The organism is Gilvimarinus sp. 2_MG-2023, from assembly GCF_030547685.1.
In the GTDB taxonomy this organism is placed as follows: domain Bacteria; phylum Pseudomonadota; class Gammaproteobacteria; order Pseudomonadales; family Cellvibrionaceae; genus Gilvimarinus.
Genome location: NZ_JAUOQM010000041.1, coordinates 1 through 57,671 on the forward strand (window position 1 = coordinate 1; position 57,671 = coordinate 57,671).

General features: G+C 47.5%; 37 protein-coding genes and 1 pseudogene (1 of these 38 running past the window's edge). 32 read left to right on the forward strand and 6 right to left on the reverse strand.

Annotated features, from left to right (window positions below; genetic code table 11):
* Positions 1–502 (reverse strand): alcohol dehydrogenase catalytic domain-containing protein (locus Q4526_RS08805; RefSeq protein ID WP_215976697.1); only part of this gene is annotated, 502 nt, incomplete at its 3' end.
* A 145-nt stretch (positions 503–647) separates the two neighbouring features.
* On the opposite strand from Q4526_RS08805, the gene Q4526_RS08810 reads away from it, so the two are divergent.
* The 8 genes from Q4526_RS08810 (at position 648) to Q4526_RS08845 (ending at position 9,876) form a co-directional block, all read left to right on the forward strand.
* Positions 648–1,505: a helix-turn-helix transcriptional regulator gene (locus Q4526_RS08810; protein ID WP_215976698.1), complete on the forward strand. Its 858-nt coding sequence runs from the start codon at positions 648–650 to the stop codon at positions 1,503–1,505.
* Between the two features lie 113 nt (positions 1,506–1,618).
* Positions 1,619–4,060, forward strand: a complete 2,442-nt coding sequence (locus Q4526_RS08815) for an alpha-amylase family protein (RefSeq protein WP_215976699.1) — start codon at positions 1,619–1,621, stop codon at positions 4,058–4,060.
* A gap of 32 nt (positions 4,061–4,092) precedes the next feature.
* Positions 4,093–5,064 (forward strand): XdhC family protein, encoded by a 972-nt coding sequence (locus Q4526_RS08820; RefSeq protein WP_215976700.1) that lies wholly within the window; start codon positions 4,093–4,095, stop codon positions 5,062–5,064.
* Complete coding sequence (locus tag Q4526_RS08825; protein ID WP_215976701.1) at positions 5,054–5,653, forward strand: nucleotidyltransferase family protein; 600 nt, start codon at positions 5,054–5,056, stop codon at positions 5,651–5,653. The genes Q4526_RS08820 and Q4526_RS08825 overlap by 11 nt, the downstream gene beginning before the upstream one ends.
* 165 nt (positions 5,654–5,818) lie before the next feature.
* On the forward strand, positions 5,819–6,229 hold the full coding sequence (locus tag Q4526_RS08830; protein WP_215976702.1) for a hypothetical protein: 411 nt from the start codon (positions 5,819–5,821) through the stop codon (positions 6,227–6,229).
* A 38-nt stretch (positions 6,230–6,267) separates the two neighbouring features.
* A complete protein-coding gene (locus Q4526_RS08835) occupies positions 6,268–6,732 on the forward strand; it encodes a (2Fe-2S)-binding protein (protein WP_215976703.1) in 465 nt (154 codons plus the stop codon).
* 11 nt (positions 6,733–6,743) lie between these two features.
* Entirely contained in the window at positions 6,744–8,996 is a 2,253-nt protein-coding gene (locus Q4526_RS08840; protein WP_215976704.1) for a xanthine dehydrogenase family protein molybdopterin-binding subunit, read from the forward strand.
* A 139-nt stretch (positions 8,997–9,135) separates the two neighbouring features.
* A complete protein-coding gene (locus Q4526_RS08845) occupies positions 9,136–9,876 on the forward strand; it encodes a FadR/GntR family transcriptional regulator (protein ID WP_215976705.1) in 741 nt (246 codons plus the stop codon).
* A 49-nt stretch (positions 9,877–9,925) separates the two neighbouring features.
* On the opposite strand, the pseudogene Q4526_RS08850 reads toward Q4526_RS08845, so the two are convergent.
* A pseudogene (locus Q4526_RS08850) lies at positions 9,926–11,227 on the reverse strand (IS4 family transposase).
* Between the two features lie 184 nt (positions 11,228–11,411).
* On the opposite strand from Q4526_RS08850, the gene Q4526_RS08855 reads away from it, so the two are divergent.
* The 5 genes from Q4526_RS08855 to Q4526_RS08875 all read left to right on the forward strand — a co-directional run bounded on the left by Q4526_RS08855 (position 11,412) and on the right by Q4526_RS08875 (position 21,363).
* Positions 11,412–12,965 (forward strand): sugar porter family MFS transporter, encoded by a 1,554-nt coding sequence (locus Q4526_RS08855; RefSeq protein ID WP_215976706.1) that lies wholly within the window; start codon positions 11,412–11,414, stop codon positions 12,963–12,965.
* A gap of 19 nt (positions 12,966–12,984) precedes the next feature.
* On the forward strand, positions 12,985–14,967 hold the full coding sequence (locus Q4526_RS08860; RefSeq protein WP_215976707.1) for a glycoside hydrolase family 127 protein: 1,983 nt from the start codon (positions 12,985–12,987) through the stop codon (positions 14,965–14,967).
* An 86-nt stretch (positions 14,968–15,053) separates the two neighbouring features.
* Positions 15,054–16,463, forward strand: a complete 1,410-nt coding sequence (locus Q4526_RS08865; protein WP_215976708.1) for a sulfatase-like hydrolase/transferase — start codon at positions 15,054–15,056, stop codon at positions 16,461–16,463.
* Between the two features lie 427 nt (positions 16,464–16,890).
* Positions 16,891–19,731 carry a TonB-dependent receptor gene (locus Q4526_RS08870; RefSeq protein ID WP_215976709.1) on the forward strand — a complete coding sequence of 947 codons (2,841 nt, stop codon included), beginning with the start codon at positions 16,891–16,893 and terminating at the stop codon, positions 19,729–19,731.
* 126 nt (positions 19,732–19,857) lie between these two features.
* Complete coding sequence (locus Q4526_RS08875) at positions 19,858–21,363, forward strand: tryptophan halogenase family protein (RefSeq protein ID WP_215976710.1); 1,506 nt, start codon at positions 19,858–19,860, stop codon at positions 21,361–21,363.
* A 73-nt stretch (positions 21,364–21,436) separates the two neighbouring features.
* Here Q4526_RS08875 and Q4526_RS08880 read toward each other — a convergent pair whose 3' ends face one another.
* The 3 genes from Q4526_RS08880 to Q4526_RS08890 form a co-directional block, all read right to left on the reverse strand.
* Entirely contained in the window at positions 21,437–23,872 is a 2,436-nt protein-coding gene (locus tag Q4526_RS08880; RefSeq protein WP_215976711.1) for a beta-galactosidase, read from the reverse strand.
* A gap of 247 nt (positions 23,873–24,119) precedes the next feature.
* On the reverse strand, positions 24,120–27,224 hold the full coding sequence (locus Q4526_RS08885; RefSeq protein WP_215976712.1) for a LamG-like jellyroll fold domain-containing protein: 3,105 nt from the start codon (positions 27,222–27,224) through the stop codon (positions 24,120–24,122).
* A 99-nt stretch (positions 27,225–27,323) separates the two neighbouring features.
* The gene (locus tag Q4526_RS08890; protein WP_215976713.1) at positions 27,324–29,666 is read right to left on the reverse strand and encodes an Ig-like domain-containing protein; all 2,343 of its coding nucleotides are present in this window, start codon (positions 29,664–29,666) and stop codon (positions 27,324–27,326) included.
* Between the two features lie 482 nt (positions 29,667–30,148).
* Here Q4526_RS08890 and Q4526_RS08895 point away from each other — a divergent pair, with 482 nt between their 5' ends.
* The 18 genes from Q4526_RS08895 to galK all read left to right on the forward strand — a co-directional run bounded on the left by Q4526_RS08895 (position 30,149) and on the right by galK (position 55,414).
* A complete protein-coding gene (locus Q4526_RS08895; protein WP_215976714.1) occupies positions 30,149–33,871 on the forward strand; it encodes a TonB-dependent receptor in 3,723 nt (1,240 codons plus the stop codon).
* A 66-nt stretch (positions 33,872–33,937) separates the two neighbouring features.
* Complete coding sequence (locus Q4526_RS08900; protein ID WP_215976715.1) at positions 33,938–35,800, forward strand: Ig-like domain-containing protein; 1,863 nt, start codon at positions 33,938–33,940, stop codon at positions 35,798–35,800.
* Between the two features lie 108 nt (positions 35,801–35,908).
* Positions 35,909–37,753, forward strand: coding sequence for a hypothetical protein (locus Q4526_RS08905; RefSeq protein WP_215976716.1), 1,845 nt, complete (start codon positions 35,909–35,911; stop codon positions 37,751–37,753).
* Positions 37,754–37,801: 48 nt separating this feature from the next.
* Positions 37,802–39,325 (forward strand): sulfatase-like hydrolase/transferase, encoded by a 1,524-nt coding sequence (locus Q4526_RS08910; protein ID WP_215976717.1) that lies wholly within the window; start codon positions 37,802–37,804, stop codon positions 39,323–39,325.
* A gap of 25 nt (positions 39,326–39,350) precedes the next feature.
* Positions 39,351–40,814, forward strand: coding sequence for a sulfatase-like hydrolase/transferase (locus tag Q4526_RS08915; protein WP_215976718.1), 1,464 nt, complete (start codon positions 39,351–39,353; stop codon positions 40,812–40,814).
* 124 nt (positions 40,815–40,938) lie between these two features.
* Positions 40,939–41,202: a hypothetical protein gene (locus tag Q4526_RS08920; protein ID WP_215976719.1), complete on the forward strand. Its 264-nt coding sequence runs from the start codon at positions 40,939–40,941 to the stop codon at positions 41,200–41,202.
* 112 nt (positions 41,203–41,314) lie between these two features.
* Positions 41,315–42,211 (forward strand): family 16 glycosylhydrolase, encoded by an 897-nt coding sequence (locus tag Q4526_RS08925; protein WP_215976720.1) that lies wholly within the window; start codon positions 41,315–41,317, stop codon positions 42,209–42,211.
* Between the two features lie 144 nt (positions 42,212–42,355).
* The gene (locus Q4526_RS08930) at positions 42,356–43,795 is read left to right on the forward strand and encodes a family 16 glycosylhydrolase (RefSeq protein WP_303609597.1); all 1,440 of its coding nucleotides are present in this window, start codon (positions 42,356–42,358) and stop codon (positions 43,793–43,795) included.
* A gap of 70 nt (positions 43,796–43,865) precedes the next feature.
* Complete coding sequence (locus Q4526_RS08935; RefSeq protein ID WP_215976721.1) at positions 43,866–45,740, forward strand: CRTAC1 family protein; 1,875 nt, start codon at positions 43,866–43,868, stop codon at positions 45,738–45,740.
* A 33-nt stretch (positions 45,741–45,773) separates the two neighbouring features.
* Positions 45,774–46,733 (forward strand): family 16 glycosylhydrolase, encoded by a 960-nt coding sequence (locus Q4526_RS08940; RefSeq protein WP_215976722.1) that lies wholly within the window; start codon positions 45,774–45,776, stop codon positions 46,731–46,733.
* Between the two features lie 12 nt (positions 46,734–46,745).
* On the forward strand, positions 46,746–47,777 hold the full coding sequence (locus Q4526_RS08945) for an SMP-30/gluconolactonase/LRE family protein (protein ID WP_215976723.1): 1,032 nt from the start codon (positions 46,746–46,748) through the stop codon (positions 47,775–47,777).
* Positions 47,778–47,884: 107 nt separating this feature from the next.
* Positions 47,885–49,042 (forward strand): mandelate racemase/muconate lactonizing enzyme family protein, encoded by a 1,158-nt coding sequence (locus tag Q4526_RS08950; protein WP_215976724.1) that lies wholly within the window; start codon positions 47,885–47,887, stop codon positions 49,040–49,042.
* Positions 49,035–50,468 carry an aldehyde dehydrogenase gene (locus tag Q4526_RS08955; protein ID WP_215976725.1) on the forward strand — a complete coding sequence of 478 codons (1,434 nt, stop codon included), beginning with the start codon at positions 49,035–49,037 and terminating at the stop codon, positions 50,466–50,468. Before Q4526_RS08950 ends, Q4526_RS08955 begins: the two co-directional genes overlap by 8 nt.
* A 69-nt stretch (positions 50,469–50,537) precedes the next feature.
* Positions 50,538–51,419, forward strand: a complete 882-nt coding sequence (locus Q4526_RS08960; protein WP_215976726.1) for a 2-dehydro-3-deoxygalactonokinase — start codon at positions 50,538–50,540, stop codon at positions 51,417–51,419.
* Between the two features lie 4 nt (positions 51,420–51,423).
* A complete protein-coding gene (locus tag Q4526_RS08965) occupies positions 51,424–52,071 on the forward strand; it encodes a 2-dehydro-3-deoxy-6-phosphogalactonate aldolase (protein WP_215976727.1) in 648 nt (215 codons plus the stop codon).
* Between the two features lie 94 nt (positions 52,072–52,165).
* Positions 52,166–53,209 carry a UDP-glucose 4-epimerase GalE gene (gene galE, locus Q4526_RS08970; RefSeq protein WP_215976728.1) on the forward strand — a complete coding sequence of 348 codons (1,044 nt, stop codon included), beginning with the start codon at positions 52,166–52,168 and terminating at the stop codon, positions 53,207–53,209.
* 20 nt (positions 53,210–53,229) lie between these two features.
* Complete coding sequence (locus tag Q4526_RS08975) at positions 53,230–54,264, forward strand: UDP-glucose--hexose-1-phosphate uridylyltransferase (protein WP_215976729.1); 1,035 nt, start codon at positions 53,230–53,232, stop codon at positions 54,262–54,264.
* A gap of 1 nt (position 54,265) precedes the next feature.
* Entirely contained in the window at positions 54,266–55,414 is a 1,149-nt protein-coding gene (gene galK / locus Q4526_RS08980; protein ID WP_215976730.1) for a galactokinase, read from the forward strand.
* Positions 55,415–55,513: 99 nt separating this feature from the next.
* Here the strand turns inward: galK and Q4526_RS08985 are convergent, their stop codons facing one another.
* A complete protein-coding gene (locus Q4526_RS08985) occupies positions 55,514–56,617 on the reverse strand; it encodes a family 43 glycosylhydrolase (protein ID WP_215976731.1) in 1,104 nt (367 codons plus the stop codon).
* 599 nt (positions 56,618–57,216) lie between these two features.
* On the opposite strand from Q4526_RS08985, the gene Q4526_RS08990 reads away from it, so the two are divergent.
* On the forward strand, positions 57,217–57,671 hold the 5' end (the start) of the coding sequence (locus Q4526_RS08990) for an aldose epimerase family protein (protein WP_215976732.1). It continues 598 nt past the right edge of the window; only the first 455 of its 1,053 coding nucleotides appear in the window; it begins with the start codon at positions 57,217–57,219; its stop codon lies off the right edge, out of view.

The window sequence follows — 57,671 nt, forward strand, 5'->3', positions numbered from 1 at the left end:
CGCCACAGGCGAGAATGGCGCCCACACCAAAAGGCACGTGATCGTCCAGCTTGGTTACTGCCTCCTGGCGCACCACGGTGTACTCGGCCATGGTGCCCAAATGAAACGAGCGCTCTACCGGCTTTCCATCGAGCTGGCTGGCCGCCTCATGGGCGTGGCCGCATAAGGTGTTTGAACACACTGGGGAGTGATTTTCGCAGATATGGGTGTTGCCCTCTAAACACTGAAAACAATAGCCGCAGGGGATGGCCCAATTCAGCAGTACCCGGTCGCCGGGGGTCAGGTGGCTCACTTCGTGGCCTACGGCGTCGACTACACCGGCACCCTCGTGGCCCATGACAAAGGTTTTGTCCCAGTTTTGTACAGAGTCCCAGTCGGTATGACAAATGCCGGCAGCTTTTAGTTTGATGCGTACCTCTCGCGGGCCGGGCTCACCCACAGTAATTGTGCGCAGTTCAAACTGACCGCGGCCATCGGAAACAAGAGCTTTTGACTGTGGCATGGTTATCCCCAAATTATCAGAAATTTGATGTATTTGACCATTAGAATAAGGGGTTTACTATAAGATCTGGCCCTAAAGTATCAAATCTATGATGTTCTGGGGGCGTGCGTCAGTACTGGCCAAGTGCCGCGGGAGCGACCAATAAATGAAAAAAAGTAATATCTACTGCGAGCCGTTTTGTATTCGTCAGGGGCAGAACTTTGAAGTGCACCATGTGGTGTACAACCACAATGATCCCTATTCCTGCTTTATGCACTTTCACGAGGTGCACGAGCTGATTGTGTTTCAAGAGATCGAGGGCAACTTTTTCTACAATCAGGGGCAATCGCAATTGCACGATTACGATCTGGTGTTTACTCCAGCGCTGGAAACTCACGATTTTGAGCTAACCGAGCGGCCCAAAAGTTGGTATATCGTGCAGTTTCTACCCTCGGTGCTGGAAGATAGCCAGCTCGGCGGCGCTGCGGATTTCTTTCGCTACGGGATGCACCTCAGGCCCTCGGCCGAGGCGCGAGCACAGATTGCGCAAGTCACCGCCTGGCTGCTTGAGGCCTACCAGCGGGATCCCTTTAGCGAGAAGTCGCAACTTCTGCTGGGCTTGCTGCTAAGCTGCGTGGTGGAGGGGGCCGTCCCCGTGCAGGCGCCTCACACTCAGCCGCTGCAGCGGGCTGCGGGTTTTGAGCGGTTAACCCCGGTGATTAATTTATTTCGTCATCAGCGCTACGTGGAGTTGTCGTTAAACGAGGCGGCCGAGCTGTGTCATTTATCTCCCTCGTACTTTTCGCGCCTGTTTAAAAGCGTGTTTCGTTACAGCTACAGTGAATACAGCATTCGCCACAGGCTGTACAGCGCCGCCAGGTTGCTGGCGCAAAGCGAGCACAGCATTACCGATATTGCCTACGAGTTGGGTTTTTCCAGCCCGTCGCATTTTATCTCGCTGTTTAAAAAGCAGTTTGGCGTTACCCCTAAAAAGTATCACGATCAGGTGGTGGTGAAGAGCTAACCAGTGTTTCGCTTGAGTGGGTTGCAGATGGAGGAGCTTTACCAATTTAAACATATGATGTTTGAATATGTGGTATGATTTGCGAAAATGCTAATAATCCAGCGGAGAGTTCGATGTCGAGAAAGCTTTTAATGGCCGCAGTGGCCAGTTTAGTGCTTGGTGCCTGTAGCGAGGACGCCTCATCCCCGGTGCCACAAATTAATACTACTCGCTCATTAGAGAGCGGCACCAGCCAGGACAGCAGTCACTATGTGATCACGGCCGAGCAGAAAATCACAGCTCTTCAGCGCAAAATGCAAGAGGCACGAAAGCAGAGCCTGGATGTGACCCGCGAAGAGACCGTACTGTGGTTTGCTAACGAGTTTTTAAAGTATGCCTCTTGGGATGAGGCTAACCAAGAGGCAGTGGCGTACGCTTTTGCCCAATACGCCCCTTACGCCGAGCGCAGTGAGCAGCTGGCTGCCGACATTCCGGATTTTCAGCGGCAAAAGGTAATCGAGATTCTCGATGCTGCCACGGCGGAATTGGACCAAGTAATAACGGGCACTATTACACGCCGTCCGGTGCCCAAAGTGGATTGGCAGAATATTGAGGTTGGCGACAACATGTTGCTAAGTGATGGCAAGCCGATATTTTTATACGATTATTTTTCTAAGTCGGTGGGCCGACCGTTAACCGATACGGCGGTTTACAATGATCACCTCGGTGCTATTTACCACGGCGGCGAAAATCTTTATCCGGTCGATCACGACCGCGCGATTAACTCTTTTCTGCTAAAAGAAGACGGCACCTTCGATGAAGCGCTGCTGAGCGAAGTCACCGGGATCGACAACAGCAACGTGGGCTTTTTAATCTACTGGAATATGGGTATCCCCGAGTGGGTCGAAGCGCGCGAGCCCGAAGTGCGTAAAGGCCGTTCGCTGTTTACAGGCTACGATATTGATAACCCGTTGGTGCGCGATGTGTGGGGCACCATCGCGAAAGAAACCGGGGCCTTAACCCGCGACAAAAAAGTCACACAGCTGGGTTATATTTTGGCCAACGAGCCGCATTGGTACTCGGAAGCAGGTCACTGGAGTCAAAATTTCCAGGAAATGAACGAAATATCTTCCTACACACTGACTCATTTCCGTGAATGGTTACACGAGAAGTATGCTGGCGAAATTGCGCCATTAAATACTAACTGGAAAACAGAATTCGCCTCATTTGATGAGGTATCCATTGATATCCCCATCAATCCAGAAACTCGTGGCACACCCATTTGGTACGACTGGAGCCGTTTTAATATGGACCGCTCGATCAACTGGTTTAGCTTTTTGCAGAGCAAGCTCAAAGAGGGCAACCCGAGCGCCGATACGCACATTAAAATTATGCCCAATATGTACAGTGAGAATAACCGGTCTCACGGTATCGATGTGGAGGCGCTGACCGAGCTGACCACTATGATCGGTGATGACGCTAAGGCTCGTGAGTCTCGTTTACTCAATCACAAAAATCCAGAAAAATGGGAGGCTCATTATTCTCTGTTCTGGGAAGAGATGAGTATGTCATATGACTTTATGGAGTCGGTGTCACCAGAAAAAATTCATGTTAATTCTGAATCGCATTTCTTGTCGGCCTCTTGGTGGCGTGATCTGGACACCAGTGTTGACTATGTTCATGCAATTTATTGGTTGGCTACCCTACAAGGTATGGATGCCAATATGGCGTGGTTCTGGGCGCGTGATCCGGACGGTTCGTTCGAGGATCGCCTGGAGGGTGAGCTCAACTTTTTCGATCCGGCTTTGGCTGGATCATTTGCCGGATCGGTTAATCAGCAGCCACACATTGCCAATGCCTTTACTCAGGTTATGTACGACTTGAATAGCTTCTCTCAGGAAATTATTCAGTTGCGCAAGCAGCGCCGCCCTCTACGTTTGTTCCATTCTGAAACCTCAGCTATTAATAAACCTTTCCATATGTCTGAGCAGTTTGACGTTTATGAAAAGCTATTTTTTGAGGGCTTTCCGATGGGCTTTGCCACGCAGAAAATTATTCAGAAACAGGATAACAATTCATGGGATGCGGTGCTGGTGTACAAAACCGAATTTGTTACCCGTGCTGAGCTGGAGGCCTTACAGCAGTATCTGGATAACGGCGGTACTGTGATCGTCGACAGCCCAGAAAGTTTAAGCAAGGACGAATATGGCCTGCCACATTCTGTTGCGCTGAAAGGGCCCAAAGAGCGTCTTGTTCAGCTCTCTGGCGACGCCACTTTGGAGGATATACGGGAATTGGCGCTAGATACTGTAAAAGAGTCTCTGCCCAGAGTTAAACTTCGGGAAAGCAATGGTACCGGCCATAAAGGTGTTCGCTGGCAAGCCATTGCTCAGCAAGATGGCCGTTATCTGATCAGCGCAATTAACTTGGGTAAAAATGACGCAACCCTTACCCTCAACGTTGAGGGCGGCGGTGAATTGAACGTGGTAGATATGCTCACTCAGAAGCCAGTGTCTGTTACGCCCGTGTTGGCACCTAAAAGCGTGGTCTTGTGGCAGGTTAGGGTTGGTCAGTAAGTAACGGCTATAACACGATTGACGCTAAGCAAATGCAGCAGTTGGACGTTCAGGTTATCGATGTCGCATGCCAATGGTTGGAGGCCGGCGAGCCCTTGTGGTTGGCAACCGTGCTGTCTACCTATGGCTCATCGCCACGGGAGCCGGGCTCCATGCTGGTGGTTCGTGGTAATGGCGATTATGTTGGCTCTCTCTCAGGTGGCTGTGTTGAGGAGGATTTTCTCGCGCGAATACGCGCGGGGGAATTTAGTCAAAAAGTTACCCAGCTGATTTATGGTTCTGCCGCTCCCGAAAGTGGTGTTCGGTTACCTTGCGGTGGTACTTTAAGCTTGATGTTGGAAAAATTCGAATCCTCCTCTCAAGCCCGACGGCATTTTCGTCTGCTGCGCAGCGCTCTTGCTGGGCAAAGTACCATACGACGTAATGTAAACGTTGATTCCGGCGAGGTTGAGCTAGAAGAGGATATCTGTTTGGGTAAGAGGGTGGAGCATCAGGGCAGGCGGATTTTTATTCGCGTAGGCGCTGCCACAAAGCTCGTGATTGCCGGAGCATCCAGTGTGTCGGAAGTTTGCGCCAATTTTGCCAAAACTTTAGGGTTTGAGGTGATAGTTTGCGACCCGTGCGAAGAGCGGTTGAGTCAGTTTTCGTTTACAGATTGTAAGATTATACAACAACTTCCCTCGCTTTATATTGCAACTCCGGGGATGTGTCATGGTGCTAGTGCGATAGTGGCTCTGACCCACGATCCGCGCATCGACGATTTGGCATTGGTTGAAGCGGTAGAGACCGATGCTTTTTATATTGGAGTTATGGGTTCAAGGAAAACGTCCCAAGCCCGAGCCGAACGTCTGCAGCGCATTGCCCATTTAACGGATGATCAAATACATCGTATCCATATGCCCATCGGCTTGGCACTTGGCAGTAAAACACCTGCCGAGATTGCATTGGCAGTTATGGCCGATATTGTTCGAGTGAAGCGGGCAAGGGGGCGAGATGAGCTCTGAGCACTCTGTTGTAGGCTTGGTAATGGCTGCGGGTTTCTCTCATCGATTTGGAGCTTTGGATAAGCGTGCTCTAAAGGTACCTTCAGGTGCGACTCTGTTGGCAGAGACCTGTAAGGCTGTAACACAAATTTGCCCACGCTCGTGGGTAGTGTTGCGCGAAGAAGATGATGCGAATAAGTTGGGTTTAAATGAGAGTACGATGATTATTCGTACTGAGTGTGCTGCTTTAGGGCTGGGTGCGAGTATGGCGGACGGTTTTCGAGCATTATTGCTTGCTGAGTTTGCCGATAGTGCTGCGGTGTTTTTAGGTGATATGCCATTTATTCAGCAGGCAACTTGCGCGCCTTTATTTGAAGCATCGGGCAAAAGTTCGATAGTGCGCCCAGTGCTCAACGGGCAGCCTGGACATCCTGTAGTGTTTGGGCGGTGTTTTTGGCCTCAATTAGTCTTGTTAAAGGGGGGTGAGACAGGTTCGACCATCCTTCAGCGCAATGCCCAGTGGGTGAATCACGTGCCAGTTGATACTCGAGATGTTTGCCTAGATATAGACCGATTTAGGGATATATCCAAGCTTATTACAATGTATTAAACGTGAGTCTGAACAGCTTAGTTTGACTTGCAGTTGTTTTGCTCGTATATTTAAACATCATATGAATATTTATATAATATTAATATATTGATCGCCCTCGCCTATCTTGTGAGCATTGAAATCACCGAAACGGCTGAATAATAAAAACAAAATGAGGAATTAAAAATGGGGCTGCGCCAAGTTATACCTGAAGGGAAAAGTAGTTCGTTTTCTGGAAGCGAAGTTTTCTTTCCTCAAGCTGGCACGGTTTCTCGAGCACAAAATCATTGCTTTTCGGCTCAGTCGCTTGATGTTCAGTGGGAGAGGCAAGCTATCCAAGCCTTGGACGGCAGTCCAGTTCGTTGTGAAATATGTTGTGAGTCGGCTGAATTGATGTGTCAGTTATTACGGGGCTCGGATATTGGCTACTTTTCGGTTTTATATCACCAGCTGCAGCAGTATTTACACTTTCAGGAACCAATGGATGAAGCGTTGGCAAGTCTGCAAAGGCTCCCTCTGACGAGTACTAATAGCTTTTGTGTTCTACGCCCTTGGCAAGTATTACAAAATATTATTTGTAAACGTTTAATGACCTAATCTGGGTCTTCGAGGCAAGTGCAGGAGTTAGCTCAATCATGATTAAGTTTCAAGTGAATGGCGAAACACACAGCTACAGAGGTGATACTTCTATGCCGCTGCTGTGGTTTTTACGCGATATTGCTGATTTAAAAGGAACCAAGTTCGGATGTGGGAAAGGCTTGTGTGGAGCCTGCACTGTGCACTTGAACGGCCAGGCCGTTCGTTCCTGTGTTTTGCCTGTGCAAGTGTTAGATGGACAAAGTGTCACCACCGTAGAAGGTTTAAGCGATGATGCCGGTCATTCGATACAACGGGCATGGCAAACGCTGAATGTAGCTCAGTGTGGTTATTGCCAAAGTGGTCAGATGATGTCAGCAGTGGCCTTGTTGCAAGCCAATAAAGCCCCTAGTGACGAGGACATCAACAATATGATGAGTGGGAACATTTGCCGTTGTGGTACCTACCCGCGCATTAAAAAAGCAATCAAACTTGCCGCCGATCTGGCCATAAAAGTTAATTAGAGGGGCTGTTCGTGTCACAGGTAAAATGCATTAGCCGTAGACGTTGGTTGACGGGAGTGGCTAAAACATCATTGCTACTTGGGGCCACATTGCCCGCGGTTGGATATGTACCTAGAGTACTGGGCGCCGAGGATACGGAGAATCCGCCTGAGCAAGAGTTTACTCCCAGTGTCTACTTAGAGATTGGGCGTGATAATCGGGTGCGGGTAATATGCCATCGCAGTGAGATGGGACAAGGTATCCGAACCTCATTGGCGATGGTGGTGGCCGATGAGTTAAATGCCGATTGGTCTCAGGTTGAACTTGTTCAGGCTCTTGGCGGCAAAAGATACGGCAGCCAAAATACCGATGGTTCCAACTCCATTAGAGGCTTTTATACTGCATTGCGTGAGGCGGGAGCTACTGCCCGCCACATGCTGGAACATGCCGCCGCGCAGCGCTGGCAGCTCGAGCCGGATTTGTGTCGCGCCGCTAACGGGGCGGTGAAGGCCGGCGAGCGCTCACTTAGTTTTGGTGAGCTGGCCGAGCTCGCCGCTACCCAAAAAGTGCCGGATAAAAGCCAATTAACGCTGAAAACCAAAAAAGAATTTAACTTTATCGGCAACCATGAAATTGGCAACTTGGATGCTGTGGATATGCTTACCGGTCGCGCTGTTTATGGCATAGATGTTGAGCAGGCGGATTTGGCGATAGCGGTGGTTGTGCGCCCACCAACAATGGGTGCCAAGCCTGTTAAGTACGATGCGAAGGATGCGTTAAAAGTCCCGGGTGTTATTCAAGTTATTGAGATGCCCGAGCTATCCTACCCGGTGCGATTTCAGCCCTTGGGCGGTGTTGCGGTTGTGGCCGAGAATACCTGGGCGGCGATGAAAGGAAGCCGTCAGCTTAACGTGCAGTGGGCCGCCTCAGAGCACGACAGTTTTGATTCGCAGCAGTACGCCGAAAAACTCGAGGGTTATCTAACCAAGGAGATGCTTACGCACCGGGAAAAAGGCGATGTAAAAACCACGTTGGAGCAGGCAGAAGCGACCTTTACTCGTCGCTACTATGTGCCCAGCCTTGCGCACGCTCCGATGGAACCACCTGCAGCTAGTGCTGTGTGGCATCACGGTATCGTGGAGATCTGGGCGGCTACGCAGAATCCTCAGGCGGCGCAAAAAGCTGTTGCCGACCAGTTCGCTATTGATGAGACTCAGGTAAAGGTAAATGTCACCTTGCTTGGTGGCGGCTTTGGCCGAAAAAGTAAACAGGATTTTGTGGTCGAGGCGGCCTATTTAAGCAAGTCGCTAAAACGGCCGGTTAAAGTCGTTTGGACGCGAGAAGACGATTTACAGTTTGATTATTACCACGCCTGCTCCCGGCAGGAAATTTCCTGCGCCCTCGAGGGCAAAAATATTACCGCTTGGCGCCATCGGGAGGCCGGCCCCGGTATTCAATCTATTTTTAAATCAGGCTTCAGCGGTATTCAGTTTGAATCTAATATGGGTATGCGTGATATGCCTTTTGCGGTGGACAATGTTCTGTGCACCAGCGGCCCGGGCGAGGCCCATGTGCGCTACGGTTGGCTGCGCTCGGTGGCTAATATTGGACACGCCTTTGCAATTGGCTCGTACGTGGATGAACTGGCCCACGAGCTAAAACAAGACCCGTTTCAATACTGGCTCGATTTACTAGGGTCAGATCGTTATATCGATTTTTCTCAGCAGGGCACCAAGTACTTTAACTACGGTGAGAACAGTAAAGATTACCCCTTTGATGTGGCTCGCATTAAAAATACCTTGCGCCGCGCGGCCGATATTGCCGGATGGGGTGAGCCTTTACCAGCGGGACAGGGTATGGGCATTAGTGTGCATCGAAGTTTTTGCAGCAATGTAGCCTGTGTTGCACTGGCTGAGACCAGTGGTGAACGTGTGCGCATTAAAAAAATCTGGATGGTGATCGACGCCGGCATGTTGGTAAACCCGGACCGAGTGAGAGCGCAGCTAGAAGGGGCCGCTATCTTTGGTGTAAGTCTCGCCTACTACGGTGAAATTACCCACAAAAACGGTGTGGCGCAACAACAAAATTTTGATGGCTACCGACTTCTGAGGATGAATGAAACTCCGGAAATCATCACCGATATTATTGATGTTGGTGACCCGTTGCCCGGTGGTGTTGGCGAGCCCGGAGTGCCCCCTGTGGCGCCAGCGGTTTGTAACGCTATTTTTGCGGTAACCGGCAAGCGATGTCGGGAGCTACCTTTGCACAAGCAGGGGTTAGTATAAGGCTGTTGATGAAAGGGCAAGTTCACTTAGGGGCTGATCGTCGGTTTTACTATTAGATAAATTATGTTTAAACCTGATGTTAGTGCTAACATGCGATGTTTCGGTTTAAATATATTGCCCATAAAGGGGATGAATACACGTGAGTGAGCTGGTTTATTACGATTTAAAAGGCTCGGCGTCTATGTCGCCGAGCCTACCTGTGCAAGTGGCGCGCGAGCTAGGGCGCCGTATTGTGGCGGGCCACTTTGAGCCCGGCAGCCTGATTGACGACGAGAACGCCTTGGCCGAGCGCTACCAGGTGAGCCGTGTGGTGGTGCGCGATGCGGTTAAAATTCTGGTCAGTAAAGGGTTGCTGGATGTGCGTCGCGGTATTGGCACCAAGGTGCGTCCGCGCACCCAGTGGGTGATGCTGGATGATGACGTGTTAGCTTGGCACTTGACCAGTTCACCTACGCCCGATTTTTTAAAGCAGTTGATGGATATCCGCCTGGCCTTTGAGCCCAAGGCGGCACGCTGGGCGGCCGAGCGGGGTAGCAAAGAGGATATCGACGGTATCCGCCAGGCGATTGTGCGGATGGAGCTGGAGGTCGGGTCAGTTGAGGGGTTTGTGATCGCTGACGCTAAGTTTCATCGCTCAATACTAAAAGCGGCCCATAACGAATTTATCTCGGCCATGGAGGGTGTCATTTACTCCGCGATTTTAGTGAGCGTGCGTTTAACAAACCAAGATATCGCTGGTAATAAAAACTCGGTTCCTTATCACCGCCGGGTGTTTGAAGCTATTGCTGGCCAGGATGGCGACGAGGCTGAACGTTTAACCATCAAGCTGTTAAGTGATGCCTGTGAGCGCTTAGGTAAGGAGCTGGGGGGGTTTAATTAAGCGGCACGATGATTCTCATCAAGAAAGCCCCGTCCTGAGGCAATGCTGTTCACTTAAGAGGAGCAGCATTGCGATCCACCGGATAGCGAGTCTTTGATATCTTAACCGTTCGAGGCGTTGTTGGTTTCGAACGCCTTTCTAAAAACAGGCTGCCGACCCCGGCTCTAAGCTCCGACAATCGCCGTCCTGGAACCCGCCATCACAATCAGCTGCTGACAGACTGGCTTAAAGCGTATCTCCGATGGTGAACGCTCAAAGGCTATGGCTGCCAGCGCCGCCTCTCGCCGGATAATATTGTACGTCAACAGCAAGCCCCACAACTCCTGATAGACCAGCTCTACCTTCTTGCTGCGCAGCGTGACCACGTTGTGTTGCATGGAGCTTTTTATATCCCTAAACCCCAGCTCTATCTCCCAGCGCTCCTGGTATAGTTGGGCAATATCGCTGGCACTGTATCGTTCTACTGGCAATGAGGTCGGCACCGTTTTCATGCCTCCTTTCACTTGATAACTGACTTGCCTGGCGTCCCAGTACTCGGGTAGCGCCGGGTTTTTCTTTCTCGCTTGAGGGGATACCTGCATACGCACCAACGCATCGTTTTTCCCATAAATGGCGAGCGTCTCTCGCTTAATATTTTTCCGCTCCGGGATCAGCCAGTGACGGCTTTCACGTTGTGTGGCAAGCGTGAGCAGTAGGTCCGCGCTCCAAAACCCCTTATCAAACAAAGTGATTGAGCGATCAGGTAGCTGGGAGAGAAACGAGGTGGCCAGAGGAATTTCTCCCCAGCGGTAGGGGCTAATCTGCGCGTCCACGACCGTATGCGAGCGGATATTCATCAGGGCGACTAGCCGCAGCATCGGAAACGGCGTCTGGCGCTGAGTGGAGGTATTGCCCGAGCCAAAGTGCTCACGCAACTCTGCTGTGTCCTGTATTCGAAACAAGGCCCCGTCGACGGCAAAGACTTGGAGCCCTTGCCACTATCTCCCGGATAACGCTCATGTCCCCAACACTGTCCTGTTTGACGGAACAGCCATTGTACCGGGTCTGCGCCGAGGCGTTTAGGTGCCTCGGTTATACCGCTGCGAGCCAGAAGTTCTTGTGATGCCAATCCTTGCGCACAAATGTTCAGACGCCTAGCCACTTCATGTACGGGCTCATCACGAAAGACCGCCATACCTAAGACAAGCCATAGTACCTGATCGGCAGGCAATCGACGCCTACGGATACTGGCTGAGTGTGTTAAACGCAAGGCAGACTCAACCCACTCAACGGGGATGTGGTGCGTAAAGGTACTAAGGTCGGAGAAGTTAAAGAGATCACTTAGGTCGAGAAGGTCTTGCTGAAAAGCCATAAAAAATCCGATTCGATGCCTGAAATCGGATTTTCTACTAGGTCACGCTGTACTTCAAATGCTTAAGTGAACAGCATTGCCGTCTTGCGGGGCTTTTTTGTAAGCAAAAGTTAACGTATTGACTCCATAAACATCATATGTTTAGATGTGCGCACAATACCAGTTTGTGCTGTGGGTTATAAAAATGAAAAGCTACGATAATAAAGTCACAAAATTCTCTCTCATCGCTGCGTTTGGCGGCTTTGTATTTGGCTTGGATGCAGCCAATATCAGTGGCGCGGTGCGCTTCGTCAGTGCGCAATTCCAGTTAGATTCCATTGAGCAGGGCCTGGTGGTTAGCTGCGCTTTACTGGGGGTGATCGTCGCGCTGTTTTTTACCGGCTCGCTGGTAGAGCGGTTTGGTCGTAAAGGTGTATTGCTGGGTATCGCCTGTGCCTACACTTTATCCTCATTATTATCGTCGCTGGCGCTCAACTACCCTATGTTAATTGTGGGTCGTTTTATCGGTGGTGTGGCGTTCGCTTCCCTCACCGTATCGGCAATGTATATCGGCGAAATGGCGCCGCCTAAAACCCGGGGGCGGTTTGTTTCTATCAACCAGTTGCTGATTACTCTAGGTAGCTTGATTGCATTTATCATCAATTACTTTCTGGTGAAATCGTTGGCGAATATTGGTTGGCTTAACGAGACTAATATTTGGCGTTTTATGCTGGGCGCTGAATTGCTCGTAAATGTGGTATGGATCGCGTTGCTGGTGACCATCCCCGAAAGCCCGCGCTGGCTGGCGAAAAAGCGCCGTGATGATGATGCTCGTGCGGTACTCGCCATGACTCTGCCCGCCGAACAAGTCGATCACACAATGGATGAAATTCGCCACAGTATTCATCAAGAAGGCGATGTACCGGTTACCCGTCAGTTGCGTCAGCTATTTAGCGGCCCCATGCGTTTTGTTTTGCTGATTGCGGTGGCCTATGCGGTGGTGCAGGGCGGTAGTGGTATGAATGCCGTGCTGTTTTACGCCCCTACGGTGTTTGAGCAAATAGGTGCGACAGTGGAGAGCAGTTTTATGCAGACCATAGTGCTGGGTGCTGTGGCCGTGGTGTTTACATTGGTGGCGATCTTTAGCGTGGAAAAATTTGGTCGTCGCAATTTAACTTTGTTGGGCTTAACCCTAGTGGTACTAGCGCATTGCTCTATATGGTACGGCTTCAATAATGCGAGCTATACCATAGACGAGCAAAGCCTGACCGCTATTGCCGAACAAAATGTAGTAACCGAGGCACTTGAGCCATTGGTGGGGATCACTTATGACACAGATGTACAGCTAAAAGCCGCGCTTGCCGAGCACTTTGATAAGTCTCAGTTACCGCTTATTAGTGGGCCGGTGATCAATGCCAGTATCACTATTGATGCAACGTTTGTGCTTTTGGGGCTGTTTGCATTTCTGGCGGCTTTTAATATGAGTATCGGCCCCATTATGTGGGTGATTTTTTCAGAGATATTTTCGAACGATGTGCGCAGTGTGGCCCTGCCGTTTGCTGCATTGGTGCAAACGTTAGCGAGCTTCTCTATTCAGCAAATATTCCCCTGGCAGCTGGAAGTAATGGGCGCGGCGAGTACCTTTTTAAACTATGCCTTTGTCGCCTTTGCCGGTTTGGTGGTAATGGCCATATTCCTTCCAGAAACGAAAGGCAAAACTATTGAAGAAATTGAACAAGACCTTGTAAAGGCGTCTTAACCAGACTGAGAGTAAAGTTATGAGCGAATACCACAAGAAAAATGCTGCCATTGTCGGCAACAGCGAAAGCCCCTATGTTAAATTGCGCAGCATTAATATGGGTGACTGTCAGTGGACAGAGGGTTTCTGGGCGGATAAGTTTCAACTGTGTGAGGAGGTTATGGCTCCTCACATGGGAACCTTACTGAAAGGTGAGGTGGGGCATGCCTACAACAACTTTAAAGTTGCTGCTGGCTTGATGGAAGGCGAAGCCAAAGGCATGTTATGGCACGATGGCGATTTTTATAAGTGGATGGAAGCGTGTATATACATCTATGCCCACAATAAAGATGAAGCCATTCTGAAAGAGCTGGATGAAATCATCGACGTTATCGCTAAGGCCCAAGAGGATGATGGTTATTTGCACACACATGTTCAAATCAATAATAGCGGTCGCTGGCGCGTAGTTACTGATCATGAGCTTTATAATTTTGGGCATCTTATCCAAGGCGGGTTGATCCATTACCGTATTACCGGAAAGACCAACTGGTTTGATTTGGCGGTAAAAGCAGCGGACTACCTGTACGCGGTATTTGGGCCGCGTGAAGAACGTTTAGCCCGTTTCGGGTTTAACCCTTCGCAAATTATGTCCTTAGTAGAGTTGTATCGGACGACTCGCAATAAAAAGTATGTAGAGCTTGCGGATATTTTCGTAACAATGCGTGGCTCGGTGCCTATGGATCTGCACGAGACGGTTCCATATTGGTTTACCGGTGATCAGTGTCAGATGAAAACTCCACTGCGTGAAGAAGTCGAAGCGGTAGGTCACGCTGTTACCGGTATGTACTTGTGGGCGGGTGCGGCCGATGTCTATGCGGAAACTGGCGATCAAGAAATTATCGATGCCTTGGATCGTATTTGGGATTCAGCCATTAATCACAAAATGTACTTGACCGGCGCACTTGGTCAGGTTCATCACGGTGCCTACGATGATCAGAATATGATCCATGAAGGATTTATCGATGATTATCTGATGCCTAATTCCACAGCCTACAATGAGACTTGCGCCAACATTTCAAACGCTATGTTTAACTGGCGTATGATGTCAATTAAAGGCGAGGCCAAATACGGCGATATCATGGAAACCGTACTGTATAACTCAGCAATGGTTGGTATTAGTAATGATGGTAAGCATTACTTCTACGCCAACCCGTTACGATTTAATCATGGTCAACGTGAATATAGTGATCACGCTGATTGTACTGAGTCAGCCGATCGCGAGCCGTATATTGAATGCTTCTGTTGTCCACCCAATTTGGTTCGCACTATCGCTAAAGTTAGCGGCTGGGCCTACTGTTTGAGTGAAAACGGCATTGCGGTAAACCTTTATGGTAGTAATAAGTTGCATACTCAGCTAAATGATGGATCGGATATTAAACTAACCCAGGAAACTGAATACCCTTGGGATGGTTCTGTCAGTATCACTATTGATGATTGTAAGAGCGACGCTTTCGATTTAATGCTCCGAATCCCCGGGTGGGTCGAGTCGGCAGAGGTTCAAGTGAATGGCGAAGCGGTAAGTACAGAAATAAAAGAGGGTGAGTTTTTTGTTATTAATCGGCAGTTTAAACCTGGTGATAATATTGTATTATCGTTGCCGATGAGTGTAGATTTGATAGAAGGGCACCCTCGAATAGAAGAGGTTCGTAATCAGGTGGCGTTGCGCCGCGGACCAGTAGTTTATGCAGTGGAATCACCTGATCTTCCGGAAGGTACAAAGGTGTTAGATGTATATTTAGATGAAGGAGCCGAGTTACAGCCTGTCTATAAAGCCGATATGTTGGGTGGTATTACGGTAATTGAAACAAATTTAAAGCTTCGTAAAGATAAATCGGAAGGGATGTATCGGAAAATAAAGTCGACGGAGTTCTCTGACCATAAATCACAATTTGTACCTTATTTTTCATGGAGTAATCGCGGTACGGCAGAAATGTCAGTATTTGTTCCTCTATTGAGGCGATAATTTTTCCTTGTATGTGGGCCTTAGCCTCTCGGGTAATACCGAGAGGCGTTTTTTTAATTGATATTAAAATAACCTTAGGAAAAGTCATGAATAAGATATGTATTTCTATTCTTCTTTTTGTATTTTCAACTTTGCCTGTTTGGTCAGCTGAAATTGGCAGTAAACAGCCTAATATATTGCTTATTTTTACAGATGATGCTGGTTATGGTGATTTTGGGTTTCATGGCAGTGAGGAAATTAGAACCCCAAATTTAGATGAGCTTGCACGCGAAGGTGTGGTTTTTTCTGAAGGGTATGTAAGCGATGCCACCTGTGGACCATCACGAGCTGGCTTGATGACAGGAAAATATCAGCAAAGATTTGGCTACGAAGAAATTAATGTCCCTGGTTTTATGAGTCCAAACTCTGCGTTGACCGGTGAAGATATGGGGTTGCCGGTGGACCAAAGCACTATCGCTGATTACTTACATCCGCAGGGTTATCGCAATGGCATGTTTGGTAAATGGCATCTAGGGGCCGCTGACCGATATCACCCACTAAGGCGTGGTTTTGATGAGTTTTATGGGTTTCGTGGCGGTGATCGTAGCTACTTTGCATACCCAGAAGGAACGATTGACCCTACTAACCCAGTGCTAGCCGATAAACGCATTGAGCGTGGCTTTGGCAATTATGAGGAACCCGAAAAATATTTAACCGACAAAATTGCCGACGAAGTTGTTTCATTTATGCAGGAGTCAGTACAAAATGAAACTCCATTCTTTGCATTTGTATCGTTTAATGCTCCTCATACACCCATGGAAGCGACACCGGAAGATTTAGCAAAATTCCCCAACTTACACGGTAAGCGAAAAACGTATGCTGCGATGATGCTGGCTATGGATCGCGCATCAGGTAAGATTCTTGATGAGCTTAAGTCATTAGGTATTGAAGACAATACTTTGGTGGTATTTACCAACGATAATGGTGGTCCGACAGATAAAAACTCTTCAGATAATAAACCTCTCTCAGGGACGAAATCCAACCACTTGGAAGGGGGGGTGCGGGTGCCTTTTGTTATGCGCTGGCCTGAACAAATTAAAGGAGGTGGCTCTTATGACAAGCCTGTAATGACCTTAGATCTATTACCTACATTTTTTATAGCTGCTGGCGGGGATGACAGTAACCTTAATGATATTGATGGCGTAAATTTATTACCGCATTTAAGCGGTGATAATAAAGATCGTCCGCATGAGATGATGTATTGGAAAAAAGATGCCCGTGCCGCTATACGTAAGGGCGACTGGAAGCTTATTCGTCATCGTGATCGCCCTGCAGAGTTATTTTACCTGCCCGAAGATATTGTCGAGCATGATGATAAGGCGCTGCAAGATCGAGACCGTTTGAAAGCAATGTTTAAAGATCTATACCATTGGGAGCTTACTCTAGAGCGCCCACTATGGTTATTGCAACAAAAATATGAAGCCTATGATATTGAGCGTATGGATATTTACAGGTAGATATTTTAATAGCTCGAAAGCTATTGTCGGATCGCATGATAAATCGCCCCCGTTTCGGGGGGCTTTAATAATCAGTTAAATATAGCAACCAACGAACTACTTTTTATGCGTACAAAAGTTATGTGCTTTATGTGCCAATTACCATTGATGTTGTTTTAGAGATTGAGTTCTCACCTAGGTTATTAGAAATACTCTACAAGACATTCAAAAGTATTATTTGCAAAGAGTTGGCCTTAAAAGCCTAGCATGAGAAAAATTGAAGCAAATCATAAGGTATGACCTTTGTTGTCATACTACTAAATCAGTAAGTGTTAAGTTTTAAGGATCATTAGAAGGAAGTTTACAGAGTTAATTAAGGTAATAGTGCGCGTCTTGCACACATAATATTAAAAAGCAAACGTTAATTTTTCTAAAAATGGAGAGTGCCATGTATACCAAAAAAAAACTTGCAGTAGCAATTGTTGCATTTTCAACTGCTTGTTCGGCCAATAATGTATTTTCACAAGAGGAGCAGGATCTATTAGAAGAAGTGGTCGTAACTGGAATTCGGCAAAGCTTGCAAGCAGCTTCAGACATTAAAAGGGATAGTGCTGTCATGCAAGATAGTATTGTCGCTGAAGATATGGGAAAGTTTCCCGATCAAAACGTAGCTGAATCATTACAGCGAATATCAGGTGTAAGTATCTCACGAACCAATGGTGAGGGGTCAAAAGTTACCGTTAGGGGCTTTGGTCCATCGTTTAACCTCGTCACACTTAATGGAAGAACTTTAGCCACGACCGAAAACAGTCGAGAATTTGATTTTCAAATTTTAGCTTCGGAGCTAATTTCGGGGGCCAATGTTATAAAATCACCAATGGCAAAAACCCCAGAAGGTAGTGTCGGCGCCTATGTAGATGTGAAAACAGCTAAACCGCTCGACAACTTTGGGCTGCAATTGGCAGGTTCTCTCCGAGCAAAATATAACGACTTAAACGAAGAGGTTAACCCCGAATTCTCAGGTGTCTTTAGTAATACCTTTGCTGACGATACCATAGGGGTTCTGTTTGGTTTTTCTAGACAAGAAAGTAGTAACCGAATCGATTCCGCTTCTACTAGCCGATGGGCTGCGCTCAATGCAAGCGACCCTGATGTGATTTCAGGAGATATTAAAGATACTGACGGAAATGTCGTCACTCCAGATACTCTTTGGTACCCCGGGCGCTTCGAATTTTCGTTAGATGAGGAAGAAAGAGAGCGCACCGGCATTAATGTAAGCCTTCAGTGGGCCCCCGATGACAGCTGGGAAAACACTTTAGATTTTCTTTATACAGACTTTTCACGTGTAGCCGTAGGTCAGGGGATGCAAGTTGGCTTGCAATTTCCGGGCTGGAAGGATGTTATTGCATCGGATCATGGTACGGCTCTATCGGCAACAAAATACGGTGTACAACCACATGACGGGTTGTTTCAAGTGCGAGGTGAAGAGTCAGAAACCCAGGCAATTGGCTTTAACAGTATTAAACAGTGGGATGATTTGATCGTCGCTGTTGATCTTTCACACTCCACAGCAAACTCTGATCCAAGAAAAGATCAATTAGTTCCTAACTATGTGAATAATGCGCGAAATCCGGACGAATTTCCTAAAGGTCTTGACCCTGATAATGATTATTTCACCTACTCGACGATCAATGGTGAAGTATTAGATTTAAATTCAACTATAGATTATGCGGATCCCGCGAGTGTACGTGCCCATTGGAATCTTATTACTCATAATGAACTTGAGGATGAGATTTCAGAGTTAAAAATTGACGCCGAATATCAAATGGATTTAGAGTTTGGTGATGCCATTCGAGTTGATTCTGTAAGTGTTGGTGCCTCAGCCTCTGAAAGAGAAAAAATTAAGAATGTATTTGAAACACAGCACGTTGATAACTGTGGCATAGGTGAGGGTAGAGAGGAAATATGCGGCAGATTTCGCGATATGGACGACTCTGTATTCTCAGTAAATTCTGACAGTGATTTCTTGAGTGATGTGGCTGGAAATTTCCCACGCGATTTTATCATGGTGAATGATATAAATGACTACCATGCCGCCATATCAGAGATGTCCGGAGTTGAGAATTGGCCCAATGAGGTTTTTGATAAAACCAAGTCGAGCCAAACAACAGAAGATAACTTCGCCTCGTATATCCAAGTAAACTTATCAGGTGAGATATTAGGTAACCACTGGAGCGGTAACGTTGGTCTTCGTTATATCGATACCGAAACAGTATCTTCTGGTTATGGGAAAGAAAGAATCGCGATAGAGCCTGGCATTGATACCAGTAATCAAGCGATTATAGATGTGTTCTATACAGAACCCGGAGAGATTACCAGAAGTAACAGCTATGATGATATTCTTCCTAGCCTTAACCTAACCTACGAGGTAAGTGATGAGCTGCAAATGCGATTTTCGGCCTCTAAGGTATTGGCTCGTCCGGCCATCGAAGATATTGGCGTCAACAAAAATTATGTAGATGTCCAAGCAGTAAATTTCACTACTTCTGGTGGCAACCCATATTTAAGCCCCTATGAAGCTAATCAATTAGATATTGCACTGGAGTACTATAGTGATTCTGGAAGCACCTACGCAATTAACCTTTTTCATAAAGACATAACAACCTTTATATCCACAAATACAAGCCGTGACGACACTCCGGATATTTATGTTGATGGAGAATATGTCGATAGCAGTTATTCATTGCCTGGCTTTGGTGATATTGTTGAAACCATTACTCAAAAAGACAATAGAGACGGCGGTGAAATAACGGGTCTTGAGTTATCGGCGCTTCACTATTTTGATAATCTTCCAGGACTTTTTAGTGGCTTGGGGGTTCAAGCTAACTATACTTACGCCAACTCTGAGGATAAAAATGCACTCCCAATTAACTTAGATGGTGTACAAGAGCCTGGATCTGGACTAGAAGGCTTTGCTGAGAATGCTTTTAACATCATTGCTTTTTATGACATGAATGGTTATCAGGTGAGATTTGCATACAATTGGAGAGATGATTTTCTTCAATACAGAACTGGTCAAAGATCTGGTGGACTACCCGAACATGTTGAAGCTTATGGGCAGCTTGATGCTAGCTTATCGTATGATGTAACTGATAATCTTACTTTGACTGCAGAAGCCATAAACCTTACCAATGAGCGAACACTCGAGTACGTTGATGTGAAAGAGAGACTTTCGTTAATGCAATACACGGGTGCTCGGTATAAAGTGGGTTTGAGAATGAACTTCTAATATCTTTCATAAAGGCACGGCCAGTTGATACTGGTCGTGCCTTTGTACGTATAACCGTTAGGCAGCAACTACTATCCGCCATCATATATTAAGTCGACGGTGGATTATGGATATAAGAGGTTTAACGTGAGTGAACTTAATAAGAATAGAATCCAAAATATTATTGTCGTAGGCGGAGGAACCGCAGGTTGGATATCAGCCGCAATTTTAGCCAGGTCAACTGAACATCTTGCTTGTGCTATCACTGTTGTAGAGTCTCCGAATATACCCACAGTTGGTGTGGGTGAATCAACTATCCCCACCTTTTTAGATCTTTTGGATTACTTGAAAATATCCAAGCAAGATTTTGTTAAGAAAACTGATGCGACCTTTAAGCTGGGTATTAAATTTGTTGATTGGTTGGATGAAAAACACTCTTATTGGCATCCATTTGGATCTGTTGGAAGTAAAATAGACGGGGTTCCATTTTATCATCATTGGCTTAAATCAAAGTTTCATGGGTGCCCGTCAGAGTTTGTCGATTTTTCACCATCTATTGCTTTGGCGAAAATTAACCGATTTTTAGCCCCTGCCAGAAAATCCGATAGCATTTTATCTGAATCAACTTACGCATTACATATTGACTCTGCAAAGACTGCTAAATACCTAGAAAATTATTGCAAAAAAAAGCGAGTCAGACATGTTTATGCTGATGTTATAGATGCAACGTTATCTCCTGGCGGAATGATTGAACGATTGTTTTTGTCATCTGGAGAACACTTATCGGCGGATTTATTTATTGATTGTACCGGTCAGGCAGGACTGCTTATCGATAAATATTTGCGCGTTAAGTATATTGATTGGAGTAACTACCTACCTGCAGATCAGGCTGTTGTGGTTCATACGGAGCAAGCTGCAGAAATTCCCCCTTATACCCAAGCGACCGCATTAGAGCATGGTTGGATGTGGAAGATTCCTTTGAGAAATCGTGCGGGTAATGGGTATGTCTACTCAAGTCAATATTGCGATGCCGATCAAGCATTAACTGCTTTACGAGGAAAGCTTGACGGTGCTGAAATATCAGAAGCCAGAACATTGAATTTTTCAACCGGAAAACGGAAAAGTTTCTGGGTTAAAAACTGTGTTGCTGTTGGATTGTCTGGAGGCTTCTTGGAGCCCCTCGAGTCCACGGGAATATATCTGGCGATGAGGTCAATGTTGAATCTTGTGGAGAATTTTCCCAGTGCTTTCTATGAGCAAAGCCTCATTGACGAATACAATCGGGTAATGCATATAGAATATGACTGTATTAGGGATTTTATTGTTGCTCATTATTGTCTCTCAAACCGTCAAGATTCTGAATTCTGGAGATCTTGGAAGGAAAGAGAGATTCCAGAATCGCTGCGTATAAAGCTCGATATTTTTTCGGCCAATGGGCAACTCTATAAAAACCCTATGGATTTGTTTTCTGAAGAGAGCTGGTGGGCTGTACTAGAGGGAATGGGGTTGCGTCCAAGACATTATTTACCAAATGTAGACTCATCAGATTATTATAAAATAATTGACTCTATGAAAAGGGGTTCTATTGCTCTAAAAGAATCCGCAAAAATGGCCCCTACGCATGAAGCATTTCTCCAGAAATTGATAGGGTAGTAATAATAAGAAATATTTTTAGGCTATGGCCCAACCAAAAATATGGCTGAGCCATAGTAATATTAACCTCTAGTTATGGGGTTGGATTAATTTTCAGTAATAACACACCTTGAGATTCAAGGTTAAAGTTAGACTCTAGTGTTTCATGGGTAAGCATATTAACTATTGTTACGTTGCTTTTATCTTCCATTTTCACCTTCAGTTCAGACGTATAATTACCCAAATTCATGATAGTCATTAAAAAGCCGCCATCGGGATTCTTGACGACACGCCATGTGTTGGTTTTTTGTACTACACCATCCCCTTCTATCAGAACTGGGGTGGCACCTTTATTTTCTATCTGCTCTACAGCTTGCTTCTGAATATCAATTATGTTGGCATTGCCGGGCATTTTTATTAAGGCGCCATTACTGGCAGTTAGAGTGCTGGATCTCGTTTGACCGTATTCGTTCATCGTTAAGCTTTGGCTGTCACCTAGAAGAAGTGTTCCGCCATTGTCGAGGTATGATTGCAAGGCGCTAAACTCTAAATCCGTGACATATTCGTTATTATAGACAACGATTACATCCCACTGATCATTTGCTTGCTTTTGAATGATATTTTTTGTCGCATAACCGACCGGAAACCCCTCAAAAAACAAAGACTCGTAGAGTTCAAACTGCTCTGTCATATAGTGAGATTTATTGATGGCAGATGTCTCAGAGTAGAAAATCCGAATGGGGCGACGCTGTTTACGCAACAGCATAATCTCTTCAGAGACACTGTTCATGTCCATCATTACTTGGGTCAACTCGTTGGCAACTTGTGGTTGAACGTGAGCTGCATCTGCCCACGAGCCAGCAAGTGCGGGGTCTGGGAAGTCGAGACTTTCACTTTCAAGCCGATCTTCGGGGGAGCCGTCTGGGTCACGAGCCCAGAACCAACTGTAACTTGCATCCATGCCGAGAATTGTTGCTAACCAGAAGGTGTTTCTTACATAATCAGGGCTCATCTCTCTATCCCTGAACCATGAGGTGGATAGAAAATGAGCTTCAGAATTTACGTTGATTTTATTGGGGGAAACCGACTCCATAAAGTCGTAGGACACCGCCAACTCCTCCCAGAAATAGGCATAACGAGACTCCCACGATTCAGTCGTTTGTGTACCAGGCCCCAGGTTACGTCCACGAGTTTTAGCATCGTTGCCGATCATAGTGGTTAATTCAGTTAATGCTTCAAAATCAAGGCCGTGAGATCGGTAATTCTCGGTAAAGTTATCAGGAATAAGTTTTATGCTGGTATCAATACTCGGATTGGTCTCTTGCATTGCCTCTTGTAACATCGTAAACCATTCAGTGACACGGTCCATGTTAAATCGACACCAGTCAAACCAAATGGGTGTGCCTCGGGTATTAGGATCAATTGGTATAGTTATTGTTACCTCTTCAAAACTCGAAAAGTTACTCGACCAGTTTGAATTTAATGCGATCACATTATTATTATATTTATTATCAAGCCATGTTCTAAATTTGGATAATGTATGCGATGATATTTCATTCATTTCACCAAAGTTTTGTGTCCAGTGCCCTTGCTCCGAAAACCAGTGAGGCTCATTTGATAGCACCACACCCGCTTTAATAGACTGGTGTCCCTGCGTGATGCGTGAGAATTCACTTGCAATGGTCTTCCATGTTTCACGAATAAGAGGGTTGTCAATATCAAATCCGGTGAACAATGAACTTCCCTGAGTAACGTTTGGCTCTCTTTCTCTAATCCAGTTAGGTATGTTTCTATTCCAAAATAGTGCGTAACCAACTTTATCACTAGGGTGGTTTTCAAGCTTTTCGGCTTGTGCCGGCCAAAGTTCCGTTTCGCTTCTGGCCATGCCAAGACTAATGCTAGGCATTAAGTCAATATTACCTAGGTGATCATTATATAAATCCGTGTTGTCAGTTGGCTGTCCATTTGCCTTAGAAAAATAGTCATATAGAAAGACTGGTTTCTCGTCGCTTAAAAACTGATCATCAGCAACTGTTACACCATGCCAATCAATTTTATTAACCGGAGGTCTGATAACCTGATTCTCTATTACTTCAGTAAGATCAACGATGGCTGCATTTAGCATATCAATGACCTCTTGCCGCTGGAAGTCAGGCAGCTGCATGGCTATTTGGTTATGTGTGGCACGGTATGGTGAAAACTGATAATACAAGTTGGCAATTATATTTGGGTTCTCCTCATCCCAGTTGGCAAACTTTAAAAATTCTTTGGAGAACCATATTACGGACTCCTCTCGTGTTATGTCATGATTTTCATTTGAAGCTTTAAGCATTAACTCTTCTAGCTCAATAATCTTCTTTTTAGCAAGTTCGTTTAGGCTTGTTGGTGTTGGTGTTGGTGTTGGTGTTGGCGTAGGAGAAGGGGGCGGAGAGGAATTAGGTTTGGATGAATTTCCGCCTCCCCCGCAAGATGCAATAAAGGATATCCCAATGGCTGCTACTGTATACTTTATAATGGGGTTAATCTTCATGTATGCTCCGTTCCACTGATTTTTGATTTTAAATAATTTTAGTTTTAGTTAGATCGACGAATGTTTATGTAGGTAGGGTTTATCTAAATTCTATTTATAGAATTTTCTGCTTGTCATCTACGTCTATACTATTCGAATAAATAAAATGACATTCCATCTCTCTGGTCATTTGGCTTAGAAATAAGAAACCCCATGCATAAAATATAATCATGCATGGGGTTTAATGTTTACCTAGGCTTTACGTGAATTAAGGTGAAACCAAGATGTTAATACTATCGGTTACGGTGGGATCTGCCTTGGATACGACGGTGATTACCGCCTGTCCAGGACCACGTGCCGTCATCAAACCAGAATTATTGGGCCGGACGATACGCCAATTACTGGACTGAAAGTTGACGTTAGGTTGACTCACGCAGGTTGGTAAAACTGTAGCATTTAGCAGCATAGTTTCTCCGACATGCAACTGAACAGTGCCGCTCTGGTCTAGGTGTACTTCTTCTGCCTGAACCCAGTTCGGTTGATTCGGTCCGCAAACGCCCTCATCTACTGTTGATTCTGAGCTTTGGCTTGAGGTCTGGCTAGAGCTTTGGCTTGAGGCCTGACTAGAGCTTTGGCTTGAGGCCTGGCTAGAGCTTTGGCTTGAGGCCTGACTAGAGCTTTGACTTGAGGCCTGGCTAGAGCTTTGACTTGACGTCTGGTTAGAGCTTTGGCTTGAAGCCTGACTAGAGCTTTGGCCCGTCCCGCTGCCACCTGACCTTCCTAACAATAGAGTATCAATGTTTAATGCATGCTGGCGGTTAGATACTTGTCGCGTAGCTGGTACACCCGGACTAATCCAATTAGCCGGTATGTTGCCGTAGACGAACGGGTCAGGTTGTAATGGTTGGCGGCGCTCGTCATCTGGTGCATTAATACCAGCACGCAATGCTAATGCCTCTAAATCTAACCCGCTACGGCCGTCTGCTGTATGGCAACTTGTGCAAAATGCATTTTGGCGAGACTCGGGGCGCGGACGATCTTGCCGCAATGGTCCTTCTGGGAAATTAATGTCTTCCCGTACGCTGCGTAATCCTTGCGGAATATTCTGTAGGTGAGCCGCGTAGTCATCACTGTAATCGTGATAACACACGTACCTGTTAAAGGTGCTCTTGCCGTTGCTGGACAGTAGTGAAGACACCTCCTGGTGGCTAGTGTTTGGGTGTCCATTGGCAATGTTTTGCCATGAAGAGGCTGCCCCAGAGGTAAGGCCAGCTAAAGTGCCTTTAGCATGATTACAGGCCACTTCTGGATTTACCGTTTCGGCAAAAACCTTGAAGTCATCAATCCAGCCCCGAAAAGAGTTTCCGTTGCCGCTACTACCAAGGCTAAGTGTGCCAGGGCTCAATACAAACAGAGCATTTGAGGTGTTAAATGTATCAACCTTATAACCGTTAATATATGTCTCAATCTGACGATTGCTATCGCTTAACTGAAACCCGAGGTGCGTCCATCCATTTAACGGTATATTACTTACACTTGTTACTGAGTGGATCTCTCCCCCATTATTGTCAACAAACACAATTTGATTGCTGCCTTGCAGGCGTATCTCAGATCCATCGGGAAATTGTATAAGCGAACGCTGGCCGCTGTTGTTGCGACTGTCGACAAATAAGCTGTAATACCACGGTGAGCTTAATACATCTTGAGGTTGCGCTGGAATTGAGTATTCAATTCCAATATTGTCACCGTCCAGCCAATAACCTTTACCGGTGAATCCACCGTTTGCGACAATTTCAACGCGACCATCGCCTATGATCTCGCCAGCGTTTGGCTTGTTCCAGTTGGGTGACGTAGCTGAATTTTGTATATGGCCATCAAGTGCACGTTTAACATTATATTGTGTATTAATGCGTAATGGCTGAACCATATGCGAGACAATAAAGCCATTGGCATTTAGGTAGTCATCAAACACCACTTCGTCAGTAGATCGGCCAGTGCTCATTAACCAGGTGACGTCAGCTGGACTGATGGGCCGCATGTTTTGTAGATAGTTAAAGCGGTGCTCGTTCGAGTCAAAGAAGCTACTATTGGGTACGTTACCGTTAGGCATTGTATAAATATCGCGGCTGCGAGTATCCCCGACGCGTTTGTAGCCATCATCACCGTTGCCTGGTTCGTACAATAAAACATCGCGATGAGAGGTTTCACGAACATCTTCCATGTTGTCCATGTGATTAATCATATTGTCTAGTAAAACCATTTTCCCTCGGGTCCAAAGGCCCAACAACGTCCGACCATTCAGCGGTGAATTTTCTGAGCCGCCAGAGCAGCCCCCATAATTTGCCTGCACTTCGGGGGGGCAGCGAGTTGGGTATCCAGCGCTAGAGAGTCTTCCGCCAATAGAGGTGAAAGTGATATTAGCGCCGTCTTTATCGATCCACGGGTAGGTGCCAAATCCAAATCCGTCAGGCAGTACCAAGCGGTTTCCGCGGTTATCTAGGGTTTCAAATGGGTGCATTGCAAAACCATAGCGCTCGTTGATGGTGTCATCATACGGGGCGTGACCGATGGGGTAGCGATTAGTAAATTGGCGTACATCACATGCGGCAAAATTGTCTGGGTTGTCGTTGACGTAGTAGACGATATCGGACTCTGTGGTGCGATTACCACCGCTCGGGTGGCGCCAAGCGATATTGGCATTGTCAGTACGAGATACCATTAAGTGGCCATCACCGGTGATACTGGGCTCAAAAAAGGAGCCTTGAGTGAAGCTAACATCGCTCTCAGAGGTTTCACCTACGGTAATTTCGGCAATTTGAGCATCGACGGTTTTAGGATTGCTTACTCGAACATGTACGTCGGTGCCGCCAATATGACGATTTTCTAAGTGAGAAATTACAGTTAAGTCGTAACAGTCGTCTTGACCATTGGTGCCGCAAGCGTATGGGTTCGCGTTGGCTCGATTAGGAGCGGCCAACGGGTTGTCGCTCATATCTCCAGACGGGTCGCATAGGGTCATATGCCCGTTGGTATTGCGGCTTGGAATATCTTCATCAGGCCGCATTTCGTCAAGGTATTCGTGCTGACTCATAATCTGCATGCCAGGGGCAGACTCTAAAAAAGGCACGTCGATATTTTCGGGCTTGATTAAACGAAAGAACACACCTCGGTAAGGTCGGTGAGTTAACCCAATACGCCCATCTTTACTGGTGGTTAATGGAGGTACATAGGGGTTAAGCCAGTGACGATTGGATCCATCTGTTACATGGCCTTCGGCCATATGGATCGTGCGATCAATAGCGGGTCGCTCGGGCTCAGCCAGAGCGGCAGTGGTTACGAAAGTCAGCATTAGAGCTGGGATTGATAGTTTCATAGTTTGATCTCTCTTTGCCTTTATTGTTATAAAATTACCAACTAGCGAGTTGTTGTAGCGGCCCTAGCCAAAGCGACCGCTTTAAATAAATCGCTGTAATTAATCTACGCGAACATCAACGGTGTCGGTATGACCGCCGTTTTTGGTACGCACGGTAATGGTTGCCGTACCGCTGCGGCGAGTGAGAATGTTTCCCCCACCGGTAACGGAGACAACGCTCGCGTCGGAACTGGTATAAGCGACATTAGGGTTAGTGGCGCAGCTGGGTGTTACGACCGCGTTGAGTTGATATTGCTGATTGCGAGTCAAGTTCAATTGTTCTTGACCCAGCGAAACGCCTGTAACGGCGACCCAAGAGTTTGGGCACTGATTGTCTGGAGGGGTGTTCGTGCTCACCGTAATCCGTGAGGAATCGGTGAACAGACCATTGTCTGAAATTGCGGTAATTGTGACCGGCCCACCGCTAGCATGAGCAGTGACGACTCCCTGCGCACTAACACTGGCAATGCCAGGTGAATCAGACATCCAGGTGAGCCTTTTATTTGTGGCTGAGGTGGGCTGTACAGTGGCATTTAAGTGTTGAGTTTGACCTGTCGCAAGGGTTAAGTTTTCGGGTGTTACTTGAATGCCGGTAACCCCTACATCTGCCTCCCCCTGTGAACCGCCGGAAACACTAATGCCGTCCACTGTAGCGCTGTGTGCTTCCTGACCATTATTAATGTAAATAGTAGCCGAACTGTCATTGGCGCCAGTTGTAAAGCTTAGTGATTTTTGCTGGTATCCAGTGTTTTTAAATTGTACGCTCGACTGCCCAGCGCTGATGTTTTTGATACCCACAACAAAGTTGTCACCCGCCGTGGCGACTTTGCCCCATGCACTAAGTTGGTATTGCGTGCTGGGTTGGATGGCAATCGTTTGCTCTAGGCGTGCTGCCCCATCAAACGTTAACGCACGGTTGCCTTGTCGAGCATCATTGTTGGTTCGTGGCTGACCGTTTAACACGGTCCAGCCGTTTAGGTTGCCAGATTCAAAACTGCCGTTTTGTGGAGTGTTATTCCCTGGCTGCGGGTCTGGATTAGGCTCAGTTGGAGTGTTGCCGGTGATAGTTACAGGTTCAAGTGGTGTTTGGATAAACACGTCCTGTCCTGCTGATGATGTGAATACCGGTGCTAACGCATAGAAATGCCCTGCCGGTAAGTCGGCCGAAGGAGGCACCTGATCAATGTCAAGTGATATCGTCACCTTGCCGCCATAACGCTGGCTGGATGAAGTAACCGAACTATCATGACCCGAGGCGGCGATACGTACAAATCCATCGGCGTTCTTTTCAACCAAATTTACGACCAGGCCGTTGTGATTTCCCGCCACTACGTGATGGTTTGAGCCGCCGTGATAATTAACTTCCACATCAAGTGATTGTTGGTTGCTGAAGGATCCATTCTCGTAGCTTGCGCGATTTTCTAGCCATACAGAAGGCTGCACTTCCCAAGTTTTGACATAATCTACTTGCATGGTGGCGTCTTCTGGGAAGCCTTGCGAAGTGATATTGTTTGGGTTGGGGTCGGCGCGTTGGCAGCTAGCGTTGTAGTAAATAAATTGGCGACGCATCCCCATTGAGAAAATAACATGCATAGGCCGGTGCCAATAAGTATTGGGCTTAGAGCCTATCAATTCGCCATCTACATACCAAAAAATTCGATCGCGTCGGTTTTCGACTGCATAGGTGTGAAAATCATCCGATGGGTCGTGATCTGCCTCAAAGTTTAAAAGTTGCGTGGCGGGGTTGGGTTTTGGTCGCAACCAAATTCTGTTGCCGTTGTCGTCGAATATACGTGCATGAAGATTATGATCGCTGACGTTAATCGGGTCAGCATCATTAGGCCCAGGACCGTGCCAGTCGGCCTGTTGTAATTCGACGATATCAATTTCACTGTAATCCACGCTGCCAGGTGTGCCGGCATCGTTATAGGGGTGCCCGTCACTGTACAGCCAAAAGGCGGGGCTGAGACCAGGAAACACTTTCACGCCCTTAATAGAGGCCTCGTAGTAACCATAAATCCCATCATTGGTGGATTTAACAGCGCCACTTTTATAGTAAAGCTCTCTCTGAACGGTGCGTGGAGTGCCTCCAGCAACACCGTCCCAGCAGGCATCGGCAAAAGCTCGAGTGTGGGTTTCTTGCGTGGCAGCAATGTTTAACTTTCCGTCGGCCACATAGGCGTTATTTTCGTCAAAGCTCCAGGCGCCAATCACCAAGTCACTTGGGTTATTCACCCACTTATTCGTGTCCAAGGTGCTACCGTTGAAAGTGTCAGTGCGGTTTCCAAGCTCTTGCCAGCGCAACTGGCCGGGTTCAGCCCCATCAGGGCGTATGCCTTGAGCGGCGGCCGTTGAGGCCACCAGCAGCAAGCAGCTTACGTAAGTAAAGCGGTTCAAAATCATCGTATTACCTATAATATTTATTGTTAGTGGAGGCTGTTTGTTGAAAGTGATAAACCCAGAGGGGTTTGGTGCCGATAGCCTGAAATACAGCATCGGTCAAGAGCCTAGCTGCAAAGTTGTTTTATTACAAACATATCATGTTTAATAAGGTGCAATCTATGTTGTAATGCGAAAAAACATGAGTTAAGTCACGTAATTCGCTCGGTTTGGTCAAGTCATTTTAAGGGGGGGTTGACTGGTGTAGAGCAATGAATACGACAGTACTGGGGTGATGGTATATATAGCGTCAAGTTTAGTCTAAAAAGTTCTAATAACTTGTTGTAAGTGTAAACATCATATGTTTAGATAGGGTCTATTAAGCTAATAATAAGCTGTGGACCTACCGGGTCCTAACTGATGTGCAAGCCTTAGGCTCGGGCGTTAACTACAAAGGGGCCACCTGTTTCCAACAAAACTATAACGTATAGATCTGGAGAGGAAGTATGAAAAATAACTTTAAACTGAGTGCCTTGTCGCTTGCCATTTTAAGCAGTGTTTCGGCCGGTCAGCTACATGCCCAAGGCGTCGATCCCGAAACCGATGATAATAAAGAAAATGAGATGGCTCTGCTTGAGGAAGTTGTTGTTACTGGCTTTCGTCAAAGTATTGAGCGGGCGGTAGACGCTAAACGTAATTCAGATCAGGTTTCTGATTCAATTTATGCTGAAGATGTCGGTAAATCGACGGATCAGAATATTGCTGATGCGTTGTCTCGTGTCACCGGCGTAACGGTTACTGATGAAGGTGGCGAGGGTTCGCGAATCTCGGTTCGTGGTGCAGCTTCCTACATGAACCAAGTGTCCATGAATGGCGTGGAGCTTACCAGTGGTTCTACGGGTGGCCTAGACCCCAATGGTAGTGGTATCTCCGTTGCGGATCAGAGTGTGGATCTGAGTGCATTCTCTTCCGATATCTTAGCCTCCATTGACGTAGTAAAAACTTCCTCGGCTGACCAAAACGAAGGCTCACTGGGTGCCAATGTGATTTTGCGTACACTCCAGCCGCTTGACCTTAATGCGCCTCGTCGGAACGTACAGGTACAGTCACGCTATAACGACTTCTCTGGTAATGATGATTACGCCTTAAACGGCACTTTTGCTGATAAGTTTTTTGATGATAGTGTTGGGCTAGTTTTTACCACTTCATTTGACAACTACCAATATCGCCAAGATGCAGTGCAGCACGACTACCAGCAAGATTCGATTCGTATTGCGGATGCCAGTAGTGAGGTGGATGCTTCAGGTCCTCGCGCTTTTGATGTCGCTACAGGGCAGCCAATTCGTGTGGCCAGCTCGCTTAACCCCGATTACAATTCATTAGATAAACTCCCGGGTTATGATCCTGAAACCCAAGTAGGGATGCAGGATTTGTACGTAATCGCGCGCGATATGACCAACTATTCGATGAGCCAGAACGAGCGTACTCGTTGGACATCAAACCTCGGCATTCAATTTCAACCCACGGACACCTCAGATATTCAGCTTGATGTTTCATACACAAATACGGAGCGAGATGTTGACTACAACACGGTTCGTTTTAACTGGGCAGCATCAACTGCGTATACCGGCTTCGGCTCAGATACTACCGATATGATTGGTGTGGATCTAGAAAATCGCACTATTGCCTCTATGAAGTCAACCGATAGAACCGGATTGATGGCACGCACTAAAGGTGTGAATGAAATTGAATCAAGCGTTGTTTCTTTGCGATGGGATCAAGAGCTTGGTGATTCGCTAGATATGCAGGTCCAAGCTGGATGGTCTAAAACGACAGATGACACAGATGACTGGGTAGGTGCAGGTACGGCAATTTGGGGCACTACTAACAATCTCGCAAATGATTTGCCAGAAGATTGGTATGATTTTGTCGGGTATGATTGCGCGACTGGAGACTGTTCGGTCTTATCCGGTGAGCGCCAAGCCAGCTACGATCCGGTTTATGGGACGTGGAATAATATTCACTCTCGGTTTGTGCCGAATGACTTGTACGCAAATCACTTGGGCTATTTAGCTCAAACCTTCCGCGAGCAATCAGATACGAATGCTACTTTTAATATGGATTTTGATTGGCATGTAGATGCATTTTATCTGACAGACGTTGAGTTTGGGGTAAAAGTTGCCAATCGTGAGAAAGATGTATTTACAGACCGCCAATTAGCGCAAAACTCGTCAACCTTAGTGGATGACGAAAACCCCGACATCAGTTACGGTGGTGAGGGCATGGACAGTATTCATTTGATTGATATGCTGGATACTGGTGCCTTCCCCGTTGATAACTTTGCTGAAGGTCTAGTTGAAGACCGGAGCAATGATTTCTTTAACGGCTGGCCGAGTATTGACCCAGATAAAGCCGTAGCGGCCTTCACAGGAACTGATCCAGATACCGTCAGCCTGCGATCTGATCCATCTCAATCGCGTGTTATTGAAACAGAAACTCAAGCTGCCTATCTGAAAGGTAATTTTGAGTTTATGGAAGGGCGCCTGACAGGTAATGTTGGTGTTCGTTATGTTAAAGATGAAACGGATGCGACCGCCTATGGTTCCGTCCAATGGTATCGAGGGCCTCACGCAGTTGATTGGCATGAATTGATCGTTGAGCGTCAATTGGCAAATGAAAATTTACCTGCGTGTGATGTTCCATCGCAAAGCCTCGATGGTCCCGCTTCCCCGTGGGAGAACGTTGGTGATTTACGTAACTGCTGGGACTGGAGAATTACACACGCTTATGACTACGACAATGAAAACACCATTCCTGTAGAAGGTGGTGTGGTGCAGGCACCGGAAACAGGTGTGCCATCTCCTGATTGGCGCTTTATCGATAGTGGTGGTGTTCCTGACTACGATGTTAACCGAGTGTTGAGGGTGGACTATTCTGACCCTAACAACCCTGTCATCGTAGAAAACAGCGCAGTGCCCTCCCAGATTTATGAGATGGTGGATGGCGAGTTACAGCTAACGGGCTATAAAGATCGCTTGCGTGGTCGGGCTTTCCGTGGCGGCTTGCAGCCATACGTTGATTATTCCACAGCGTTTACTGGCCCTGCTGGCAACACGCCAGTTGCCAACTTTCGCAACGCGCCAACTGCCGATAGTGGTTCATATGAGGCATGGCTGCCAAGCTTAAACTTAAATTATATGATATCTGACGATATGATTTTACGTTTTGCTAGCTCGAAAACCATGGCCCGACCACGTTTCGACTCTTTGGCTCCTCGGTTGCAGGTTAATGAAAACCAGTGGGATAGCTTTGCAAACGGCTCCTCCGGTAACACCTCATTACAACCTCTAGAGTCTAAAAACCTTGATTTGTCATATGAGTGGTATTTTGGTGAAGGAGATATGGTGTCTGTTGCTTTGTTTCACAAAGACATGGATAACTTTGAGGAAGATGTTGATACCCGCTACTACTACAAAGATGTGCGTTCTGAGTATGATTTAGATGATTTGAGCATTCTTCTTCCTTACGATGAAACGGTTAAGCCTGGCGATGTGCTAGATGAGAGTGGTGCCACCTGTATGCCACATCGTGCCCATGCGGCGCAGTCTCTGGAGCCAGTATTCATTGATTGTCATACAGCTATTATCTCTCAGGTGCAGAACGGTGACGGGCAAACTATCTCCGGTGTGGAGCTGGGTTATACACAAATGTTTGATTCTCTGCCTGGAGCGTTTTCGGGTCTGGGGGTAAGTATGAATTATACCTACCAAGAGTCCGAGCGTGATGCAGTCTTAATACCGGGTACTACCGATCAGTACAGTAATCCGTTGCCTGCAGCCAACACTCCAAAGCATACAGCTAATACCACTGTTTTTTGGGAACAAGGCGATTGGGAATTACGTTTGGCTCACCAATACACAGGGATTCAATTGATTGACGGTGGTATGTATGGCGGTGCTGTATGGCAAGATCCGACTGAGAACTTAGACTTTAGTGCTACTTACAATGTTAACAATACGTTGAGCGTGACTTTGCATGCGCTGAATCTTACCGATGAAGTGACTCGCCAATTTTACACCGCAAGAAACCGTCAGTTGGGCGATTTCGAGGGGGCAGAATATTGGGATGAAGGCAACCCTATGGATGATTCAAATGTCTACGATGGTCGCACTGATGCGCAGTATCGTTTAGGCCGATCTTTCCGGGTTGCTCTGCGTATGAGCTTCTAATCCACTAATAACACCAGCTCGGCAGGCTCAACGCCCGCCGAAATGAGAATAATTGGAGAAGGTATAATGAATAAGACATTTAAAATGTGCGGTATTGCAATCGCAGTCAGTGCAGCACTTACGGCGTGTGGCGGCGCTGACGAAGGGTTTGATTTGGGCTATGGGGCTGATGAGCCAGTCGTTTTCGAAACTGAGGTTATAGAGGTAAGCATTACCGATCGCCAAGAAGGAACTGTCGTAATCGATTTGACTCAGGGCGCTACGGTGGGCGGCGAAGCCATTAATAGTGAAACTCCTGGGGTTTATCCTGTAGGCTGGCTATTTAATGGTGCCGAAACTCGCTACCCTCGTGACAACTGGGCGAATGGTCAAGATCCAGTAGCATTAGCCGACGCTGGAGATATTGAAATTTTCCCCGCGGCGCTTCCGGTTCCGCAAATTGGGGATGATAAATTAACGCCGTTTGTTGTAGAAGGTAACACGTTAGTGGTTACACCTACTATGTTCGACGAGGCGCTGCGTTCGTGCGATGACTCAGACTTTATTCCTACCATTTACGAAGGTGCCATTGGTGCTAGTGATATTGTTAGTCAGGGGGATGGTTATTTAGACTTCCCTGCACAACACACTTACAGCATTGATTACTATCTCGATAATGGAGCCGGCCGTACAAAGCGTACTATTAAATTAACCGTCTCCGCCGAAAGTGATCTGGTAACAGATTTAAATGTACCCGCAACTCTGGATGTTCCAAAAGGGCTTGAAGTTGAATCTGGCGTTGGGACTATTCCTTATTACGCGTGCAGTACAGCTCTCGATTATGAGATTGAAGATACCAATATTGCAACCGTTGATGAAAATGGCATGATAGAAGGTTTGGCGGTTGGTGAAACCACGATGACTGTTAGCAGTCAGGCTGATCCTAGCTTGCAGAAAACAGTGTCTATCAATGTTATTGAGTCATTCTTTTTAAGTTTAAATGAAGATGAGCCGGGTCAGAAGTCGGTTCCTGCTTGTACCATGTCAGCCGTGCGGGTAGAACCCAATATGGTTGCCGGTGAGCTGTCTGGTGTTTTCGAATACGACTGGAGTTCATCTAGCAACCAGATGCCTATTCAAGGTACTACTTCTATGGCTTTTGGTGAAATAGCCATGCTGGATGGTGGGGCTGATAACAGCTTTGCAGGCGCAAGCACTACGGTAGTGTCGTCTTTGACTAATGGTGAAACCGGCGGTGTTAATGTTGGCGATGTCAGTGATGCATCGGTTGATGTCACGGTGGTGCCGAACCGAGCCTGTGAAACCATTAATGTGAACGATGGGGCTACCCCATGGGCTTTTGATTACCAAATGGAAAGTGATGCTTTTAGTGGTGGTGCTTTTTGGAACGCGTTAGGTGACTCAGCGATTACCACATCCCCTGATGGCCTTGTAGGTAACGGCGTTAAAATGACGATAAATGCCGTAAACGCAGATCCTGAAACCGTGCCCAATGGCATGTGGTATCAAATGTGGAGTACCGGTGCTAACAACTTCTTTGGTGCTACTCTTGGTCGTGTACCAGAGTCACATGGTGTTGAGTTCTCGACGAATGTATGGGTTAAGCTTGATACAGATGTCGACGGGCCTGTTACTCTACGCCAGTATATTCACCCTTGGCAGTTTACAGATCATACAACTTACGCAGGGCTTGAGCGCCGTAATGCACCGCACGCCGCTTTGTTTGAGGCTGAGTTGGTAAACACCGCTGAATGGCAATATGTTGAGTTTAAGCTTCAATCTGGGGAACGTACCTTTACAGTACCAACTAGCTGGGATGGTGCGGGTAATGCTCAAGCAGCCGTCATGTCGCAATTTGCGGTATACGGGCTCAATGCAGGTGATAGTGTAACCTTTGACGAATACTCGTTAGTCATCGAAAACGATTAATTTCTCAACCATAATAAGCCGCCCGTCGGGCGGCTTTTCCCTGCCTGTTCATATCCAGCCATATCAATATTTTTTCATAATAATAATGTCCATATGTGGGAGATCCAAATGATATTCTTACGCTTTTCTGTAGCCAGAAAAAATATTTCTGTAATGACCATAATGCTACTGTTAACCGCATGTGGTTCAGGGTCGTCCGACAATAGTTCGGAAAAATCCAGCTCAGATCAAGCCGGCAACAGCTCTACAAGCAGCTCAAGTCTAATTAGTTCCTCATCATCGGTAGCGTCTTCTTCGTTGAGCTCACAGGTTAGCTCAAGCGACAAAAGCAGTAGCAGTTCTACACACTCTAGTTCATCATCCAGTGATGCGTCTTCAGCTTCTAGTGACGACGGAGGCTCGGATAATGATCAAAGCGTTTACTTTGAAGATCATGTGTTTGATGAAGAGCCCGATATTATTTTTGCAGTAGAAAATTTAAATCAAGAGACAGATGATACCCAGCGTGTTCTTAGTGCATTAAAGACTGCGGGCAATGAGGAAAACGGTGGTGTTGTTGTCTTGCGGCCAGCCGAAGACGGCCAGAACAAGCGGTACCGTCTGGATCGTATCGATATGCCTTCAAACACACGATTAGAAATTGATCCGAACGTTACCATTGAAATGATTGGGGCGTTAAAAACCAATGGCCCTACTCAGTTTTTGTTTAATATTGGCCGCAGTCAGAGAATAAATCAGTTAATGCCCGAGCGCGTTAAAAATGTACAAATCACCTCTACTCAGCCAGGCGAGCGTTTTACCATTGATGCGCGCACCAATATGCCCATTAGTTACGGCCCTCACGGTGATAAAACCAAAGATACCTCTAGGAATTTTACTCGTGCTATTCCTGTGGGCATTTATTATGCCGAAAATTTTTCAATCTCCGATGTGTTGATACTGGATAATCATACGGAATCTGTCGGTGTGCAAATGTATCCAGACACCGACTATCAGGATGGCGCGTTAGCGGATCGTAAAGGAACCAACGGTAATCCATCGGATGATGTATTTTTAAATGAAGCGGGTGAGGCACTTGCCACCAATGACCAAGGCCATTTTGTCGATGAAAGTGGCGCGGTTTTGAGCGATTCGGACGCGATTATCCGTAACAACACTTACGGACGCACACCGCGGAAAGGCACTATTGATAATATTCGTATCGAGGGTGCACATACCGGGTACGGTGCGGTGCAAACCTATGGAGCCGATTGGATTTATATTAGCAATATTGAGGCGGTCAATGGTGTTGGTGTACGGCTAGAATCAGGCAATGGTGCGCCAAATGACAATATTAATCGCGCCGGCCCGTACCTGTCGTCTATTAATAACATCGAAGTACATAATGTGACGGTATGGAATGCATTTACGGGTGTCTGGTTAAAAGCTCATAGTAAAATCAATACCAACATTTTGGTTGATACGGTAACCGCAATTGATAGCGGTACTGCGATATTAAGCGATAAAAGCCGTATGCATGAAGCTGCCCGAGACTTCATTAACGGCCGCTTTGAAAATACTAAAATAATCGGTGACATTACACTAGAGCGAACCACCGACAACCCAGTAGCCGAGGTTGGTAATGCCCTTACCTATTTTATGTCACCTGCTGAGCGTGATGCACTGGCAGACGTGACGGGCGATGACCGGATTACTCAGGCCGATTTACCCCATAATGACTCCGGACGACGCTGGTATTTAATGCAGCCCACGTCACCCATGGTGATAGCGACCCAGAGGAATGCAACTGAAATAGGCAATACTAGCTCCGATGTCACAGTCGACGAGGCTGGTTACTATGCTATAGATTTTAGTGAAGCTGTAACTAAGAGCATTAATCCGCTGCGTAATGAAGATATTTTATTTAACGAAGATGCACGCAATCTTAATGGCGGTCCATCTAATCGATTGTAATGATAAGCCCGTGTCTAGTGACATGATTATGTGATGCAGAGGTAATTTATGTTTAAAAAGTTGATGGCTTTAGTCGTGACAAGTTTAGCTTTTGGTGTGATTAACGTGTACGCCGATAAGGCAGACGCTGAAGCTCCCATCAAACGGCCCAATGTATTGATGTTGCTGTTCGATGATATGCGATTTGATACTTTTTCATATCGTGATGGACCGGTCAGTACGCCTAATATTGACGCATTGGCCAATCAAGGCATTCAGTTTAACCAAGCCATGACGAGTACCGGCTTGTGCTCTCCTTCGCGCGCCGCATTATTTACTGGGCGGTGGGGGCATAAAAATGGTCTAGAAGATAATATTTACCTGTTTCACTCGCGCTATGAAGAGCTCCCCTTAGAGCAAGGTGGTCTTATAAAACGAGCCGCCGATGAAGGGTATTTTGTGGGCTATGCAGGTAAGTGGCACCTTGGCGCCCAAGGCACTAACTTACGTGGTGCTGATTATGTGTACGATGCCGACAACTTACAGCATGATCGTCACGAGCGAGGCTGGGCACCACGAGAAATTGCTGCAAAAGTTGAACAGTACAAGCAGGGTAAGCTCGATGCTAATGGCGAAAAGCATATGTACTATCAAACCTTACCGGGCACTTATGCCGATACGGAAACTGCCCGTATTGTAGAGCACGGACAAAAAATGATGCAGCAAGCCGCCGAAAAAGAGCAACCATTCTTTGGTGTCGTCAGTTTCCATCAGCCACATCCACCGTACCGGGTCCCTGAGCCTTACGCCAGCATGTTTGACCCCGAAACAGTTGAGCTGCCAGAAAACTATCGTACACAGCGTAAAAACAAGCCCATGTCGCAGGATGAGCCTTACTGGCCCTGGCACGATGTTGAACATCTGACCGATACTGATTGGAGAAAGATGCGAACATTCTATTATGGCGCTGTTGCCATGCTAGATCACGCCGTTGAGCAATTGTTAGATACCGCAAAAAAAGAAGGCTTATACGATGACTTATACATTGTTTTTGCAGGCGATCAGGGCAGTATGCTAGGTGAACACGGTTTATACGATAAGGGTCCCTATGCTTACGACGAACTAATGCGTATGCCGCTGTTTGTCCGAGTGCCGGGGGAGTCTCCCAAAAAGGTTAATCGACAAGTGTCAATGTTAGATATAGCCCCTACCTTGAGTGAGTGGATGAGCTTGTCACCCGATGGTGACGTGGATGGCCATTCGCTGGCACCGCTAATTGAACAGGGTGATAAAGCCGAGGCGGGTAAGGTAGATAAAGCTCTGTACGCTTATGAGTGGTATAACGGTGGTTGGTTTGGTATTCGCGCCATTCGTACACCCGAATATAAATTTGTTTGGAATCCGGGCGAAACTCGTGACGAGTTTTACGATTTACGAAAAGATCCTGGCGAAATTAATAATCTAGCTAATAGTGCTGATTACAAAAAACAGCGTGATTATATGATCCAATTATTAGAGCAAGAATTAATTCGAATTGATGATCCATTGTTGTCTAAATATCGTCGCTATATGAAAATGATTAATAACGTTTAACAGATGTAACAAGAGTATCTACGCTATGATTTTAAATGCTTTGCAACGCAGTCTTAGTTATTTACTAGGTGCAGTTATATTATTTTCTACAAGTGCTGGTGCAGCTGATGAGCGACCTAATATTTTATTAATATTGGCTGACGATTTAGGTTATGCCGATGTTGGATTTAACGGTTCATCCGACATCACAACCCCCTCCTTGGATGAGCTCGCTAACGAGGGGGTAACTTTCTCGCAAGCTTACGTGGCCCATGCTTTTTGTGGTCCTAGCCGAGCGGGATTAATGACAGGGCGGTACCCACACAAATTTGGTTCACAATTTAATTTACCCGACATCTATATGTCGGGAGGTGTGGGGGTCCCTGAGTCGGAAGTTTTTGTTAGTGATGTACTGCAGGATAGCAATTACTTTACCGGTGCTATTGGTAAGTGGCATTTAGGTGAGACCGATAAATACCATCCGAACAATCGTGGCTTTGACGAGTTTTACGGCTTCTTAAACGGTGGCCATAATTACTTCCCCGAAGATTTCAATCGGCGCTATGATGCCTTGAGAGCGGCTGGTCGTACTGATATTCCACATTATTTACTGCCCCTTGAGCACAATGGTCAAAGGGTGCGAGAGACGGAATATATAACTGATGCGCTTTCACGCGAGGCGGTTAAATTTGTCACTGACGGCAGTAAAAAAGAGCAGCCCTGGTTTTTATATTTAGCCTATAACGCGCCACATACACCACTCCAAGCTAAGCCTGAAGACATGGCTAAGTTTCCTCATATTAAAGATAAAAAACGAAAAACTTACGCGGGAATGGTTTACGCGCTCGATCGCGGTGTAAAGCGAGTAATTGATACCCTTAAAGAAACTGGACAGTATGACAATACAGTGGTTGTATTCTTGAGCGATAACGGCGGAAAACTCAGCCAAGGAGCCAATAATGACCCTTTACGTGCAGGTAAAGGCAGTGCTCTAGAAGGCGGTTTTAGGGTGCCTATGTTTGTACACTGGCCGGGTAAAATTAAAAGTAATAGCCATTATAAGCACCCCGTAAATGCGTTGGACTTGTTCCCCACTTTTGCCTCTTTGGCTGAGGCTGAGCTGCCTCAAGGGTTAGAGTTGGATGGGGAAAATCTATGGCCGGCGCTGCAGACGGGTGAAAGTGCGCGAAAAGGCGAAACTTTTTTTGCCATGCGCCACCGCGGTGATCATAGTGACACTGCCGCTATTCGTGACCAGTGGAAGGCAGTTCGTGTCGGTAAAGAGCCTTGGGCTCTGTATGATGTCGCAGCGGATCCTGCCGAGAGTAAAGATTTGAGCGAAGAGAAGCCCAACTTACTCCACGATTTGGTCACTGACGCTAACGTATGGAGCTGGACCCATGTTCAACCGCGTTGGTTTCATATTCAAAAAGAAGGTTTTTTATGGCGCGAGGAGTCTATGCCGCGGTTTCATGAAACCTTTGATTTGCTCGAAGGTAAGAGCTATTGATTAAAGTATAAAGCCTTCTTCAAATGTTTCGGCGATGCACCATCGCCGAATATTTTTGAGTAACCATTTTTACATTTTCGGCGGCTATACTGGATAGAGTTGTTATAGGAAAGAGAAGTCATCGATGGATAGTCGAAAGAAAGATAGGTTAGAGCGTACAGTACAAAAAGGGATGTTGAAATTCATTCTCGTTAGTGGGGTGTTGGGCTGGGGAGTATCGACTGCAATTCTATTTTCTATAATTCAGCATTTTACGGGTACTACTCAAACTATAAATACCGTTGTTTTATCTCTGGTTTTATTTCCAGTTGGTGGGCTGTTTTGGGGGGGTGCCATGTGGTGGTTTGTAAAGTCCCAATACAAAAAAATGGTTTCCGAAAAGTTATAGCGAAGCCATGTACAGCGAGTTACTTTTCCATCACTCAGATTATGGCAAAAAAGACTGCCATAATTTAATCAACAACAAGGCAGCCGCATAATAGCGGCGTTAACAGCACTCGATGAAAAAATCAAAAAATACGACCTGGTTGGTATGTTATTTAGCGCTGGGCTTAAGCGGTTGCTACAATGCCTCATTGGCTGTTTCGGATAGCTCAACGGTTGTCGCCCCCTATGGTGATACTCCCGTGTCCGGCTATACGCTGAGTTGGTCCGATGAGTTTAATGGTGATTATGTCAATGAGTCGAAATGGCATTACCGGCTCGATTGTAAGCATTGGAGTCAGCAAAAAGCCCGTAACAACAGTGTGTCGGGTGGCTTGTATCGTATACACCTAAGACAGGAAGCCAGTGAATGCCCTAACAATACCGCTTTGCAGCCCGGACAAGAAGAGGGGGACGACCCTGCTGGGGTGGTTCAATACAGTGGTGGTGGCATCATCTCCAATAAGTTCTTTCGCTATGGTTTTTACGAGGCTCGCTTGCGTGTACCCCCTAGTGCGGGTTGGCATAGCTCCTTTTGGATGATGCGCTCAGGCGTCACGGTTGAGGATGACTTAGTCAGTCATATAGAGTTGGATCCATTTGAAAACGATTCTATCGATTTACAACATTATCAGACAGATGCTCATCAGTGGAAACCCGAACCTGGCACAGAAGACCCCGGCAGGCGTCAAAACAAAGTTGGCACTCGACAAATAAGGTTTGCAGAAGACACCTTGCTCAGCGACTTTCATGTGATTGGCATGGAATTTACCGACACTCATTTACGATACTTCTTTGATGGGGCGTTGGTATCGGAAACTGCGTTTGCTGCTGAGCAATTCCAGCATAATGATGTGAACATCTGGCTTACCTCAATTGGAACATTTTTAGGGCCAACCCCGGCGATAGATAATTCGCAGCTCCCGAGTGAGATGCAGGTAGACTATGTCAGGTTCTTCCAAAAAACTCCCTAACAAACGCGCGTATCACTAAGAGCAGAGCGTTTTGACTTGCCAATATAAACATCATATGTTTATATTGGTATATATTTGGGTTATCTTAACTGTGGCCCAGTCTATAACGATAATGAGTTTGTACAGATGTAGGAGAACCCCCGCGTGAATAATAACCTTATTTTCACTTGCGTCTTGGCCGCAACGTGCATGTTTTCACTCAACGCACATAGTGCTCACGAGTCTCAATCGACTGCTTCTGTCAAAGTCGGCTTCCCCCTATCCGATCCGGAGAATGGCGCTGGATGGGTGCTTAATAATGATATCAGTGACGAATTTAACGCCGGTGAGCTGGATACTTCTAAGTGGTTTGTTGAAGGTGAGCAAGGCGATTACTACATTTGGAAAGGCCGCCCGCCATCGCAATTTGCTCCCCATAATGTATTGGTAGAGGATGGTAAGCTAAAAATTCGCACGCAGTGGGAGCCAGATTTTGATTTTGCCAATGAAAATTACGCTGATGGCTCACGCAACGATGCCTATGGTCGCCACGAAGGGGAAGCCTTTCCTGTAACAACGGGCGCGGCGATTAGCCGCAAGCGTTTTTTAAACGGTTACATGGAGGTACGTACTAAAGCGGGCGATGCGGCCATGACGAGCTCATTTTGGACTATTGGCTATCAGTCCGAGCTAGATATATATGAGCAAATGGGCAAGCCATCTATCGCGCATGATATTACCGCTACTAACTGGAAGGCATCAGTGCACGATTGGCGCCCACCCGCCAAGCGCCCCACTCGTAAATTTGGCATGAAAGAGGATCTAGGTTTTCGCGTTGCAGATGAGTTTCATGTGTATGGTGCGGAGTGGGGCGAGGATTATTTAAAGCTCTATCTAGATGGCGAACTCAAGTACGAAGTTACACAAGAGGAGGTTGGACGCCACTGGGTTCTTACCAATCCATTGGAGATCTGGTTTGACTCAGAGATTTTTGTTTGGTTGGGCTTACCCCGCAAGGATGAGTTGCCAGTAGATTATGAGATTGATTATGTTCGCGTTTGGCAAAAGCCTCATGCTAATTTACTGGCGCGTCACTTTTACGGCTTTGAAGGACCTTATTTGTATGAAGGTCAATCTAAGCCGCTGGATTTAACCCCAGAAAATCCAACTAACAATGCTTACCAAAAATTTTGGCAGATTCACGATGACTCGTCACAGCATTTGGCCGTTGTTCGACACGAGCATCACTCGGCAGGCACTCGCAGCCTGCGATTTGAATCACGTAATAGAGCAGCTACCGCCATTGCCACTACCCCTGCAGGGACGCTCGCACTAGAGCCTGGTAGCTATACATTAAAGGCTAAGTTATGGCTTGAGCCTGGCAGTCAGCTAGATGGAATATCAATTCAGCTAAATAAAGCCAAGCTTGGTATCTCGCTTGATGATACAGCCACTTTTAAACCTGGTCAGTGGCATACGATCGAGCAAAAAATTATGCTTGATGAGCAAACTAGCAACACTGAAACCATGAGTATAACCTTTGTACAAAACGAGGCCGGTGCTGATACCCGCGCCTATCTTGACGAAATTTCAATCGAACACTAAACCTTACCACTGCCGTCGTCCTATATTTGACGGCAGTGTTCTTTTTGCATAGATATACCTTGAGTCGACTATGAAACTAATCTCCCCACAGCTTGCTTTTTGTCTAATTGGCGCATCATTGGTTGCCTGCCAAACTCAACCGAAAAATCCTACAGAAGCTACAACTCAAGCAATGGGGGAATTTGTCTTTGCTCAAAATTTGTCCCATAATGATCGTAATATGCGTAAATGGGACGCCCCTGTTTTTGCTGACTTAGATCAAGACGGTTGGGTAGATGCAGTGCTTAATAATCACGGTTACGGCATTCAAGTCGCATGGAATGATGAGGGTGAGTTTGCCGAACCCTGGGATTTGCTAATGGGTGATATTCACGGTGTGACAGTGGGGGATATAGACAATGATGGCTTGCTTGAATTGTTACTCTCGCGCGGTGGTGGCTCGGGCAGCAATGCGCGTACGGCTCGAGTCTTTAAAGCTCATAAAGATCGACAGTTTAGCGAGATGCGTGAGCAGGATGAATCACTTGCCGGTATGCGCGGGCGAACTTTAGTGTTGTTTGATGGCGATACTGATGGTGATTTGGATTTATTAAACTTCGCGTTTCCCGATAAAAATGTGAAAGGTAGTGAAAATTATATCTACGATAATAAGCCTGAAACGGGTTTTTCGGGGAGTCGTACTCTGGCACGCTCTTACGGAGACGGTCAGAAAACGTTTGTCACCGATATTAACAACGATGGTGTATCGGATTTGTTGATGTACGGTCATAAAGCCCTGCGAGCGTTTATCGGTAAAGATAGCTTAGGCTTTAGCGTGGCTCAGCCGAATATATTCGATCAACCCATCGGTAATGTTACTGGTATTGCACAGCTTGATTACGACGGCGATGGTGATATGGATATTTATTTAAGCCGTGGTCAAGAGTTTGAATCTGGCCAGAATTTTTGCAGTTCCGACGGTTCTATATGGGCCGGCTATGGTAAGCGAGGACGCTTTGATTTTGGTGTTATTCTGGCCGGTGAAACTATTAGTATAAAAAATTATCAATCTCCATGGCCCAATAAAAAATTATGGATTGGTGAGTCTGCTTATGAATATGAGTTCACTGGGGAAACCTACAGTGGCGCCGATATTAACCTAATTAGCAGCGATTCGTTAGGCTGGCCTGACAAACTGGAAAAAAATGGCTTGTACGCAGGTTATATTGGCAACGAGGGTTGGCGTCTAGCCGGTTCCAGTTGGTCCCCGCTCACTGTTGCGGTTACCAATTTGTCAGGTTGTCAAGCTCAGCCGTATAAGGCTGGGCCGCAGGATATTTTACTGGAAAACATGGGTGGTCGTTATCAGCGAGCCTCAGTAGAGGTGATCGACAATGAGCCATCACATAACATGGCTGTATTGGCTTCCGATCTCAATAATGATGGCTGGCAAGATTTGGTCGTGATGCCTCGCGGCAATCTCGCCGACCCGTTAACCCCGCAAGTGCTTATCAATAAATCTGGTAGTGGATTTAAAAAAATTAGCTTTCCCAATTTAACAATGCATGAGCCTGGTGCTATTGGCATGGCACTGGGGTCAGCTGATGTTAATCTCGATGGCAAAGTAGATTTAATGTTTGGCAATGAGCGTGGAAAATGGAGTTTGTTTCAAAATGAACTGCAAGAGGCCGACCAGCATCACTATGTCTTGCTCGATTTTGGCACGGAAGAAACAGGAAGAGTCACGTGGTTAGATGCTCGAGTTGAGGTTACCGCCTGTGGTCGCACTCAAATCGCACGAGCTGGTGATACCAGCGCTTCATACTCTCGCAGTTACAATCGGTACCTGCACTTTGGCTTAGGCGATTGCAGCACGGTAGATAGCGTTAAAGTGACGCGAACCAATGGTGATTTGGCCGTTATTAAAGATGTGAATGTAGACGCCATTAATATCGTTAACTTTTAATTATGGAAATACTTAAAAAGTAAAGGTGCATCAATGAAACAAATACTATCAATAGCTGGCTTGTTGATATTGAGTTCGAGTACTGTTTCGGCTGCCAATCCGCTTCCTTTGTCAGACCCTGAAAACTCGGCGGGCTGGCACCTAAATGAGGCAGTTAGTGACGAATTTGATGCGGCGGTTTTGGACGAAGACCGCTGGTATGTAGTGGGTAAGTTTAAAGACGGAAAACCCGTATACGTACATCCAGATAAACCTGAAAAAAAGGTTTGGAAGGGGCGGGCACCATCGCAGTTCTCTGGCCGTAATTATCGCCTTGAAGACGGCAAGCTTATTTTAGAAACCCGTTGGGAGCCAGATTTTCCATTTGAGCAAGAGGTTCACCAGCCGGTGTTTGGCGATGCATTACCCTACGAGAATATTACCACGGCCTGTATTATTGCTCGACGTGAATTTAAATACGGCTACATTGAAATAAAAAGCAAAGCGGCCGATGCGCAAATCTCCAGTGCTTTCTGGGCAATGGGTGAGAGGTTAGAAGTGGATTTCTTTGAGCTTTTCGGTGCACATCCCGTCGGTGAGAAAGAGCACCTAGATAGCCAGTTGTGGTGGTCTATTCGCGATTGGAATAAGCCTGTGCGCGGTAAACCAACCTACACTGAGCACAAAGATTTAGGTTTTCGTGTGGCGGATGATTTTCATGTTTACGGCTTTGAATGGGATGAAACTGGGGTAAAGTATTATATCGATGGAAAGCTGTTTAGCGACGTGCCAGCCGAGGCGGTGGATGCCTGGGCTAAAGAAAACCGCGGTGTTGAACATGGTTATGTGGCCACCAAGCCCATTGCATTATGGTTAGATCAAGAAACCTTCCCTTGGCATGGCGTTCCCTCGAGTAAAGACGATCTTGAACGCAATAGTCCAGCCGACAAAAAGCACGATGGGGTGGTTGATTTTGAAGTGGAATACGTTCGTGTTTGGCAAAAAGCTGATTAAAAGGATGTGACGATGAGAATGTTAATGTATTTAGCTTCAATATTTATGACCACTCTGCTGCTGGGGTGTGCCACATTACCTGATATAGAAAATCTGACACCTGGACGTTTGTTCGCTAGCTTGCCAGATACTTGTCCTACCCCCGATGCTTTGGTGGCAACGGCCCAGGGCGATGTGCTTTTATCTTGCCCCAACTTTGCCAGCAAAACACAGCCAGGCACCCTGCTGCGATTGTCATCAGACGGCGAGGTGGAAGATCTGGGTCAGGTGCCCGGCTTGGTGACGACCGCACAACCTATGGGAATGGCTTTTGACGAGTCGGGAAATTTATATATTGCTAACAACGAAGCTGGCGGCAATGGCAATATTTTGAAAGTGCAGTTTCAAAACGGTCAGATAGTAGGGTCACAGATAGTTGCTAAAGGCTTTTCTTCCCCCAACGGTTTGCGTTATCGCGACGGCTTTTTATATGTCACTCAGCTGCAGATGCCTAAAGCCACCTCTGGCGATATGGTGAGTGGCTTGTATCGTATTCCGACTGAGGCTCGGGGTTTAGAAATTGCCAGTGATTTGAGTGATTCAGAGCTTATTTTTTACGACACTACAGCCAATCCTAAGCGCCAGTTTGGCTTAGATGGGCTGGTCTTTGACGATCAGGGGGCTTTGTACCTGACAAATTTTGGTGATGGCAAAGTCTACCGCTTGATCTTGTCCGAAGCGGGTGAGGTATTGCAGAGCTCGGTGTTTGCTGAATTGTCGTCCGAAGTGGGGTTGGACGGTATCAGCATTGACACTGCGGGTAATCTTTATGTGGCGGGCTTTCTACTGAATCAAGTTTACCGGATCTCCCCCGATGCAAAAGTGAGTTTAATTGCCGACTACCCGGACAATCAGGGCGCAGATGGTGCAATTGATCAGCCGGCTGACCTAATGGTTTTTGGCGACCAGTTGTTGATTTCAAATTTTGATTTGATGAAAGGAGAGGGGGTTCGCAATAGTGCTCATACAAAGCCTTACACCATTAGCACTATCCCTCTGAACTAGGGTTTGGATATTGTCTGCAATCACTTGTGGCAAATTTAAACATACTATGTTTAAATAGGTACTATTAAAAATAGCCATATCAGGCCGCAATTAAGAAGTATTTATATATGTCAATTCAAGCCATCAAAACCTACCATCTGCGCTGTCATCTGGATAAGCCCTTTGGCTTCTCACAGTGGTTTTACGACCAGAGAAACGTACTGGTTGTTGAGATCATAGACAGCACGGGTGCCAGCGGCTGGGGCGAGTGTTACGGGCCGGCCGATGTGATCCAGGGGTGTGTCGAGAAGTTTTACGCATCGCGGATTTTGGGAAGAAACCCCATAGAAACCGATGCCATTTGGCAACATATGTGGCGATCGTCACTGGATTTTGCCCGTGGTGGGGTCATGATGTCGGCTATGAGTGGTATTGATATGGCGCTGTGGGACCTGAAAGGCAAGCTGCTGGGTCAGAGCGTAAGCACTCTTATGGGGGGGCGTCTGCGCGATAAAGTGCATTGTTACGCTACGGGGATGTATTACACTGACATGCCTGAAGAGGAGTTGCTGCCAGATTTGGTGGAAGAAGCTCGTGGCTACGCCGCTCAGGGGTTTGAGGCGATGAAAATTAAGGTCGGGAAAAATCTCGCCTTTGATAAGAAGTTTATCGTTGCTCTACGTGAGGCCTTGCCTAATACCGAATTAATGGCAGATTCCAACCACGGCTTTGACTTGCCCGAGGCGATTGAAATTGGGCGTCTCTTAGATGAACACGATTATCGTTGGTTTGAAGAGCCGCTTTCCCCCGAGCACGTGGGGCTGTTCCGACAGCTGCACAACAAACTGGACATCGCTATTGCGACGGGCGAATGTGAACAGACTCGTTTCGGTTTTCAACGTTTGATCGAGGCGGGTGGAGTGCAATTGGTGCAGCCCGATCTCGCTTATTGTGGGGGGCCCAGCGAGGCATTAAAAATCCGCACATTGGCCTCGGCCCACGGAATCAATTGCCTGCCCCATGTGTGGGGTACACAGCTCAACTTGGCGGCGGCCACGCACTTTCTGGCCAGTGCCTACCCAGAGCCGGGGCGGGCCGAAGAAAAGCGTTTGTGGTTAGAGTACGATCGCACCGAGAATCCGCTGCGCGATGAACTTTACAAACAACAGGTTCGGGTGGAAAACGGCGCGGCTATCGTGCCCGACGCCCCGGGACTTGGGGTGGAAATTGACACCACTAAACTTTCTGATTATGTCGTTACGATGACGGAGACCAGTAATGTCTAAAGCTCTGCGTATGTTGATTGGCGGCGAGTTTCACGATACCGCTGATAAAATTGACGTTTACAATCCTGCTACTGGCAAGGTTGTCGGTCAGGTGCCGCAAATTGAACCAGATCAAGTTGCCTTGTCACTTAAGGTGGCGCACGAGGGTTTCATCGTCTGGTCGGGTAAATCCTTAGCTGAGCGCAGCGAAATCATCTTGCGATTTGCAGATTTACTCGAAGCGAGTAAAGCAGAGATTATAGACCTGCTTATCGAAGAAACCGGTAAGCCAGCGGACAATGCCGATTATGATTTTGGTATGTTGACCACCTGCCTGCGCTTTTTTGTTGAAGAGTCGAAGCGCACCGACCAGCCCACCATTACCGACCCCAGCGGCGAATTTTTGCATTATGTATCCCGCCAGCCTTTGGGCGTAGTCGTGGGTTATCTGGCTTGGAACTTTCCCTTGCTGAACTTGGGTTACAAGTTAGGTCCGGCGCTAGCTGCTGGTTGTTCGGTAATTGTTAAACCATCTCAGTTGACCCCTCTTGCCAGTTTGCGTTGTGCTGAGTTGGCACAAGAGGCTGGTATTCCGGCCGGAGTGGTTAATGTGATAACTGGCGACCGCTTTGATGTGACCGATCCGCTGCTGACCAGCGATGTGACCTCGATGTTCACCATGATCGGCTCCACCAAGTCGGGGGTGAATGCTATGCGCACAGCCAGCACCAGTGTGAAGAAGTTTTCGGTTGAGCTGGGTGGCAACGCGCCTGTCGTCGTCTACCCGGATGCAGATATCGATAAAGCCGTTGCTGATATTGTCGATCTAAAACTGGGTAATAGTGGTCAGGTATGTGTATCCCCCAACCGCTGCTATGTGCACGTGAGTGTTTATGATGAGTTTCTAACCAAAGCTGTCGATCGAGTGCAAACGTTTAAGCTCGGTAGTGGTTCAGGTGAAGGTCCATTGATGGGGCCAATCATTTCGGCTGAAGCGCGCGATCGCATTCTTGACTCTGTAAAGAGCGCGCAAGAGCAGGGTGCCCGTCTGATGACTGGCGGCAAGATTCCTGCGGACAACAACGAAGGCTATTATATGGAGCCTACCGTATTGGCCGACGTTACCGCGAGCATGCCGATTGCCTGTGATGAAATTTTCGGCCCGGTGCTGCCAGTTATGAAATATGACGACAGTCAGGATCCGGTTGCCTTGGCTAACGATAACCCGTTTGGTCTGGCAGCGTATGTTTATACCCAAAACCTAAACAACGCCATGCGCGCCGCTAACGAGATTCAGGCAGGTAGTGTTTGTATCAACAGTGCTCACTACAGTGTGCAGTTGCCCCATGGCGGCTTAAAGCAAAGTGGTGTGGGTAAAGATTGCTCTAAGTACAGTTTAGAAGAGTATTTAACCTTAAAACGCGTTTCTATTTTGATTCACCAGTAGGCTCTCTTACGGTGTTCTTTCGCCGAATCGATAGGCTCGGTTCGGCGTTTTTTTATTTTGGGGGTTGGTATGACAAAAATCTTAGTCGATTGGGGTTCATCTAATTGTCGCGCTTATTTGTTAAACGAATCCGGACATCTGCAGGGCAATATACACGCAGAGCTGGGAGTATTAAGATTGGAGCAGGGAGCTTTTGAGGCAAAGCTTCGTGAATTACTGTCACCGTGGGGGGCGATCTTAGCCGATTGTGATATTTGGCTTGCCGGTATGGTCGGCTCGCGCCGTGGTTGGTATGAAGTCGCGTATGTCCCCTCTCCTGCGCGCAGTGACCAGCTGGCAACTCATTCCAAAAGCTTAGACGTGAACTGGGCGCGTTCGGTTCGAATAATTCCCGGGGTATCTTGTAGCGGCAGCGATAACTTCGATGTTATGCGCGGTGAAGAGGTGCAATTGATTGGTTTGATGCAGATATTAGCGAAGCCGAATGCCTATGCCATGTTACCCGGCACCCATAATAAACATGTAGAAATTAATGATGGAGCCATTGGTCGGTTTTCTACCCATCCCACAGGAGAGCTATATGCTGTTGTTACGCAGCATATGTTGTTGGGTTACGGGCTAAACAGCTCAACGGCAGGCAAGTATCCGCAGGCTTTTTGTCGCGGCTTGGATAAAGGCGCGCAGAGTTCGAAGCTGGGTAATAGTTTATTTGGCGCTTGGACTAATCGCTTGGGTGGCAGGCTGACTGACGAGGAGACTCTCGATTACATTAGCGGAGTACTTATTGGCAATGAGCTGCGCGATTTTCCCGTCTCCACTTGTGCCATTGTTTGTGATGATGTCATTGGTGAGCGTTACCTTACAGCCTGTGAACACCTAGGTATTGGAGCGACCCTGCACTCAGGGGCCGAGTGTTTTTTAACGGGTATGAAAGCCATTAGTGAGTCTTAAGTTTATGAAAACCCCAGATTTTTTGAAACCGAACGAGCGACCCTTAATTGCGATATTGCGCGGCGTTACCGAAGACTCGGTGGTGAGTGTTGCTCAGACACTAATTGATGCAGGTATTAGTATTATTGAGGTACCGTTAAATAGCCCTAATGCCCTTGTTAGTATATCACGGTTGGTAGGATGTTTCGGCGATTCTTATTTAGTCGGGGCGGGTACTGTCACCACCGAGGTTGAATTAGAAGCGGTTGTTGCCACGGGTGCGAAGTTGATAGTTACCCCGAATTTCAACCCAAAAGTGGTAAAAAAAGCAGTGGCCGCTGATTGTATATGTCTTCCGGGGGTGATTACTCCGACTGAAGCGTTTGCTGCTCTTGCAGAAGGTGCTCAGGGGCTTAAACTCTTTCCAGTGACGCAAATGGGGGCGGTCAACTTCAAAGCCCTAATGTCGGTTTTGCCTGCGGGGACCCACTGTTTTCCGGTAGGTGGGATTTCAGAGGAAGGTTCTACCATGGCGCCTTATTTACAGGCCGGCGCAGTGGGTTTTGGTATTGGATCGTCGTTGTATGAGCCAGATATTGATATATCTGAATTGGCCAGCCGGGCGCGATCTTTGGTTGAGACCTTTGACCACCTCACCAGGTTATTGCCATAACCGATTAAGAAAGCTTGGGTAATCTGTGAGGGATTGTAATCTTGTTTCAAATTGGGTATATTGTATACAATATACAATAAGGGGGGGGTGAGTTATGTCTGAGGGTAGCGCCAAGAATTCGGTTTTGGTGACCGGGGGTGCCGGCTATATCGGCAGCCATGTCTGTGTCGAGCTGATTCACGCGGGATTTACCCCGATTGTGGTCGATAACCTATGCAACAGCAACCGTGAGGTGATGGAGCGCATCGAGACGATTACCGGTGTGCGCCCGGTGCTGTGTGTAGAGGATATCCGTGATCGCGCCGCGCTGGATAAAATCTTTGCCGCCCATAATATTGATGCGGTGATGCACTTTGCCGGCCTTAAAGCCGTGGGTGAGTCAAATACCATCCCTCTGTCGTACTACCAAAACAATGTCAGTGGCTCGCTGACATTGTTTGAGTCGATGGCGGCGCACGATGTGTGGAAGGTGATCTTTAGCTCCTCCGCCACCGTGTATGGCGATCCGGCCAGCGTGCCCATCGACGAGAATTTCCCCATCGGCGCCACTAACCCCTATGGTCGCACCAAGTTAATGGTCGAAGAGATTCTGCAAGATATGTCGCGTGCCCCCGAGGCCCGGTGGAACACCAGCCTGCTGCGCTACTTTAACCCGGTGGGTGCCCACGAGTCGGGCCTGATTGGTGAAGACCCGCTGGGTATTCCCAATAACCTGGTGCCCTACATCGCTCAGGTGGGGGTTGGCAAGTTGTCCGCGTTGCAAGTATTTGGCGACGATTACGACACCCCCGATGGCACCGGCGTGCGCGATTACATCCACGTGGTGGATTTGGCTCGCGGCCATGTGGCGGCGCTGCAAAAACAACAGCAGCAAGACGCCGGTTGCCGCGTTTACAACCTGGGTACCGGCAATGGCTATTCGGTGCTTGAGGTGGTGAACGCGTTTGCCAAGGCCTGCGGTAAAGAAATCCCCTACAAAATGGCGCCGCGCCGTGCCGGCGATATTGCCCGCTGCTACGCTAAAACCGATCTGGCCGAGCGCGAGCTGGGCTGGAAAGCGCAATACGATATCGAGCGCATGATGGTCGATACCTGGCGCTGGCAAAGTAATAACCCCAACGGCTACCGTCAAAGCTAGTCCTGTACACGAGAGATCTCATGAGCGTATTAAACGATAAAAGTCATCGCCGCTTTAACCCGCTGTTGGGCGAGTGGATTTTAGTATCTCCGCACCGGGGCAAGCGCCCCTGGCAGGGCCAGCAAGAGGCGCCCCAGCCAAGCGGTGCGGTCAGCTACGATGAAAAGTGCTACCTGTGTCCGGGCAATACCCGTATTACCGGTGATGTGAACCCAGACTATAAAGGCACGTTTGTTTTTCAAAACGATTTTCCGGCGCTGCAGGCGGATAACGACGACGAAAGCTCGGACGATGAGCTGTTCCGTTATCAGGCCGCTAAAGGCGAGGCGCGGGTTATTTGTTTTTCACCTGATCACAGTAAAAGCTTGCCGCAGCTGAGCGAGGCGGAGATCGGTGGAGTGATCGATACCTGGCGCGAGCAAATGATCGAGCTGGGCGAGCGCTACCAGTGGGTACAGGTATTTGAAAATAAAGGCGCGGTGATGGGTTGCTCTAACCCTCACCCGCACGGCCAAATTTGGGCGCAGGATACTCTGCCTACCGAGGCGGAAAAAATCGATCGGAATTTAAAAAGTTACTACCAGCGCCACGGTAGCAACTTATTGCTGGACTATGTAGAAAAAGAAATTGCCAAAGGCGAGCGCGTGGTTGAGGTAAACGAGCACTGGGCAGTGCTGGTGCCGTTTTGGGCTTGCTGGCCGTTTGAGGTGATTTTACTACCGCGCTTTGCGGCCAAAACCTTTACCGATGTAAACCCCGGGCAGCAACAGGCGCTTGCCAGTATTTTAAAGCTGGCCCTTACGCGTTACGACAACCTGTTTCAGTGCAGTTTTCCGTACTCTATGGGCTGGCGTGCCCAGCCGTTTAATGGCGAGGCGAACGACCACTGGCAGTTGCACGCCAGTTTCTTCCCGCCACTGCTGCGCAGTGCCAGTGTAAAGAAATTTATGGTGGGTTACGAAATGCTGGCTGAAGCCCAGCGTGACATCACCCCCGAGCAGGCTGCCGAACGTTTACGCGCCTGCAGTACGATGCATTACTTAGAGAATCAATAGCATGCAGCAACAGATATCCGATCGGTTCTTATCGATTTATAGTAAGAACGCTTCAGGCGTTTACTTTGCCCCAGGCCGGGTAAACTTAATTGGCGAGCACACGGATTATAACGACGGTTTTGTTTTTCCCTGTGCACTGGAGTTTGGTACTTATATTGCCACCTCTGTACGCGACGACAATGTAATGCGTGTTTGCGCTGGAAACTTTGAAGACGAGTATAACCAGTGGACTCTAAGCGCGGATATTGAGACTGATGAAAATTGCTTGTGGTCTAACTATTTGCGCGGTGTGTGCGCTATTTTGTTGGCGCAGGGGCATAGCTTAAAAGGCTTAGATGTTTACATTGAAGGTAATGTTCCTCGTGGCGCTGGGCTTAGCTCCTCGGCCTCACTGTCGGTGGCGTTCGCCAAGGCGTTGAGTGAAATTAATGGCTTAGGCCTCAGCGTGAGTGATATAGCCCGGGTGGCACAGTCGGCCGAGAATGATTTTGCCGGCTGTAGTTGCGGCATTATGGATCAGCTGGCCTCGGCTGGCGGCAAAGAAGGTCACGCGCTGCTACTCGATTGCCGCGATCTGTCGTTTGATCTGGTATCTATCCCTGAAGCGCTGGATATTCTGATTATCGACTCGCGGGTTGAGCGCAACCTAGTGGGCAGTGAATACAATGATCGTCGCGCCGACTGCGAACGCGCCGCCCAAGCGTTGGGTGTGAGCATCCTGCGGGATGCCACCCTGGATATGTTAGAGCAAAAGCGCGAGCAGCTGGACGAGCTGGCCTACCGCCGTGCGCGTCACATATTAACTGAAAATGATCGTACCCAGCGCTGCGCCAGTGCCCTAAAAACCGGCGACTTGCCCACGGTGTATCAAACCATGCGCGATTCGCATATCTCTATGCGCGACGACTTTGAGATTACCGTCCCCGAGATCGATTTTATCGTAGAGACGGTTGACGCTCAGCTGGATAACGATGGCGGTGTGCGCATGACCGGTGGCGGCTTTGGTGGCTGTGTGGTGGCTTTGGTGCCCAACGATAAAGCGCAGGCGATTGAGGCAGATGTTAAAGCAAAATACGCCGAGAAGTTTGCCAAAGAGCCCAACGTGTATCACTGCAAAGCAAAAGACGGCGCGCGGGTGCTCTACTCGTAATTAAGCCTACACCGCCAACGCGGTGCAGGCCGTTGCGTTATAAGCCAGACACAAAAAAGCCAGCATACTTGCTGGCTTTTTTGTGTGGTTAGCTCGGGCTTATACGCCCGAGCCACCGGTTTGCTGGAAGGTGCCAGCATCCAATATTTGACGTCGTGCTTTGTACTGACAAATGAAGTTCCAGTTCCAGCTGGCATCGTACTTGTGGCACAGGCCCCACTCGATACCGGCCATAGCGTCGTCGGATTTTTCGTAGCCGGGCTTGCGGTACATGCCCATGGCCTCGGGAGCCCCTTTAATGTGCGACATAATGTCAAAGTTGACGCCGTCGTTGGCCCACTGGCAGGTGTTTTTTTCGGGGCCGTCGGTGGTCAGGATGCAGGCTATGCCGTCGTTGTAGTGCCAGACGGCAACCTCGTGACCGCTGTTGGTTACCGGGTTTAACGGCGACTTGGTGTAGGGGCCTAAAATGTTGTCGGCAATGGCAACGCCGTGTTTGATTTCGCGGCCGCCAAAGTTCATGCCTTCGCCCATGATCTCGCCTTTGTAATACAGGTAGAACTGGCCTTTAAAAAACATCAGGCAAGGGTCGTGTACTTTGTGGCTGTCAAAGTCGCCGCGCTCTTTAACATGAAAGCGGTTGTCCTCGTCGCCATCCCACACGCCGTTGTCGGCAGGGCTTAAGATGGGCGCATCAGACTTGATCCAGGGGCCGTAGGGCGAATCGCTGTGGGCGATGGCAATATGCTCTTTGCTGCGGTTTAGATAGGGCGCCTGCACTACTTGATACACTAGGTAGTAACGGCCTTCGTGCTCCAGTACCTCGGGGGTAAAGCAGGCGCGATCGTCGTAGCGGCCGGCTTCGCCTGGCACTACTGCAGGGCCTTCTTCTGTCCAGTGGTAACCATCTTTTGAGCTGGCGTGCCAGACTTCAGTTTTATCCCAGGGGAAGACTTTATCGTTGGGGTTGTCGCTGCCAAAGCCAACGGTTTCACCCTCGCCTTTGGTGTAGTACACATGCAGGGTATCGCCGACTTTAATCACGGCGCTGGGGTCGCGACGGATGACGCCCTCCTGGTAGGCAAAGTCGCCACCTAAAGGCTCGATATCAAACTCATACACCCAGTCGGCGTTGGTGTTGTCGTAGCCTCGCTCAATGGCGCGCAAACTGGCTTTGCTTAACTGTGGTTGTGTATTGGTCATAATAAATCCTGCTAATTATCTTGTCGTCGGCATAGTGCGCGAAATTCATATTTAGGATTATAGCCTTAAAGTGCCATGGCTCCTGAGCGCATGCCTGCTGGCATAGGCAATTGTGTGTTTGGTACTTTCCTTTGTAGATGGCTACCAAGAGTGCCAGATAAATAGCGTCACGGTGCTCATCGACAGCATAACTTTGTTGCAATTAGTTATTGCTGGAGCTGGAAGTTCCAGTGCGCATTTGTTGTTTTCGGTGGCCTGGGTCACCGCCATCTCAAAATCCATAAAATATATCTTATTGTATACAATATACTGTTGACACGCGAGTCATAATTTTGCACACTAATGGGGTAGTTACTTAAACGGCGTGCAAAAGTTTTGGGCACTTGGCTTTTACGCGCTCTGTTGCTACCGGTCAATGACTGAGTAATTGGCTCTATTATAGGCAGTCATTGATTGAGCTCAGATGCTTTGCTTATTACGTGAGCACACTTCGTTAGGCCACAGTTCGCAGCGAACTGTGGCCTTTTTTTATGGGCAGTATTTATGTTGGGCAGTGGTCGCTATAATGTTAAATGCTCTTTTGAACAACGAGACACGAAATGAGAAAAACACTTTATGGCCATTTACCCTGTGGTTCAGCTGTCTATGAGTACACTTTACGTAATTCACAGAATATAGCCGTTACCATCATCGATTATGGCGCCACTATCACTGGTATATATGTACCGGATGAGCAGGGTAATAATATCAACCTTGTTCTTGGTTATGACAACTTAGAGGGGTATTTAAAAGGCAGTTCCTATTTAGGCGCTGTGGTGGGGCGTGTTGCTAACCGTATCGATGCGGGAGTGTTTGAGCTTGGGGGGAAGCGCTATCAGCTCGATGTAAATAATGGCCCCAATCATCTTCACGGCGGCAACGACGGTTACGATAAAAAGCTTTGGCAGGGGCGGTTCTGCGAGCAAGAGAGCTCTCAACAGTTGCGTCTCACCCTTGTTAGTGAAGATGGTGACCAAGGTTACCCCGGCGAGTTGACTCTAGAAGTGGTGTACAG

Coding starts and splice junctions, on each gene's coding strand:
- Q4526_RS08810 (WP_215976698.1), top strand. CDS start 648: ATGAAAAAAAGTAATATCTACTGCGAGCCGTTTTGTATTCGTCAGGGG.
- Q4526_RS08815 (WP_215976699.1), top strand. CDS start 1,619: ATGTCGAGAAAGCTTTTAATGGCCGCAGTGGCCAGTTTAGTGCTTGGT.
- Q4526_RS08820 (WP_215976700.1), top strand. CDS start 4,093: ATGCAGCAGTTGGACGTTCAGGTTATCGATGTCGCATGCCAATGGTTG.
- Q4526_RS08825 (WP_215976701.1), top strand. CDS start 5,054: ATGAGCTCTGAGCACTCTGTTGTAGGCTTGGTAATGGCTGCGGGTTTC.
- Q4526_RS08830 (WP_215976702.1), top strand. CDS start 5,819: ATGGGGCTGCGCCAAGTTATACCTGAAGGGAAAAGTAGTTCGTTTTCT.
- Q4526_RS08835 (WP_215976703.1), top strand. CDS start 6,268: ATGATTAAGTTTCAAGTGAATGGCGAAACACACAGCTACAGAGGTGAT.
- Q4526_RS08855 (WP_215976706.1), top strand. CDS start 11,412: ATGAAAAGCTACGATAATAAAGTCACAAAATTCTCTCTCATCGCTGCG.
- Q4526_RS08860 (WP_215976707.1), top strand. CDS start 12,985: ATGAGCGAATACCACAAGAAAAATGCTGCCATTGTCGGCAACAGCGAA.
- Q4526_RS08865 (WP_215976708.1), top strand. CDS start 15,054: ATGAATAAGATATGTATTTCTATTCTTCTTTTTGTATTTTCAACTTTG.
- Q4526_RS08870 (WP_215976709.1), top strand. CDS start 16,891: ATGTATACCAAAAAAAAACTTGCAGTAGCAATTGTTGCATTTTCAACT.
- Q4526_RS08880 (WP_215976711.1), bottom strand. CDS start 23,872: ATGAAGATTAACCCCATTATAAAGTATACAGTAGCAGCCATTGGGATA.
- Q4526_RS08885 (WP_215976712.1), bottom strand. CDS start 27,224: ATGAAACTATCAATCCCAGCTCTAATGCTGACTTTCGTAACCACTGCC.
- Q4526_RS08890 (WP_215976713.1), bottom strand. CDS start 29,666: ATGATTTTGAACCGCTTTACTTACGTAAGCTGCTTGCTGCTGGTGGCC.
- Q4526_RS08895 (WP_215976714.1), top strand. CDS start 30,149: ATGAAAAATAACTTTAAACTGAGTGCCTTGTCGCTTGCCATTTTAAGC.
- Q4526_RS08900 (WP_215976715.1), top strand. CDS start 33,938: ATGAATAAGACATTTAAAATGTGCGGTATTGCAATCGCAGTCAGTGCA.
- Q4526_RS08905 (WP_215976716.1), top strand. CDS start 35,909: ATGATATTCTTACGCTTTTCTGTAGCCAGAAAAAATATTTCTGTAATG.
- Q4526_RS08910 (WP_215976717.1), top strand. CDS start 37,802: ATGTTTAAAAAGTTGATGGCTTTAGTCGTGACAAGTTTAGCTTTTGGT.
- Q4526_RS08915 (WP_215976718.1), top strand. CDS start 39,351: ATGATTTTAAATGCTTTGCAACGCAGTCTTAGTTATTTACTAGGTGCA.
- Q4526_RS08920 (WP_215976719.1), top strand. CDS start 40,939: ATGGATAGTCGAAAGAAAGATAGGTTAGAGCGTACAGTACAAAAAGGG.
- Q4526_RS08925 (WP_215976720.1), top strand. CDS start 41,315: ATGAAAAAATCAAAAAATACGACCTGGTTGGTATGTTATTTAGCGCTG.
- Q4526_RS08935 (WP_215976721.1), top strand. CDS start 43,866: ATGAAACTAATCTCCCCACAGCTTGCTTTTTGTCTAATTGGCGCATCA.
- Q4526_RS08940 (WP_215976722.1), top strand. CDS start 45,774: ATGAAACAAATACTATCAATAGCTGGCTTGTTGATATTGAGTTCGAGT.
- Q4526_RS08945 (WP_215976723.1), top strand. CDS start 46,746: ATGAGAATGTTAATGTATTTAGCTTCAATATTTATGACCACTCTGCTG.
- Q4526_RS08950 (WP_215976724.1), top strand. CDS start 47,885: ATGTCAATTCAAGCCATCAAAACCTACCATCTGCGCTGTCATCTGGAT.
- Q4526_RS08955 (WP_215976725.1), top strand. CDS start 49,035: ATGTCTAAAGCTCTGCGTATGTTGATTGGCGGCGAGTTTCACGATACC.
- Q4526_RS08960 (WP_215976726.1), top strand. CDS start 50,538: ATGACAAAAATCTTAGTCGATTGGGGTTCATCTAATTGTCGCGCTTAT.
- Q4526_RS08965 (WP_215976727.1), top strand. CDS start 51,424: ATGAAAACCCCAGATTTTTTGAAACCGAACGAGCGACCCTTAATTGCG.
- galE (WP_215976728.1), top strand. CDS start 52,166: ATGTCTGAGGGTAGCGCCAAGAATTCGGTTTTGGTGACCGGGGGTGCC.
- Q4526_RS08975 (WP_215976729.1), top strand. CDS start 53,230: ATGAGCGTATTAAACGATAAAAGTCATCGCCGCTTTAACCCGCTGTTG.
- galK (WP_215976730.1), top strand. CDS start 54,266: ATGCAGCAACAGATATCCGATCGGTTCTTATCGATTTATAGTAAGAAC.
- Q4526_RS08985 (WP_215976731.1), bottom strand. CDS start 56,617: ATGACCAATACACAACCACAGTTAAGCAAAGCCAGTTTGCGCGCCATT.